This is a genomic window from Pseudomonas parafulva (assembly GCF_000800255.1).
GTDB classification, from domain to species: Bacteria; Pseudomonadota; Gammaproteobacteria; order Pseudomonadales; family Pseudomonadaceae; genus Aquipseudomonas; species Aquipseudomonas boreofloridensis.
In genome coordinates, this window is the sequence record NZ_CP009747.1 from 400,905 (window position 1) to 456,718 (window position 55,814).

At 64.3% G+C, this 55,814-nt stretch carries 58 protein-coding genes (2 of these 58 cut by a window edge); 47 read left to right on the forward strand and 11 right to left on the reverse strand.

Annotation, left to right across the window (positions count from 1 at the left end):
• The 3 genes from NJ69_RS01740 to tadA all read left to right on the forward strand — a co-directional run.
• Nucleotides 1-915 carry the 3' portion of a phage tail sheath family protein gene (locus NJ69_RS01740; protein ID WP_039575733.1) on the forward strand. The gene continues 666 nt to the left of window position 1, outside the view, so only the last 915 of its 1,581 coding nucleotides appear in the window; its start codon lies off the left edge, out of view; the stop codon is at nt 913-915.
• A gap of 142 nt (nt 916-1,057) precedes the next feature.
• Entirely contained in the window at nt 1,058-2,440 is a 1,383-nt protein-coding gene (locus NJ69_RS01745) for a multicopper oxidase family protein (protein WP_039575737.1), read from the forward strand.
• Complete coding sequence (gene tadA / locus NJ69_RS01750) at nt 2,440-2,919, forward strand: tRNA adenosine(34) deaminase TadA (RefSeq protein WP_029613358.1); 480 nt, start codon at nt 2,440-2,442, stop codon at nt 2,917-2,919. The genes NJ69_RS01745 and tadA overlap by 1 nt, the downstream gene beginning before the upstream one ends.
• Nucleotides 2,920-2,931: 12 nt before the next feature.
• Here the strand turns inward: tadA and NJ69_RS01755 are convergent, their stop codons facing one another.
• Together NJ69_RS01755 and NJ69_RS01760 are read right to left on the reverse strand one after the other, a co-directional pair.
• On the reverse strand, nt 2,932-3,504 hold the full coding sequence (locus NJ69_RS01755) for a L,D-transpeptidase family protein (protein WP_029613357.1): 573 nt from the start codon (nt 3,502-3,504) through the stop codon (nt 2,932-2,934).
• Nucleotides 3,505-3,523: 19 nt separating this feature from the next.
• Nucleotides 3,524-4,075, reverse strand: a complete 552-nt coding sequence (locus NJ69_RS01760) for an NUDIX hydrolase (protein WP_039575740.1) — start codon at nt 4,073-4,075, stop codon at nt 3,524-3,526.
• 126 nt (nt 4,076-4,201) lie between these two features.
• Between NJ69_RS01760 and NJ69_RS01765 the strand changes: the two genes are divergently transcribed.
• The 5 genes from NJ69_RS01765 to purT all read left to right on the forward strand — a co-directional run bounded on the left by NJ69_RS01765 (nt 4,202) and on the right by purT (nt 7,379).
• Nucleotides 4,202-4,801, forward strand: a complete 600-nt coding sequence (locus NJ69_RS01765) for a CoA pyrophosphatase (RefSeq protein ID WP_029613355.1) — start codon at nt 4,202-4,204, stop codon at nt 4,799-4,801.
• A gap of 44 nt (nt 4,802-4,845) precedes the next feature.
• On the forward strand, nt 4,846-5,370 hold the full coding sequence (locus tag NJ69_RS01770) for a gamma carbonic anhydrase family protein (protein ID WP_039575742.1): 525 nt from the start codon (nt 4,846-4,848) through the stop codon (nt 5,368-5,370).
• Nucleotides 5,360-5,554: a DUF1289 domain-containing protein gene (locus NJ69_RS01775; protein WP_029613353.1), complete on the forward strand. Its 195-nt coding sequence runs from the start codon at nt 5,360-5,362 to the stop codon at nt 5,552-5,554. Before NJ69_RS01770 ends, NJ69_RS01775 begins: the two co-directional genes overlap by 11 nt.
• 90 nt (nt 5,555-5,644) lie before the next feature.
• Entirely contained in the window at nt 5,645-6,112 is a 468-nt protein-coding gene (locus NJ69_RS01780) for a VUT family protein (RefSeq protein ID WP_029613352.1), read from the forward strand.
• Nucleotides 6,113-6,197: 85 nt separating this feature from the next.
• On the forward strand, nt 6,198-7,379 hold the full coding sequence (purT, locus tag NJ69_RS01785; RefSeq protein ID WP_039575745.1) for a formate-dependent phosphoribosylglycinamide formyltransferase: 1,182 nt from the start codon (nt 6,198-6,200) through the stop codon (nt 7,377-7,379).
• 140 nt (nt 7,380-7,519) lie between these two features.
• On the opposite strand, the gene NJ69_RS01790 is transcribed toward purT, so the two are convergent.
• From NJ69_RS01790 to NJ69_RS01800, 3 genes are all read right to left on the reverse strand, one after another.
• Nucleotides 7,520-8,824, reverse strand: coding sequence for an MFS transporter (locus NJ69_RS01790; protein WP_039575746.1), 1,305 nt, complete (start codon nt 8,822-8,824; stop codon nt 7,520-7,522).
• A gap of 218 nt (nt 8,825-9,042) precedes the next feature.
• A complete protein-coding gene (locus tag NJ69_RS01795) occupies nt 9,043-10,248 on the reverse strand; it encodes a transporter associated domain-containing protein (RefSeq protein ID WP_039575749.1) in 1,206 nt (401 codons plus the stop codon).
• 9 nt (nt 10,249-10,257) lie between these two features.
• Nucleotides 10,258-11,067, reverse strand: coding sequence for a cytochrome C assembly family protein (locus NJ69_RS01800; protein WP_029613350.1), 810 nt, complete (start codon nt 11,065-11,067; stop codon nt 10,258-10,260).
• A gap of 294 nt (nt 11,068-11,361) precedes the next feature.
• On the opposite strand from NJ69_RS01800, the gene ffh reads away from it, so the two are divergent.
• The 11 genes from ffh to NJ69_RS01855 all read left to right on the forward strand — a co-directional run bounded on the left by ffh (nt 11,362) and on the right by NJ69_RS01855 (nt 20,864).
• Nucleotides 11,362-12,738: a signal recognition particle protein gene (ffh, locus tag NJ69_RS01805; protein ID WP_029613349.1), complete on the forward strand. Its 1,377-nt coding sequence runs from the start codon at nt 11,362-11,364 to the stop codon at nt 12,736-12,738.
• 244 nt (nt 12,739-12,982) lie between these two features.
• Nucleotides 12,983-13,234, forward strand: a complete 252-nt coding sequence (rpsP, locus tag NJ69_RS01810) for a 30S ribosomal protein S16 (RefSeq protein WP_008094480.1) — start codon at nt 12,983-12,985, stop codon at nt 13,232-13,234.
• A gap of 5 nt (nt 13,235-13,239) precedes the next feature.
• On the forward strand, nt 13,240-13,776 hold the full coding sequence (rimM, locus tag NJ69_RS01815) for a ribosome maturation factor RimM (protein ID WP_039575758.1): 537 nt from the start codon (nt 13,240-13,242) through the stop codon (nt 13,774-13,776).
• Between the two features lie 3 nt (nt 13,777-13,779).
• Nucleotides 13,780-14,532, forward strand: coding sequence for a tRNA (guanosine(37)-N1)-methyltransferase TrmD (gene trmD / locus NJ69_RS01820; protein ID WP_029613347.1), 753 nt, complete (start codon nt 13,780-13,782; stop codon nt 14,530-14,532).
• A 42-nt stretch (nt 14,533-14,574) separates the two neighbouring features.
• Entirely contained in the window at nt 14,575-14,925 is a 351-nt protein-coding gene (gene rplS, locus NJ69_RS01825) for a 50S ribosomal protein L19 (protein WP_029613346.1), read from the forward strand.
• Nucleotides 14,926-15,089: 164 nt separating this feature from the next.
• Nucleotides 15,090-15,986: a site-specific tyrosine recombinase XerD gene (gene xerD / locus NJ69_RS01830; protein ID WP_039575759.1), complete on the forward strand. Its 897-nt coding sequence runs from the start codon at nt 15,090-15,092 to the stop codon at nt 15,984-15,986.
• 156 nt (nt 15,987-16,142) lie between these two features.
• Nucleotides 16,143-16,922 (forward strand): DsbC family protein, encoded by a 780-nt coding sequence (locus NJ69_RS01835; RefSeq protein WP_039575762.1) that lies wholly within the window; start codon nt 16,143-16,145, stop codon nt 16,920-16,922.
• An 81-nt stretch (nt 16,923-17,003) separates the two neighbouring features.
• The gene (locus NJ69_RS01840; protein WP_039575764.1) at nt 17,004-18,308 is read left to right on the forward strand and encodes a homoserine dehydrogenase; all 1,305 of its coding nucleotides are present in this window, start codon (nt 17,004-17,006) and stop codon (nt 18,306-18,308) included.
• Nucleotides 18,309-18,475: 167 nt separating this feature from the next.
• Nucleotides 18,476-19,885 (forward strand): threonine synthase, encoded by a 1,410-nt coding sequence (gene thrC / locus NJ69_RS01845; protein WP_039575767.1) that lies wholly within the window; start codon nt 18,476-18,478, stop codon nt 19,883-19,885.
• Between the two features lie 184 nt (nt 19,886-20,069).
• Nucleotides 20,070-20,504, forward strand: a complete 435-nt coding sequence (locus NJ69_RS01850) for a hypothetical protein (RefSeq protein WP_029613343.1) — start codon at nt 20,070-20,072, stop codon at nt 20,502-20,504.
• A 78-nt stretch (nt 20,505-20,582) separates the two neighbouring features.
• On the forward strand, nt 20,583-20,864 hold the full coding sequence (locus NJ69_RS01855) for a DUF3509 domain-containing protein (RefSeq protein WP_039575769.1): 282 nt from the start codon (nt 20,583-20,585) through the stop codon (nt 20,862-20,864).
• A 127-nt stretch (nt 20,865-20,991) separates the two neighbouring features.
• Here the strand turns inward: NJ69_RS01855 and NJ69_RS01860 are convergent, their stop codons facing one another.
• Nucleotides 20,992-21,894, reverse strand: coding sequence for a TIGR02285 family protein (locus tag NJ69_RS01860; protein WP_432416634.1), 903 nt, complete (start codon nt 21,892-21,894; stop codon nt 20,992-20,994).
• A complete protein-coding gene (locus NJ69_RS01865) occupies nt 21,891-23,090 on the reverse strand; it encodes a CaiB/BaiF CoA transferase family protein (protein ID WP_039575772.1) in 1,200 nt (399 codons plus the stop codon). The genes NJ69_RS01860 and NJ69_RS01865 overlap by 4 nt, the downstream gene beginning before the upstream one ends.
• Before the next feature lie 172 nt (nt 23,091-23,262).
• Between NJ69_RS01865 and NJ69_RS01870 the strand changes: the two genes are divergently transcribed.
• From NJ69_RS01870 to NJ69_RS01955, 18 genes are all read left to right on the forward strand, one after another.
• Nucleotides 23,263-23,805, forward strand: coding sequence for a YaeQ family protein (locus tag NJ69_RS01870; RefSeq protein WP_039575775.1), 543 nt, complete (start codon nt 23,263-23,265; stop codon nt 23,803-23,805).
• A 27-nt stretch (nt 23,806-23,832) separates the two neighbouring features.
• Nucleotides 23,833-25,542: a single-stranded-DNA-specific exonuclease RecJ gene (gene recJ / locus NJ69_RS01875; RefSeq protein WP_029613340.1), complete on the forward strand. Its 1,710-nt coding sequence runs from the start codon at nt 23,833-23,835 to the stop codon at nt 25,540-25,542.
• A gap of 191 nt (nt 25,543-25,733) precedes the next feature.
• Nucleotides 25,734-26,840, forward strand: coding sequence for an NADH:flavin oxidoreductase/NADH oxidase (locus NJ69_RS01880; protein WP_039575778.1), 1,107 nt, complete (start codon nt 25,734-25,736; stop codon nt 26,838-26,840).
• A gap of 58 nt (nt 26,841-26,898) precedes the next feature.
• A complete protein-coding gene (locus tag NJ69_RS01885; RefSeq protein ID WP_039575779.1) occupies nt 26,899-27,615 on the forward strand; it encodes a tellurite resistance TerB family protein in 717 nt (238 codons plus the stop codon).
• A 186-nt stretch (nt 27,616-27,801) separates the two neighbouring features.
• The gene (locus NJ69_RS01890) at nt 27,802-29,364 is read left to right on the forward strand and encodes a methyl-accepting chemotaxis protein (RefSeq protein WP_408082605.1); all 1,563 of its coding nucleotides are present in this window, start codon (nt 27,802-27,804) and stop codon (nt 29,362-29,364) included.
• 5 nt (nt 29,365-29,369) lie between these two features.
• A complete protein-coding gene (locus NJ69_RS01895; protein WP_029613336.1) occupies nt 29,370-29,891 on the forward strand; it encodes a chemotaxis protein CheW in 522 nt (173 codons plus the stop codon).
• Complete coding sequence (locus tag NJ69_RS01900; RefSeq protein ID WP_039575783.1) at nt 29,888-31,159, forward strand: CheR family methyltransferase; 1,272 nt, start codon at nt 29,888-29,890, stop codon at nt 31,157-31,159. Before NJ69_RS01895 ends, NJ69_RS01900 begins: the two co-directional genes overlap by 4 nt.
• Nucleotides 31,156-31,821, forward strand: a complete 666-nt coding sequence (locus NJ69_RS01905; protein ID WP_039575784.1) for a chemotaxis protein CheW — start codon at nt 31,156-31,158, stop codon at nt 31,819-31,821. Before NJ69_RS01900 ends, NJ69_RS01905 begins: the two co-directional genes overlap by 4 nt.
• Entirely contained in the window at nt 31,818-34,109 is a 2,292-nt protein-coding gene (locus tag NJ69_RS01910) for a hybrid sensor histidine kinase/response regulator (protein WP_039575786.1), read from the forward strand. Before NJ69_RS01905 ends, NJ69_RS01910 begins: the two co-directional genes overlap by 4 nt.
• Nucleotides 34,106-35,119 (forward strand): chemotaxis response regulator protein-glutamate methylesterase, encoded by a 1,014-nt coding sequence (locus NJ69_RS01915; protein WP_039575787.1) that lies wholly within the window; start codon nt 34,106-34,108, stop codon nt 35,117-35,119. Before NJ69_RS01910 ends, NJ69_RS01915 begins: the two co-directional genes overlap by 4 nt.
• 51 nt (nt 35,120-35,170) lie before the next feature.
• Nucleotides 35,171-36,175: a response regulator gene (locus NJ69_RS01920; RefSeq protein ID WP_039575790.1), complete on the forward strand. Its 1,005-nt coding sequence runs from the start codon at nt 35,171-35,173 to the stop codon at nt 36,173-36,175.
• Between the two features lie 154 nt (nt 36,176-36,329).
• Nucleotides 36,330-37,425, forward strand: a protein-coding gene (gene prfB / locus NJ69_RS22585) for a peptide chain release factor 2 (protein ID WP_116887664.1) whose coding sequence is annotated in 2 segments (ribosomal slippage) — nt 36,330-36,401 and nt 36,403-37,425 — 1,095 coding nt in all. Because the reading frame shifts where the segments join, the coding sequence is not laid out codon by codon here.
• Nucleotides 37,426-37,518: 93 nt separating this feature from the next.
• Nucleotides 37,519-39,021 carry a lysine--tRNA ligase gene (gene lysS / locus NJ69_RS01930; RefSeq protein ID WP_039575795.1) on the forward strand — a complete coding sequence of 501 codons (1,503 nt, stop codon included), beginning with the start codon at nt 37,519-37,521 and terminating at the stop codon, nt 39,019-39,021.
• Between the two features lie 60 nt (nt 39,022-39,081).
• Entirely contained in the window at nt 39,082-39,798 is a 717-nt protein-coding gene (locus NJ69_RS01935) for a TetR/AcrR family transcriptional regulator (protein WP_039575798.1), read from the forward strand.
• Nucleotides 39,799-39,828: 30 nt separating this feature from the next.
• Nucleotides 39,829-40,377, forward strand: coding sequence for a hypothetical protein (locus tag NJ69_RS01940; protein ID WP_029613477.1), 549 nt, complete (start codon nt 39,829-39,831; stop codon nt 40,375-40,377).
• 90 nt (nt 40,378-40,467) lie between these two features.
• A complete protein-coding gene (locus NJ69_RS01945; RefSeq protein ID WP_039575801.1) occupies nt 40,468-41,745 on the forward strand; it encodes a flavohemoglobin expression-modulating QEGLA motif protein in 1,278 nt (425 codons plus the stop codon).
• Nucleotides 41,717-42,640 (forward strand): alpha/beta hydrolase, encoded by a 924-nt coding sequence (locus NJ69_RS01950; protein WP_039575804.1) that lies wholly within the window; start codon nt 41,717-41,719, stop codon nt 42,638-42,640. Before NJ69_RS01945 ends, NJ69_RS01950 begins: the two co-directional genes overlap by 29 nt.
• Nucleotides 42,637-42,963, forward strand: a complete 327-nt coding sequence (locus tag NJ69_RS01955; RefSeq protein WP_029613480.1) for a hypothetical protein — start codon at nt 42,637-42,639, stop codon at nt 42,961-42,963. The genes NJ69_RS01950 and NJ69_RS01955 overlap by 4 nt, the downstream gene beginning before the upstream one ends.
• A 64-nt stretch (nt 42,964-43,027) precedes the next feature.
• Here the strand turns inward: NJ69_RS01955 and NJ69_RS01960 are convergent, their stop codons facing one another.
• Together NJ69_RS01960 and NJ69_RS01965 are read right to left on the reverse strand one after the other, a co-directional pair.
• A complete protein-coding gene (locus NJ69_RS01960) occupies nt 43,028-43,810 on the reverse strand; it encodes an OmpA family protein (protein WP_029613481.1) in 783 nt (260 codons plus the stop codon).
• Between the two features lie 51 nt (nt 43,811-43,861).
• On the reverse strand, nt 43,862-44,275 hold the full coding sequence (locus NJ69_RS01965; protein WP_039575807.1) for a DUF4398 domain-containing protein: 414 nt from the start codon (nt 44,273-44,275) through the stop codon (nt 43,862-43,864).
• A 374-nt stretch (nt 44,276-44,649) separates the two neighbouring features.
• On the opposite strand from NJ69_RS01965, the gene ppc reads away from it, so the two are divergent.
• From ppc to NJ69_RS02000, 7 genes are all read left to right on the forward strand, one after another.
• A complete protein-coding gene (gene ppc / locus NJ69_RS01970; protein ID WP_039575809.1) occupies nt 44,650-47,277 on the forward strand; it encodes a phosphoenolpyruvate carboxylase in 2,628 nt (875 codons plus the stop codon).
• A gap of 259 nt (nt 47,278-47,536) precedes the next feature.
• Nucleotides 47,537-48,187 carry an adenylate kinase gene (adk, locus tag NJ69_RS01975; RefSeq protein ID WP_039575810.1) on the forward strand — a complete coding sequence of 217 codons (651 nt, stop codon included), beginning with the start codon at nt 47,537-47,539 and terminating at the stop codon, nt 48,185-48,187.
• Nucleotides 48,188-48,276: 89 nt separating this feature from the next.
• A complete protein-coding gene (gene tsaB, locus NJ69_RS01980) occupies nt 48,277-48,945 on the forward strand; it encodes a tRNA (adenosine(37)-N6)-threonylcarbamoyltransferase complex dimerization subunit type 1 TsaB (protein WP_039575814.1) in 669 nt (222 codons plus the stop codon).
• Between the two features lie 129 nt (nt 48,946-49,074).
• Nucleotides 49,075-49,365, forward strand: coding sequence for a hypothetical protein (locus NJ69_RS01985; RefSeq protein ID WP_029613483.1), 291 nt, complete (start codon nt 49,075-49,077; stop codon nt 49,363-49,365).
• Between the two features lie 3 nt (nt 49,366-49,368).
• Nucleotides 49,369-50,238 carry a DUF72 domain-containing protein gene (locus NJ69_RS01990; protein WP_039575817.1) on the forward strand — a complete coding sequence of 290 codons (870 nt, stop codon included), beginning with the start codon at nt 49,369-49,371 and terminating at the stop codon, nt 50,236-50,238.
• Between the two features lie 31 nt (nt 50,239-50,269).
• Nucleotides 50,270-51,100: an isocitrate lyase/PEP mutase family protein gene (locus NJ69_RS01995; protein ID WP_039575819.1), complete on the forward strand. Its 831-nt coding sequence runs from the start codon at nt 50,270-50,272 to the stop codon at nt 51,098-51,100.
• Nucleotides 51,101-51,105: 5 nt separating this feature from the next.
• Nucleotides 51,106-51,795, forward strand: coding sequence for an extensin-like domain-containing protein (locus NJ69_RS02000; RefSeq protein WP_039575822.1), 690 nt, complete (start codon nt 51,106-51,108; stop codon nt 51,793-51,795).
• 1 nt (nt 51,796) lies between these two features.
• Here NJ69_RS02000 and NJ69_RS02005 read toward each other — a convergent pair whose 3' ends face one another.
• Entirely contained in the window at nt 51,797-52,420 is a 624-nt protein-coding gene (locus NJ69_RS02005) for a hypothetical protein (RefSeq protein WP_029613484.1), read from the reverse strand.
• Nucleotides 52,421-52,514: 94 nt separating this feature from the next.
• On the opposite strand from NJ69_RS02005, the gene NJ69_RS02010 reads away from it, so the two are divergent.
• On the forward strand, nt 52,515-53,303 hold the full coding sequence (locus tag NJ69_RS02010; protein WP_029613485.1) for a class I SAM-dependent methyltransferase: 789 nt from the start codon (nt 52,515-52,517) through the stop codon (nt 53,301-53,303).
• Between the two features lie 28 nt (nt 53,304-53,331).
• On the opposite strand, the gene NJ69_RS02015 is transcribed toward NJ69_RS02010, so the two are convergent.
• The gene (locus NJ69_RS02015; protein ID WP_039575824.1) at nt 53,332-53,967 is read right to left on the reverse strand and encodes a TetR/AcrR family transcriptional regulator; all 636 of its coding nucleotides are present in this window, start codon (nt 53,965-53,967) and stop codon (nt 53,332-53,334) included.
• Nucleotides 53,968-54,125: 158 nt separating this feature from the next.
• Between NJ69_RS02015 and NJ69_RS02020 the strand changes: the two genes are divergently transcribed.
• Together NJ69_RS02020 and NJ69_RS02025 are read left to right on the forward strand one after the other, a co-directional pair.
• The gene (locus tag NJ69_RS02020; protein ID WP_039575826.1) at nt 54,126-55,223 is read left to right on the forward strand and encodes an efflux RND transporter periplasmic adaptor subunit; all 1,098 of its coding nucleotides are present in this window, start codon (nt 54,126-54,128) and stop codon (nt 55,221-55,223) included.
• A 6-nt stretch (nt 55,224-55,229) separates the two neighbouring features.
• Nucleotides 55,230-55,814: the 5' end (the start) of an efflux RND transporter permease subunit gene (locus NJ69_RS02025; RefSeq protein ID WP_039575830.1), read on the forward strand. The gene runs 2,478 nt beyond the window's last position; 585 of the gene's 3,063 nt are visible here — the first part of the coding sequence; it begins with the start codon at nt 55,230-55,232; the stop codon falls past the right edge of the window.

Genomic DNA, 55,814 nt, shown 5'->3' on the forward strand with positions numbered 1-55,814 from the left:
GATCCGGTCCACTACACCCAGGACATTCAGACCTTCCGTGGCAACGTCGGTCAAAATGGGCTGAGCTATGGCGCCTGCTATTACCCGTTCATCGGCACCCACGTGATGCAGCCGGCCGAGATGGATTTCACCCAGCTGTTCGGGGGCGATACCGCGCAACTGGCGGCGTTGATCAATCCGCCGGCAGCACCGAATGTAGCGGTCGCGGCACTGCTGGAAATGATCCTGACACCGCCGGCCCAGGCGATGAGCAACAGCCAGTTGCAGGCCGGGCTGCTCAACGCCAGTCAGAGCTACCGAACAATCATCGAAAAAGTGCTCGAATGCGTCAACGTGCTGCCCCCCAGCGGCGCGATGGCGGGGGTCTACGCGGCAAGCGACAACTCAGGAGGGGTGTGGAGTGCCCCGGCCAACAGGGGCATCGTCGGTGCCGTCAGCTTGCCGATTCAGCTGTCCGACGCCCAGCAGGAAGGTCTCAACATCGATGCCGATTCGGGCAAGTCGGTCAACGCCATCCGCTCTTTCCAAGGCGCGGGCATTTTGATCTGGGGGGCACGCACCCTCGACGGCAACAGCCAGGACTGGCGCTATATCCCGGTGCGCCGGACCATGATCTTCCTTGAGCAGTCGATCAAGCTGGCCGCGCAGCCCTATGTGTTCCAGCCCAACACCGCCGACACTTGGGGCGCCGTGAAGGCCATGATCACCAGCTTCCTCACCGGTATCTGGAAGGCGGGTGGCCTGCGGGGAGCGACCCCTGATGAGGCGTTCCACGTGAGCGTCGGGCTGGGGTCGACCATGACCCCGGAAGACTTGCTTGACGGCTACCTGCGTATCAGCGTCCAGGTCGCGGTGATGAGGCCGGCCGAGTTCCTCACCATCGCCATCGTTCAGGAGCAGGCCAAGTCCGACTGAGATGGGGCGCCAGCCGCGTTCGACCCTGCTACCGCGCGACAATCGAGCACTTAATCTTTCTCAGTTGCAGGTGTATCGTATTCGCCCTTCCGTCACTGGCCGATAATGGCCATTTGATTGCGCCTACGAGGTACCTGCACCGATGTCCTTTACCCGTCGACAAATGCTCAAAGGCCTGACCGGTCTCGTGGTGGTTGGCCTGGGCGCCGGAGGTGCGGCGCGTTACTGGCTGGGCAAGGTCGAAGATGAAAATGCCGGGCACGACTACGAGCTGATCGCCGCCCCACTGGACGTCGAACTGGTCCCGGGCTTCAAGACTGAAGCCTGGGCGTTCGGGCCTTCGGCGCCGGGCACCGAACTGCGGGTGCGCCAGGGAACCTGGCTGCGGGTGCGCTTCATCAATCACCTGCCGGTGGAAACCACCATCCATTGGCACGGCATTCGTCTGCCGCTGGAAATGGATGGCGTGCCCTACGTGTCGCAACTGCCGGTCAAGCCGGGTGAGTTCTTCGACTACAAATTCCGCGTGCCGGATGCTGGCAGCTACTGGTATCACCCGCATGTCAGCAGTTCCGAAGAGCTGGGCCGCGGCCTGGTGGGGCCGTTGATCGTCGAGGAGCGCGAGCCCACCGGCTTTCTTCACGAGCGCACGCTAAGCTTGAAGACCTGGCACGTGGACGAGCAGGGCGCCTTCATGCCCTTCAGCGTACCGCGCGAGGCGGCGCGCAATGGCACGGCCGGGCGGCTGATCACCATCAACGGCCAGGCCGAGTCGGTCACCGAGCTACCGGCCGGCCAAGTAGTGCGCGTGCGGCTGCTCAACCTGGACAACACCTGGACCTACCGCATCAACCTCAAGGGTAATTGCGAGGCCAAGGTCTACGCCCTCGATGGCAACCCGGTCACGCCGAGACCGCTGGAGGACGAGTACTGGCTCGGCCCCGGCATGCGCATCTGCCTGGCCATTCGCATTCCCGAAGCGGGCGAGGAGATCTCGTTGCGTGATGGTTTCGTGCGTCTCGGTACGCTGCGTTCGGTGGCCAGCAGTGAGGCCCCCGGCAACTGGCCCAAGGCCCTGCCGCCCAATCCCATCGCCGAGCCGGATCTGGAAAAGGCCGAGAAGCTCAACTTCAACTTCGAGTGGGCAGGCAAGGTCTCGGTGGACACCGACAACGGCAGGCCACCGAGCCTGTGGCAGATCAACGGGCAGGCCTGGGACATCACCGACAAGACCTGCGCCGACCGTCCCATCGCCACGCTGAAAAAGGGCAAGAGCTACATCTTCGAGCTGAAGAACATGACCCAGTACCAGCACCCGATCCATCTGCACGGCATGAGCTTCAAGGTGATCGCCTCCAATCGGCACAAGATCACCGAGCCCTGGTTCACCGACACCTACCTGCTGGGCCGCAACGAACGTGCCCAGGTGGCCTTGGTGGCGGATAACCCCGGCACCTGGATGTTCCATTGCCATGTGATCGACCACATGGAAACCGGCCTGATGGCCGCGATCGCGGTGGTGTGATGCGCCCGCGGATTATCGATCGCAGCCGCGACGAGGAATTCATGCGCCTGGCGCTGACGCTCGCGGCCCAGGGCGCGGCGCTGGGCGAGGTGCCGGTGGGAGCGGTGCTGGTGCAGCATGGCGAGGTGCTGGGTCAGGGCTTCAATCGCCCGATCATCGACAGCGATCCCAGTGCCCATGCCGAGATGATCGCCATCCGCGCGGCGGCGCAGGCGGCGAACAACTACCGGCTGCCGGGCAGCACCCTGTACGTGACCCTCGAGCCGTGCAGCATGTGCGCTGGGCTGATCGTCCATTCGCGCATCGAGCGGGTGGTGTTCGGCGCGCTCGAACCCAAGGCTGGCGTGGTGCAGAGCCAGGGCCAGTTCTTCACCCAGGGTTTTCTCAACCACCGGGTGCTGTTCGAGGGCGGGGTGCTGGCCGAGGCGTGCGGGGCGATCCTCAGCGAATTCTTCAAGGCCCGGCGGGCCAAGGGCTGACGCAGGTGGCCGTCAGGGACGGATCTCGATCATGGTGCCGTCCTTGACCATGCTCCACACTTCGCGCATGTCGGCGTTGCGCATGGCGATGCAGCCCTCGGTCCAGTCCAGGGTATGGAAGTACCACTCCGGGTACTCTTCGTTGATCGGCGTGCCGTGGATCATGATCATGCTGCCGGCGTTCACCCCGTCACGGCGTGCCTTGGCGGCATCGCTGATGTTCGGGTAGGAAATGTGCATCGCCAGGTTGTAACGGTCGCTGGCCTTGCGCCAGTCGAGCCAGTAGAAACCTTCGGGGGTGCGCTTGTCGCCCTCGCGCTCCTTTGCGCCCTTGGGCTGCTTGCCCAGGGAGATGCGGTAGGTCTTGAGCGGCTCGCCGCGGCTGATCAGTTGCAGGCGACGTTCAGACTTGAGCACCAGCACCTTGTCGATCAACGGCTGGCTCGCACTGCGCGGCGGCAAGACGTGTGGCTGCGCAACCGGCGGCGTGTTCGCGGACGCAGGCTTGCGGATGATGGTTTCGGTGAACGCAGCCTGCGATACCGAGGCCACGCACAGGCAGAAGAGGGCAAGCAAGCAACGCATCACACGTATCCTGAAAGAGCTAGTTGGACGACGACACCAGCATCGGCGGCAGCGATTCATGCCCCAAGGGGAAATGCTGCCTGATGCGGTCGCGATAGTAGCATTCTAGTGTCCTGCTCACGGTGCGAAAAGCCAGCGCGTCCCAGGGGATTTCGTGTTCCTCGAACAGTCGCACCTCAAGGCTCTCGACGCCGACGGCGAAATCCAGGTCGGCCAGTTCGGCGCGGAAGAACACATGCACCTGGTTGATGTGCGGCAAGTCGAACAACTGATAGAGGGTAGCCGGGCCGACCCGCGCGCAAGCTTCCTCGACGGTTTCGCGACGGGCGGCCTGATCGAGCGTCTCGCCGTTTTCCATGAAGCCGGCCGGCAAGGTCCAGAAGCCGCGACGCGGTTCGATGGCGCGGCGGCACAGCAGCACCTGCGTGCCCCAGGTCGGCAGCACCCCGGCGACGATGTTGGGGTTCTGGTAATGAATGGTGTGACAGGCCGGGCAAACATAGCGCAGCCGGCTGTCGCCCTCGGGAATCTGTTGAATGACCGGGTTGCCGCACGCACTGCAGAATTTCATGCTGATCGTCCTGTGTGGGTGGCTATCTTGGCGCGGCCTGGTGGGTTGCCGCAAGCGGCCAGGGCTTGGGTGCTCCCGGGCTTTTGGTGCATCATGCCGGGTAGGCTTTGGAATCGAGAGTGCGCGATGCTGGACGAGCTTCTTCGCCGTATGAGCAACCATATCCCCGTGCCCCTGGAGGCGGACCGCCGTTTTCCGGAGGCGGCGGTGCTGTTGCCCATCACCCGCAGCGAAGAGCCCGAGCTGGTCCTGACCTTGCGCGCCCAGGGCCTGTCGACCCATGGCGGCGAAGTGGCCTTTCCGGGTGGAAGGCGCGATCCCGAGGACCCTGACCTGGTCTTCACCGCCTTGCGTGAGGCCGAAGAAGAAATCGGCCTGCCGCCCGGCTTGGTGGAAGTGCTCGGTCCGCTGAGCCCGCTGGTTTCCCTGCATGGCTTGAAGGTAACGCCGTTCGTCGGCGTGATTCCGGATTACGTCGAATACCGCGCCAACGATGCCGAGATCGCTGCGGTGTTCACGGTGCCGCTGTCGTTCTTTCGCCAGGACCCTCGCGATCACACCCACCGTATCGACTACCAGGGCCGCAGTTGGTACGTGCCCAGCTACCGCTATGGCGACTACAAGATCTGGGGCTTGTCGGCGATCATGATCGTCGAGCTGGTCAACCTGCTGTTCGACGCGGGCATCAGCTTGCACCGGCCGCCCGAGCGTTTCATCGAGCACTGAGCGGGGTCCACCCGCCAACCGCAGCCAACCGTGAGGAAGCACATATGAAATACCGCCTGGGCGACCTGCGCGTCGAAGCCCATCCCAGCAGTTGGGCCGCGCCCACCGCCACGTTGATCGGCAAGGTGCGCCTGCAGGCGCGGGCCAGTGTCTGGTTCGGCGCCGTGCTGCGTGGCGACAACGAGTTGATCGACATCGGCGAGGACAGCAACGTCCAGGACGGCACGGTGATGCACACCGACCTGGGCTCGCCGCTGACCCTGGGCAAGGGCGTGACCATCGGCCATAACGCCATGCTGCATGGCTGCAGCGTCGGCGACTACAGTCTGATCGGCATCAACGCGGTGATTCTCAATGGCGCGCGTATCGGTCGATACTGCATCATCGGCGCCAACGCACTCATCCCCGAGGGCAAGGAAATTCCCGACGGCTCGCTGGTGATGGGCTCGCCGGGCAAGGTGGTGCGCGAGCTCACCGAGCAGCAGAAGCGCATGCTCGAGGCCAGCGCTGCGCATTACGTGCACAACGCCGAGCGTTATGGGCGCGAGTTGGTGCTCGATGAAGACTGACGAGCGGCCGGTCGGCTCACCCTGCGTCAACGTCTGCGCCCTGGACGAGCAGGACATTTGCACGGGTTGCCAGCGTACCGTGGAGGAAATCAGCCAATGGACACGCCTGGACAACGACCAGCGCCGGGCAGTGCTGGTGCGTTGTCACGAGCGGGCGCTGGCGGCGGGCCTGGTCATCGGTTGAGCGTGTCTTCGGGCGGGGTTGCGCAGCAGCGGGTTTACCGGCGATTCACTCCCCGCTAATCTGTCCGGCTTGCCCACAGAATCTCCAATCATGTTCTATCTCATCGCCTATATCAGCAGCGTGGTGCTGATCAACTACGCCTTCTCCAGTGCGCCGCACCTGGACGTGATCTGGTCCGCCTGGGGCGGGCTGGTGTTCATCCTGCGCGACATGGTCCAGACCCGCTTCGGCCATGGCGCCCTGATCGCCATGCTGGCCGCGCTGGTGCTGTCCTACGCCACCTCCGAACCGGCCATCGCCCTGGCCAGTGCCACGGCGTTCTTCGTGTCCGAGCTGATCGACTGGCTGGTGTTCAGCATCACCCGCAGGCCCCTGCGCGATCGCCTGTGGCTGAGCTCGGCCCTGAGCATTCCGGTGGACACCTTCATCTTCTTCGGCATGATCGGTGCGCTTACCCCAGCGGTGATCGGCACGGCCATGGCCTCAAAGTTCGCCGGGGTGACCGCAGTCTGGCTGATCATGGCCTGGCGTGCTCGCCGCTTGCTGGCAGCCGGTTGAAGCGCACGCGATTGATGTAGAATACCGGTCCTTTTTCAGCGGGCAGCCCCTGCCGGCGCGCCCCGGACGCCTACGAGGACCTGAAATGACCCGTATCGGAACCCCATTGTCGCCCACCGCGACCCGCGTACTGCTGTGTGGCTGCGGCGAGCTGGGCAAGGAAGTGGTGATCGAGCTGCAGCGCCTGGGCGTCGAAGTGATTGCCGTGGACCGTTACGCCAATGCGCCGGCCATGCAGGTGGCCCACCGTAGCCACGTGATCAACATGCTCGATGGCGTCGCCCTGCGCGCTGTGATCGAAGCGGAAAAACCGCATTACATCGTGCCGGAGATCGAAGCCATCGCCACGGCCACGCTGGTGGAGCTGGAAAACGAAGGCTTCAACGTGGTGCCGACGGCCCGCGCCACCCAGTTGACCATGAACCGCGAAGGCATCCGCCGCCTGGCCGCCGAAGAGCTGGAGTTGCCGACCTCGCCGTATCACTTCGCCGACACCTATGAAGACTTCGCCACGGGCGTGGCCGATGTGGGCTATCCGTGCGTGGTCAAGCCGGTCATGAGCTCGTCGGGCAAAGGCCAGAGCTTGCTGCGTAGCGATGCCGACCTGCAGAAAGCTTGGGATTACGCCCAAGAGGGCGGCCGTGCCGGCAAGGGCCGGGTAATCGTCGAGGGCTTCATCGATTTCGAGTATGAAATTACCCTGCTGACTGTCCGACACGTCGGCGGGACCACGTTCCTCGCGCCAGTCGGCCACCGTCAGGAGAAGGGCGACTATCAGGAGTCCTGGCAGCCCCAGGCCATGAGCCCGAAGGCCTTGGCCGAGTCGCAGCGCGTAGCGCAGGCGGTCACCGATGCGCTGGGCGGTCGTGGTCTGTTCGGGGTCGAGCTGTTCGTCAAGGGCGATCAGGTGTGGTTCAGCGAAGTGTCGCCGCGCCCTCACGACACCGGCCTGGTCACTCTGATTTCCCAGGATTTGTCGCAGTTCGCCCTGCATGCTCGCGCTATCCTGGGCCTGCCAATTCCGGTGGTCCGCCAGTTCGGCCCGTCGGCCTCGGCGGTGATCCTGCCGGAAGGTCAGTCGCAGCAGACCGCGTTCGCCAACCTCGGCGCCGCGCTGAGCGAGCCCGACACCGCCATTCGTCTGTTCGGCAAGCCGGAAATCAACGGCACTCGACGCATGGGCGTGTGTCTGGCACGCGACGAGTCGATCGAAGCCGCCCGCGCCAAGGCCACCCGCGCCGCCCAGGCAGTCCACGTCGACTTTTAAACCACGAGCGGCAAGCTACAAGCCGCAAGCTACAAGCGGCAAGAAAGAGCGATCCGCGGCGTGTGCGGATCCTCTTGCAGCTTGTAGCTTGTAGCTTGTAGCTTGTAGCTTGCCGCTTGCAACTGGCCGCAGGCCCAGGCTTAAAGCTGCGTCTGCCGGGTCTCCTTCAGGCACAGTACCGCGATCACGCTGATGAGCGCGGCTGCCGACACATACCCGCCTACCCAACTCAATCCACCCAGGCTCACCAGCTTCTGGGCGAAGAATGGCGCGGCCGAGGCGCCGACGATGCCGCCCAGGTTGTAGGCCGCCGAGGCGCCGGTGTAGCGCACGTGGGTGGGGAACAGCTCTGGCAGCAAGGCCCCCATCGGTGCGAAGGTCACGCCCATCAGGAACAGCTCGAGGGCCAGGAACAGCGCCACGCCGGTCGTGGAGCCAGAGGTCAGCAGCGGCTCCATGGTGAAACCCGACGCGATCGCCAGCAGTCCGCCGACCACCAGCACTGGCTTGCGCCCGTAGCGGTCGCTGAGCCAGGCCGACAGCGGCGTGGCCAGGGCCATGAACACCACGGCGAAGCACAGCAGGCCGAGGAAGGTCTCGCGGCTGTAGCCCAGCGTCGAGACGCCATAGCTGAGCGAGAACACCGTGGAGATGTAGAACAGTGCGTAGCACACCACCATCGCCGCCGCGCCGAGCAGGGTGGGGCGCCAGTGGTGGGTGAACAGGTCGACCACCGGCATCTTCACCCGCTCGTGACGCGCCACGGCCTTGGCGAACACCGGGCTTTCCTCGAGCTTGAGTCGCACATAGAGACCGACCAGCACCAGCGCCGCGCTGAGCAGGAAGGGAATGCGCCAGCCCCATTCACGGAATTGCTCGTCGCTGAGCAGCAAGGCCAGTGTCAGGAACAGGCCATTGGCGGCCAGGAAACCGATCGACGGCCCGAGCTGGGGAAACATGCCGAACCAGGCGCGCTTGCCTTCAGGCGCATTCTCGGTGGCCAGCAGCGCCGCCCCGCCCCATTCCCCGCCCAGCCCCAGGCCCTGGCCGAAGCGCAGTACACAGAGGATGATCGGTGCCCACACGCCGATGCTGTCGTAGCCAGGCAGCACGCCGATCAGGGTGGTCGATACGCCCATCAGCAGCAGCGAGGCCACCAGCGTCGACTTGCGCCCGATACGATCGCCGAAGTGGCCGAACAGGGCCGAGCCCAGCGGGCGGGCGAGAAAGGCGATGCCGAAGGTGAGAAAGGCCGCCAGCATCTGCGCGGTGCCTGAGCCTGAGGGGAAGAATACCGGGCCGATGACCAGTGCCGCGGCAGTCGCATAGACGTAGAAATCGTAGAACTCGATGGCGGTGCCGATGAAGCTGGCGGTCGCCACGCGGGCAGGTGAATTGACCGGAGTCGCCGAGGCAGGCTCGGCGTAGGTGCTGCTGGTTGTCATGCGAAAGTCCCTGAGCAGTCGTTCGCGGGGCTGCACGCGCAGGCCACCGCGTATTATTGTGGTTCGCCAGGCTGACGAAGACCCAGGGATGGCAGGGTGCGGATGCTGTTCGGGGTAGATGGCAGGACCGCAGGCTCGTCAGCAGCGGACTGGCCGTGAGCCGCCGATGCGGATAGCGGGCGGGACGGCAGGGCTGGGTAAGCGTGGGCCGAGTATAGCTAGCGAGTGACGGCCCAGACCAGCACCTTGCTGGCACAGTTGTCCTCGATTTCGAGGATCTCCAGGCGATAGCGACCGATCTTCAGGCAGACCGCGCTGGGGGGAATGCTTTCCAGGGCTTCGGTGACCAGGCCGTTGAGGGTTTTCGGGCCGCCGTCGCAGGGCAGGTGCCAGCCGAGACTGCGGTTGAGCTCGCGCAACGAAGCGGTGCCATCGATGACGAAGCGGCCATCGACCTGCGGGTGAATGTGCGGATTGTCCAGGCCCTGCTCTTCCTCGAACTCGCCGACGATTTCTTCGAGGATGTCTTCGAGCGTCACCAGGCCCAGCACCTCGCCATATTCGTCCACCACCACACCCATGCGCCGTTGCTGCTTGTGGAAATTCAGCAATTGCAGATGCAGAGGCGTGCTTTCGGGGACGAAATAGGGGTCGTAGCAGGCGCTCTTCAGGCTCTCCAGGGTCAGCTCGGCGCTGGCCAGCAAGTGACTGATGAGCTTGGTGTTGAGGATGGCTTCGACCTGATTGATGTCGTTGTGATAGACCGGCAGCCGCGTGTGGCGGCTGACAATCAATTGCCGGACGATCTGTTCGAGCGGGTCGTCGAGGTTGATGCCATCGACTTCGTTGCGTGGCACCAGGATGTCGTTGACAGTGATCTTGTCCAACGCTTGCAAGCCCTCGGCCAGGCCCTGGCGGGGTGCTTCGTGGGGCTCGTGTTCGTCGAAACGCTCCTCGTCCTGTGGGTGCAGGGCGACGGCGGCAGGCTGTACGCGGAACGGGCGCAAAATGAGCTTGGCCATCCCGTCGAGCAGGCAGGCCAGTGGCTGCAGCAGCGTCAGTGGCAGTTTCAGCAGGCTGGCGCCGAGGCTGACGAAGGCTTGGGGGTTACGCCGGGCCAGGCGGCGCGGCAGGTACTCGGCCAGCACCAGCAGCGCCAGCGTGGCGCCGAGTCCGCCCAGCCAAAACCCTTGCTCGCCGCTATGGCGCTGGCCGATCAGGCAGGCCAGGCCCAGGACCAGCAATCGGCCCAGGCTGGCGCATAGCACCAAGGCCTGGGCGGGCAGGGCAGGGGCTGGCATGTCGTTGTGGCGGGGCTGGCCAAGCAGGTGCTGGCGGGCGGCGTCGACGGCGCTGAACAGCGCCGACCACAGCAGCGCCAGTGTCAGGGTGCCGAGCAGAGGGGCATACGGCAGAGTGTTCATGACCGCTCGTCAGATGTGCAGAATGAATTCGCGAACCAGCTTGCTGCCGAAATAGGCCAGCATCAGCAGGCAGAAACCGGCCAGCGTCCAGCGGATTGCCTTGTGTCCGCGCCAGCCCAGGCGGGTGCGTCCCCACAGCAGCACGCTGAACACGATCCACGCCAGGCACGACAACGAGGTCTTGTGCACCAGGTGCTGGGCGAACAGGTTGTCCAGGAACAGCCAGCCGGAAATCAGCGACAGCGACAGCAAGATCCACCCGGCCCAGAGGAAGCCAAACAGCAGGCTTTCCATGGTCTGCAGCGGCGGGAAGTTACGGATCAGTCCGGAGGGGTGCTTGTGCTTGAGCTGGTGATCCTGCAACAGCAACAGCAGCGACTGCACCACGGCGATGGTGAACAGGCCGTAGGCGAGGATCGACAACAGGATGTGCGCGAGGATGCCGGGCTCTTCGTTGACCAGTGGCACCGTACCGGCCGGCGCGAACTGCGACAGCAACGCAGTGATGGCGCCGAGCGGGAACAGCAGGACCAGCAGGTTCTCCACCGGAATGCTCAGGCAAGCCAGCAAGGTGAGTGCGATGACCGCCGTGGCGATCAGGCTGGCCGCACTGAAGAAGTCGAGGCTCAGCCCCAGCGGGGTGAGCAACTGGAAGAACAAGGCGCTGCCTTGGGCAAGCACGGCGACCACGCCCAGCAAGCCGAGCAGCCGTTTGTCCGCTTTGTTGCCCTGTGCCAGGCGCGTGCCCTGATGGACGGTCGCTGCGATGTAGAGAATGGCTGCGATCAGGTTGGGGATGAGGCTGGGTGAGGAGAGCATAGGTCCTGGGAGGCGAGCCCTTAAAGGAGGGGAGTTTCGCACCGTCAAGCCGCAAGCTGCAAGCTTCAAGAAGCCGCGGGCTTCGAGCTTGGAGTGGCAAGCAGGAGCGGATCGCACCAAACTCGCTTGCCGCTTGCCGCTTGCCGCTTGCCGCTTGCCGCTTGCCGCTTGCCGCTTGCCGCTTCGCGCCTTCGTCGCTCTCCGTTATACTGCCCGGCTTGCTGTGCTCTCGGCGTGCGATGTTTGCCGGGGCGCCTGAACAACCTCGGCTTCACTGGGCCTGAAAGGATCACCATGTTCGAAAACCTGACCGACCGTCTGTCACAGACGCTGCGCCATGTCACCGGCAAGGCCAAGCTGACCGAAGAGAACATCAAGGACACCCTGCGCGAAGTGCGCATGGCCCTGCTCGAGGCCGATGTCGCCCTGCCGGTGGTCAAGGACTTCGTCAACAGCATCAAGGAGCGTGCAGTCGGCACCGAAGTGTCGCGCAGCCTCACCCCGGGCCAGGCTTTCGTGAAGATCGTCCAGGCCGAGCTCGAAAGCCTGATGGGCGCGGCCAACGAAGACCTGGCGCTCAATGCAGCCCCGCCGGCCGTGGTGCTGATGGCCGGTCTGCAAGGTGCGGGCAAGACCACTACTGCCGGCAAGCTGGCGCGCTTTCTCAAGGAGCGCAAGAAGAAGAGCGTGATGGTGGTGTCCGCCGACGTCTACCGTCCCGCGGCGATCAAGCAGCTCGAAACCCTGGCCAACGACATCGGCGTGACCTTCTTCCCGTCCGATATCAGCCAGAAGCCGGTGGATATCGCCGAGGCGGCGATTCGCGAAGCCAAGATCAAGTTCATCGACGTGGTCATTCTCGACACCGCCGGTCGTCTGCACATCGACGCCGACATGATGGATGAGATCAAGGCCCTGCATGCCGCGGTCAAGCCGGTGGAAACCCTGTTCGTGGTCGACGCCATGACCGGCCAGGACGCCGCCAACACCGCCAAGGCGTTCGGCGAAGCGCTACCGCTGACCGGCGTGGTGCTGACCAAGGTCGACGGTGACGCCCGCGGCGGTGCCGCGCTGTCGGTGCGTGCCATTACCGGCAAGCCGATCAAGTTCATCGGCATGGGCGAGAAGAGCGAAGCGCTCGAGCCGTTCCACCCCGACCGCATCGCTTCGCGCATCCTCGGTATGGGCGATGTGCTTAGCCTGATCGAGCAGGCCGAGCAGAACATCGACAAGGCCAAGGCCGACAAACTCGCCAAGAAGCTGAAGAAGGGCAAGGGCTTCGACCTCGAAGACTTCCGCGACCAGCTGCAGCAGATGAAGAACATGGGCGGCCTGGGCGGCTTGATGGACAAGCTGCCGAGCATCGGCGGGGTCAATCTGTCGCAGATGGGCAATGCCCAGGGCGCGGCCGAGAAGCAGTTCAAGCAGATGGAGGCGATCATCAACTCCATGACCCCGGCCGAGCGCCGCGATCCCGACCTGATCAGCGGGTCGCGCAAGCGCCGCATCGCCATGGGTTCCGGCACCCAGGTGCAGGACATCGGTCGGCTGATCAAGCAGCACAAGCAGATGCAGAAGATGATGAAGAAATTCTCCGCCAAAGGCGGCATGGCCAAGATGATGCGCGGCCTGGGCGGGATGCTGCCCGGTGGCGGCATGCCGAAACTGTAAGGAATCCGATCGGCTGCTCGCCTCGCGCGGCAGCCGATCCGACCCCGCTTCGGCGGGAAAACCGGCCGCCTCAGCGCGGCTTAACCGGCAGGTCTGGCCGGCATTGCAAGGCTTTTGCGAAAAAGCCATTTGCAAATGTCCGTGTATTCCCCGAGAATATGCGGCCTTTTGGGCACCCGTGTGCCTATTTGGCATTCAGATTTGCAGCACCGACTGCAGTACCGACTATAGGAACGATGTTCACATGGTAACCATTCGTCTGGCCCGTGGCGGCTCGAAAAAGCGCCCCTTCTACCACCTGACCGTGACCAACTCGCGTAACGCCCGTGACGGCCGTTTCGTTGAGCGCGTAGGCTTCTTCAACCCGATCGCATCGGGCGCCGAAGTCAAGCTGTCGGTCAACCAGGAACGCGTCACCTACTGGCTGAGCCAGGGCGCGCAGCCGTCTGAGCGTGTTGCTCAGCTGCTGAAGGACGCTGCCAAGGCCGCCGCCTGAGCAGTATGAACGCGACGCCAGAAAAGCCTGACGATCTCATCGTCGTCGGCAAGATTTTTTCGGCTCACGGCGTTCGCGGCGAGGTGAAGGTGTATTCCTTTACCGATCCGATTGAAAACCTGTTGGATTATCCGCGCTGGACGCTCAGGCACGAAGGCAAGGTAAAACAGGTCGAGCTGGTCAGCGGTCGTGGCTCCCAGAAGGGCCTGGTCGTGAAGTTGAAAGGTCTCGAGGATCGCGATGAAGCCCGTCTTCTGAGCGGTTACGAAATCTGCATACCGCGGAGCCTTTTGCCCAACCTGGCTGCTGACGAGTACTACTGGTACCAGTTGGTAGGCCTGAAGGTCATCAACCAGGACGAACAGCTGTTCGGCAAGGTCGATCACCTGTTGGAGACCGGTGCGAACGATGTCATGGTGGTCAAGCCTTGCGCTGGCAGCCTGGACGATCGCGAGCGTTTGTTGCCCTACACGGCGCAATGCGTGCTGGCCATCGACCTGGAAACAGGCGTGATGCGAGTCGAATGGGACGCGGATTTCTAGACGATGGGTAACCTTCGCGTAGAAGTCGTCACGTTGTTCCCGGAGATGTTCTCGGCCATCACGGAGTACGGCATTACCAGCCGCGCGGTGAAACAGGGGTTGCTTCAGGTGACCTGCTGGAATCCGCGGGACTACACCACGGATCGTCACCATACGGTGGATGATCGGCCTTTTGGCGGTGGTCCGGGCATGGTGATGAAAATCAAGCCTCTGGAAGACGCCCTGGCCAGTGCCAGGCAAGCGACCGGAGCAGCGGCGAAGGTGATCTACCTCTCGCCACAAGGCCGCAAGCTGACTCAGCAGGCGGTCAAAGGTCTGGCCGAACAGGAATCGTTGATCCTGATCGCGGGCCGTTACGAAGGCATCGACGAGCGCTTTATCGAGGCTCATGTCGATGAGGAGTGGTCGATTGGCGACTATGTGCTTTCCGGTGGCGAGCTGCCGGCCATGGTGTTGATCGATGCGGTTACACGGCTGCTGCCCGGAGCTTTAGGGCATGTGGACTCGGCGGAGGAAGACTCCTTCACCGACGGTCTGCTCGATTGCCCGCACTACACCCGACCTGAGGTGTATGCGGATCAGCGTGTACCCGACGTGTTGCTCAGTGGCAACCATGCACACATCCGGCGTTGGAGAATGAAGCAGTCCCTTGGTAGGACCTTCGAACGACGCGCCGATCTTCTGGAAAGTCGCTCGCTTTCTGGAGAAGAGAAGAAGCTGCTCGAGGAATACCTCCGCGAGCGGGACGATAGTTAAACGTATCGATGGTGGATCGCGTATCCATCTTAGGAGCACAGCATGACCAACAAGATCATCCAGCAGCTCGAAGCCGAGCAGATGAGCAAGGAAATCCCAGCCTTCGCACCCGGCGACACCATTGTCGTCCAGGTCAAAGTGAAGGAAGGTGAGCGTTCCCGTCTGCAGGCGTTCGAAGGCGTCGTCATCGCCAAGCGTAACCGCGGTCTGAACAGCGCCTTCACCGTGCGCAAGATCTCCAGCGGCGTTGGCGTCGAGCGTACCTTCCAGACCTACAGCCCGCAGATCGACAGCCTGGCCGTGAAACGTCGTGGTGACGTGCGTAAAGCCAAGCTGTACTACCTGCGCGACCTGTCCGGCAAAGCCGCTCGCATCAAGGAAAAACTGTCCTGAGTGCAGTTTGACCGGTGGCCTCGGCCACCTTGCGAGAGAAAGAGCAGCCTTCGGGCTGCTTTTTTGCGTTCTGCGTCCGTGAAAAGATGCGTCGCCAGGCCATTGCAGACAAGCGTTGTCCCGTGTGGAAGACTAGGCGCACTTTTTCGCCACAGACCCGTTAAATGCCTGCTCTGGACCACCCGCTGATCGACCAATTCCTCGACGCCCTCTGGCTGGAAAAGGGGCTGTCGGACAATACCCGTGTTTCCTATCGCAGCGATCTGGCCCTGTTCAACGGTTGGCTGCAGGAGCAGGGCCTGGCCTTGCCCGAGGCGGGCCGCGCCGCCATCCTCGATCACCTTGCCTGGCGTCTGGACCAGGGTTACAAGCCACGCTCCACCGCCCGCTTTCTGTCCGGAGTGCGGGGTTTCTATCGCTATCTGCTGCGCGAGAAGCTGATTGCCCTCGATCCCACCTTGCAGGTGGACATGCCGCAACTGGGCCGCCCGTTGCCCAAGTCGCTGTCGGAAGCGGACGTCGAGGCCCTGCTCAAGGCGCCTGATCTGGGTGAGGCCATCGGCCAGCGTGACCGCGCCATGCTCGAGGTGCTGTATGCCTGCGGCCTGCGGGTGACTGAGTTGGTCAGCCTGACCTTGGACCAGGTCAACCTCAGGCAAGGCGTCTTGCGGGTGATGGGCAAGGGCAGCAAGGAGCGCTTGGTGCCGATGGGTGAGGAAGCGGTGCTGTGGATCGAGCGCTACCTGCGCGGTGGCCGCGCCGATCTGCTCAACGGTCGTCCCAGCGACGTGCTGTTCCCCAGCCTGCGCGGGGAGGAAATGACCCGGCAGACCTTCTGGCACCGTATCAAGCACCATGCGCGCGTGGCCGGGATCGACAAGCCGCTGTCGCCGCACACCTTGCGCCATGCCTTCGCCACGCATTTACTCAACCACGGCGCCGACCTGCGCGTGGTGCAAATGCTGCTGGGCCACAGCGACCTGTCCACCACGCAGATCTACACCCATGTGGCCAAGGCGCGCTTGCAGCAGTTGCACGCCCAGCACCATCCGCGTGGATGAATGATCCTCATGTTCCGCTCGGCGGCTTTCCAGACACTGATTTCGTCCCCGCCTGATGTGGTAGTCTTGGGCGGTTTGCATCAGGGACCGCTCTAGTCGCCGCGCTTTTCCCGCAGGCGACGTCCTCCGGTCCCCGTCCGTCTTCAGGAGTACCCCATGCGCGTGACCCAGATTTTTGCCGCCGCCGCTCTGGCGTTGGCCAGTACCTTTGCCGCCGCCGCGGCCACCGAGGCCAGTGCCGGTGCCAATGCCAACGCAGGCGCCGAGCAGGCCATTCGCAACACGCTCAAGACCCTTGAACTGGAAGTGCCGATCGAGAGCGTCTCCAACAGCCCGGTCGGTGGTCTGTACGAAGTCAAGCTGCAAGGCGGTCGTGTGCTCTATGCCAGTGGTGACGGCCAGTACGTCATGCAGGGTTACCTGTATCAACTGCAGGACGGCAAGCCGGTCAATCTCACCGAGAAGACCGAGCGCCAAGGCATCGCCAAGCTGATCAACGGCATTCCCAAGGCTGAAATGGTCGTTTACCCGGCCAAGGGCGAAACCCGCTCGCACATCACCGTGTTCACCGATACCACGTGCCCGTACTGCCACAAGCTGCATGCTGAAGTACCGGAGCTGAACAAGCGCGGTATCGAGGTGCGGTACGTGGCCTTCCCGCGCCAAGGCCTGGGCTCGCCGGGTGACGAGCAGTTGCAGGCCGTGTGGTGCTCCAGCGATCGCGTCGCGGCGATGGACAAGATGGTCGATGGCAAGGAAATCAAGGCGGCCAAATGCGCCAACCCGGTCAGCAAACAGTTCCACCTCGGCCAGTCGATCGGCGTCAACGGTACGCCAGCGATCGTGCTCGAAAGCGGTCAGGTGATTCCGGGCTACCAGCCGGCACCGCAAGTGGCCAAGCTGGCGTTTGCCGGCCAGGCGCAAGCGGCCAAGTAATTCATTCAGTACGCCGTCGTCATGGGGTGACGGCATGTTTCACGGTCGGCATAGTGCCGGTCGTTCTATGGGGAGTTCACAGTGAAACCGGTCAAAGTAGGCATCTGTGGGTTGGGGACCGTCGGTGGCGGTACCTTCAATGTGCTTCAGCGCAACGCCGAGGAGATTGCCCGCCGTGCCGGGCGCGGTATTGAAGTGGCCCAGATCGCCATGCGCTCGCAGAACCCGAACTGCCAGATTACCGGTACCCCCATTACCGCTGATGTGTTCGACGTTGCGACCAACCCCGAGATCGACATCGTCATCGAGCTGATCGGTGGCTATACCATTGCCCGCGATCTGGTGCTCAAGGCCATCGAAAACGGCAAGCACGTGGTCACGGCCAACAAGGCGCTGATTGCCGTCCACGGCAACGAGATCTTTGCCAAAGCCCGCGAAAAGGGCGTGATCGTCGCCTTCGAAGCCGCAGTCGCTGGTGGCATTCCGGTGATCAAGGCCATTCGCGAGGGGCTGTCGGCCAACCGTATCAATTGGCTGGCCGGCATCATCAACGGCACCGGCAACTTCATCCTCACCGAAATGCGCGAGAAGGGCCGTGCCTTCCCTGATGTGCTGGCCGAGGCCCAGGCGCTGGGCTATGCCGAGGCCGATCCGACCTTCGATGTCGAGGGCATCGATGCTGCGCACAAGCTGACCATCCTGGCGTCCATCGCCTTTGGCATTCCGCTGCAGTTCGACAAGGCCTATACCGAAGGCATCACCCGTCTGACCACCGCCGACGTCAACTACGCCGAGGCCCTGGGCTATCGCATCAAGCACCTGGGCGTGGCGCGCCGTACCGCCGATGGCATCGAGCTGCGCGTCCACCCGACCCTGATTCCCAGCGACCGCCTGATCGCCAACGTCAACGGCGTGATGAACGCGGTGATGGTCAACGGCGATGCCGCCGGCTCGACCTTGTACTACGGCGCCGGTGCCGGCATGGAGCCGACCGCCTCTTCGGTGGTCGCCGACCTGGTCGATGTGGTGCGCGCCATGACCGCCGACCCGGAGAACCGCGTCCCGCACCTGGCGTTCCAGCCCGACTCGCTGTCGGCGCATCCGATCCTGCCGATCGAGGCCTGCGAAAGCGCCTACTACCTGCGCATCCAGGCCAAGGATCACCCGGGCGTGTTGGCCCAGGTGGCGAGCATCCTTTCCGAGCGTGGCATCAACATAGAGTCGATCATGCAGAAGGAAGCCGAGGAGCAGGATGGCCTGGTGCCGATGATCCTGCTCACTCACCGGGTCATCGAACAGCGCATCGACGACGCCATCGTCGCCTTGGAAGCGCTGCAGGACGTGGTCGGCAGCGTGGTACGCATCCGCGTCGAACAGCTCAATTAAGCGGCAAGCCTCAAGCTGCGAGCTGCCAGTAAAAGCGGCGCGGTGTTGAGGCTTTCAATAGAGTCCATTCGCGGCAAGGTGAGAAGCACAGCGCGAGAGCAACGCCAATCGGCTTTTCTCGTGGCTTGGCGCTTACAGCTTGCAGCTCAAATGAAAGGTTTGCACCCATGCGCTATATCAGTACTCGGGGCCAGGCTCCGGCGTTGAATTTCGAAGACGTTCTGCTGGCGGGCCTTGCCAGCGACGGCGGCCTGTACGTACCGGAAAACCTGCCGCGCTTCACCCAGGAAGAGATCGCTTCCTGGGCCGGCCTGCCGTATCACGAGCTGGCGTTCCGCGTCATGCGTCCCTTCGTGGCGGGCAGCATCGCCGATGCCGATTTCAAGAAGATTCTCGAGGAAACCTACGGCGTCTTCGCCCACGCTGCGGTGGCGCCGCTGCGCCAGCTCAATGGCAATGAGTGGGTGATGGAGCTGTTCCACGGCCCGACCCTGGCGTTCAAGGATTTCGCCCTGCAACTGCTGGGTCGTCTGCTCGACCACGTCTTGCTCAAGCGTGGCGAGCGTGTGGTGATCGTCGGCGCCACCAGCGGCGACACCGGCTCGGCTGCCATCGAAGGCTGCCGCCGCTGCGACAACGTCGATATCTTCATCCTGCACCCGCACCAGCGTGTGTCGGAAGTCCAGCGCCGCCAGATGACCACCATCCTGGGCGACAACATCCACAACATCGCCATCGAGGGCAACTTCGACGACTGCCAGGAGATGGTCAAGGCGAGTTTCGCCGACCAGTCCTTCCTCAAAGGCACCCGGCTGGTGGCGGTCAATTCGATCAACTGGGCGCGGATCATGGCTCAGATCGTCTACTACTTCCATGCGGCGCTGCAACTGGGTGGTCCGGCCCGTTCCGTGGCATTCTCGGTGCCGACCGGCAACTTCGGCGACATCTTCGCCGGTTACCTGGCGCGCAACATGGGTCTACCGATCAGCCAGTTAGTCGTGGCGACCAACCGCAATGACATCCTGCACCGCTTCATGAGCGGCAATCAGTACGTCAAGGACGCTCTGCACCCGACCCTGTCGCCGTCGATGGACATCATGGTCTCGTCGAACTTCGAGCGCCTGCTGTTCGACCTGCACGGTCGCAATGGCGCGGCGATTGCCGAGTTGATGGCCAACTTCAAGCAAGGCGGCGGTTTCAGCGTCGAGCAGGACCGCTGGACCGAGGCGCGCAAGCTGTTCGACTCACTGGCGGTGAGCGACGAGCAGACGTGCGACACCATTGCCGAGGTGTTCAAGGCCACTGGCGAGGTGCTCGATCCGCACACTGCAATCGGTGTCAAGGCTGCTCGCGAGTGCCGCCGTAGCCTGGATACGCCGATGGTGGTGCTGGGCACTGCACACCCGGTGAAGTTCCCCGAGGCGGTCGAGCAGGCGGGCGTCGGCAAGGCGCTGGAGTTGCCGGTGCACCTGAGCGACCTGTTCAGCCGTGAGGAGCGTTGCACGGTGCTGGCCAACGATCTGAAAGCGGTCCAGGCGTTCGTCAGCCAGCACGGTAATCGCGGCAAGCCGCTGTAAGGCGTTCTGGTCGCGAGGCCAAGCGGGGCAAGTCGGTCATCCGGCTTGCCCCGTTTTCGTTCGAGTGGAGGGTTTCTGCGAAGATTCATCCTGCACTATCAGTTTCTTCCTATAGGAGTTTCTGTATCGCCTTTCTAGAGTGGGCGCCCTGTCCACCAGGGCCAGCAGCCCTCAGGAGCGGCTCATGCAGCGCCTCGATCTTCTCGTCGTCCAGTCCCGTCCCTCTCACCAGATCACCCTCCACCAAGCCTGCAACGCGCTGGGCGTGTTCAAGGTGCGGGTGGTCAACGACCTGCACAACGCCAAGGCGAGTCTGGCCCAAGCGCCGGATGCGGTGCTCATCGATCATGGTATGCCCACCCTGGCCGTTCAGGCGCTATTGAAAAGCATCGTGCGTCAAGGGCAAGTGCGTGCGGTGCTGTTCATCGGCGCGCCACCGGCGGGGGCACCGAACCTGTCCGTGGAAGCGTGGCGCAGAGGGTTGTGGGTGGTCGCCAACCTTTCCTGGCCGCTCTCGATGCCGGCCTTGCACGCTGCGCTGTTGCGCCTGCGTCCGGCGATCGGTGGGCTGCAGACGCGGGATATCGAAACTGTCACCTCCAGCCTCCATGCTCGATGACGCGGCGACCGTCAAGCGAACTTTCCGCTTCGCTTGGCGGTCAGTTTCGTTAGGTTACCGACAAAGCGAGTACGCCGGATGGAAAGAATCTGCACCCTGCTCAATGATGCCCTGTCACCCTATCAGGTCCAGCTCGATGCCGTGGACGCCAGCGGCGACCGCCAGTTGAGCGTCGTCGATACGCGCGGCACATCCGTGCTGCGGCGCTCTGTCAGCCTGTTGCAGTTGCAGGATCAGCGGCTGCTGGTGGATCTGGTGGACGGTCTGCACCGCGACCTGCAGATCGTCGAAGGCCGCTTGCAACCGTGCGTGATCGCGGCGCTGCGTCAGCCCGTGCAAACTCAGGGAACCTTCGCGTAAGCGCCCCGTCACATTTCTTGACCCTGTGGTGATACTGCTTTGCTCCGGTGGTATCGACCCAGGGCGCAAGGCCCGCAAGGCCTTTGCTTGACCCCGTTGGCTGTGCGACAGCCTGCGGGGTTTCTTTTTAGCGATCAGCGCTGTGGGCGGCGTCCGGTGGCTGCTCTGCTTGCAACAGCCGGCGCGCCTGTTTCAGGTAGTGTTCGCGCAGTTCGGGATCCAGCCATCGGGCATAGCGCTCAAGCAACTCCGTTGAGCGCAGATGGGGCAGAAGCCGGTCGATCTTGGCGATGGCCTCTCGACCTGCCGGGGTGTTGGAGCAACCGACGTGGATCAGTTGATAGCGTTTGGCGCCCTTGATCGAGAGAAACGCATACGCGTCCAACGCGTTGCCTTGCTGTTGAAGCAGATAGCGTGCTTCAGGCCAGTAACCCAATACCACGTGCAACCGCCCTAACTGCTGCATCTGCAATAGATTGGCGGTGGCATCGTTGCCGTAGTGCCGACTCAACGCCGAGTCAGGCAACTGGCTGAGGATCGCATCGGTTTCTTGCCCGTAACTGCGGCCGGCGACGACGCCCAGTTTCAGACCCGGCGTGCCGAGCAATTGCGTGAGGTCCACGGAGGTCTGGCCTGCGGACAGGTTCAGTGCTGCCAGGTCCTGTCTACGCACGATCACGCCACTGCTCACGATCGGTAGCAAAGGCTGGGAAAATTTCGCGAAGCTGGCCCGCTCCGGCGTCCACAGCAGCGTCGGATCGCAGGTGAGGGTAGGGTCCTGCAGCATCTGGATGCCACGCGGGCGGTTGACGCGCACGATGCTGTGTTGGTACTCCGGCAACTGCTCGATCAACTGGGGTAGCAGGCTGTCGATCACACCCTGACCTTTTTCCGTGCCTTCGTAAATGGTGAACGGCGGTAGGTCACGTACCAGCCAGGTCAGGCGCTCACCCGCCTTCGCAGGTTGCAGCGCCAGTAGCGGCAGGATGCACAGCAGCAGGCGCTGCGCGGCCCTTTGAAGTTGAATCAGATGGCCCCCTGTTCGCGCAGTCGGGCAATGTCGGCCTCGCTGTAGCCCAGGCGGGTCAGCAACGTGGCGGTGTGCTCGCCAAGGGCCGGCCCCACCCATTCGGTAGAGCCGGGCGTGTCCGAAAGCTTGGGAACGATGCCCGGCATCTTGAACGGCTTGCCGTCTGGCAGCCGAGCCTGGACGAACATTTCCCGAGCGAGAAACTGCGGGTCGTGGAACATGTCTTCGGCTGAATAGATGCGACTGGCGGGCACACCGGCGTCGTTCAGCACCTGCATCACCTGATCCAGCGGCAAACCGTTGACCCAACGGTCGATCACGCCATACAACTCGTCGCGGCGCAGGTCGCGACCGTCATTGCTGGAAAGAGTGGGGTCGTCGGCAAGGTCGTTACGGCCGATGGCCTGCATGAAGCGCTTGAAGATCGCATCGCCATTGGCGCCGATCTGCACATGGCGGCCGTCGGCACTGGTGTGGATACACGACGGGGTGATGCCCGGCATGATGTTGCCGGTGCGTTCGCGGATGAAACCGAATACGTCGAATTCCGGCACCATGCTTTCCATCATGGCGAAGATCGCTTCGTACAAGGCCACGTCCACCACTTGTCCCTGGCCACCGTTGACCTCCCGATGACGCAAGGCCATCAGCGCACCGATCACGCCCCATAAGGCGGCGATCGAGTCGCCGATTGAGATGCCCGTACGCACCGGTGGCCGGTCGTCGAAGCCGGTGATGTAGCGCAGGCCGCCCATGGATTCGCCGACCGCACCGAAGCCGGGCTGGTCCTTCATCGGCCCGCTCTGGCCGAAGCCGGAAAGGCGGACCATCACCAGCCGCGGGTTGAGGGCGTGCAGCACGTCCCAGCCCAGGCCCAGCTTTTCCAGCACGCCGGGGCGGAAGTTCTCGATCAGGATGTCGGCCTCGGCCAGCAGCCGCTTGAGCACCTCGCGACCCTCCGGGTCTTTGAGATTCAGGGTGAGCGACTGTTTGTTGCGCGCCTGCACGAACCACCACAACGACGTGCCCTCGTAGAGCTTGCGCCACTTGCGCAGCGGATCGCCACCGTCCGGCGATTCGACCTTGATCACCTCGGCACCGAACTCGGCGCAGATGCGCGAGGCGAAGGGTCCGGCGATCAGGGTACCGAGCTCGATCACCTTGAGGCCGGCGAGGGGTTTGGCAGGACTGGACATGGTGGATCCGTGACGGCTGAAAAGAGGGCTTGGTTTTATCACAGCTGGCTCGATGCAGGTAATGGCTCGCGACAGCGGTTGCGTGCCTGTGCGCACTGACGGACGACACGAGCCCCTCTGCGCACGCGGATCGGGTAAACTCTCCGACTTTCTTCGAAGAAGCCTCTGCCCCATGGCCCAGCCGTCCACCACCTACAAGTTCGAACTCAATCTCACCGACCTCGACCGTGGCGTGTACGAAAACGTACGCCGGACCATCGCCCGTCATCCGTCCGAGACCGAGGAGCGCATGGCTGTTCGCTTGCTGGCCTACGCGCTCTGGTACAACGAACAGTTGGCCTTCGGGCGCGGTCTGTCGGACGTCGATGAGGCGGCAGTGTGGGAAAAGAGCCTGGATGATCGGATCCTGCATTGGATCGAGGTGGGCCAGCCCGATGCCGATCGCCTGACCTGGTGCTCGCGTCGCACCGAGCGCACCAGCCTGCTGGCCTACGGCAGCCTGCGGGTGTGGGAGGGCAAGGTGGTGCCGGCGGTCAAGGGCCTGAAGAACCTGAGCATCGCGGCGGTGCCGCAAGAGGTGCTGGACGTGCTGGCCACCGACATGCCGCGCACCATCAAGTGGGACGTGATGATCAGTGAAGGCACGCTCTTCGTGACCGACGACCGGGGTCAGCACGAAGTCCAACTGCAGTGGCTGCTCGGCGAGCGCGGCTGACCTGATTCGACCTGACTGAAGAGCCCCATGCGCATCGAGCCCCGCCCCCTGCCTGCAACCCTGCCGTTTCTCGGCCAACTGCCGCCCCTGCTGACCCGTCTGTACGCCGCCCGTGGCGTGCAGAGTGAGCTGGAACTGGACAAGAGCCTGGCGCGCTTGCTGCCCTATCAGCAGCTCAAGGGCATCGACGCTGCCGTGGACCTGCTGGTGGAGGCCCTGGACCGGCGCCAGCGCATCCTCATCGTCGGCGACTTCGACGCTGATGGCGCTACAGCCAGCACCGTCGGCGTGCTCGGCCTGCGTCTGCTCGGTGCAGCCCAGGTCGATTACCTGGTGCCTAATCGCTTCGAGTACGGTTACGGCCTGACGCCGGAAATCGTCGAGGTGGCGCTGCAGCGCGAGCCGCACCTGCTGGTGACGGTGGACAACGGGATCTCCAGCGTCGAAGGCGTCGCTGCGGCGAAGGCGGCCGGGCTCAAGGTGCTGGTCACCGACCACCACTTGCCGGGCGAGCAGTTGCCGCAGGCTGATGCCATCGTCAACCCGAACCAGCCCGGTTGCACCTTCCCCAGCAAATCGCTGGCCGGGGTGGGGGTGATCTTCTACGTGCTCATGGCGCTGCGCGCGCGCTTGCGCAGCCTGGGCCGCTACGAGACCCAGGCGCAACCGAACATAGGGGAGTTACTCGATCTGGTGGCCCTGGGCAGCGTCGCCGATGTGGTGCCGCTGGATGCCAACAACCGCATCCTGGTTCATCAGGGACTCGAGCGCATCCGTGCGGGCCGCGCGAGACCTGGCCTGAAGGCCATCCTTGAAGTCGCGCGGCGCGATCATCGGCGCATCACCTCAACCGACCTGGGCTTCATTCTCGGGCCTCGGCTCAATGCAGCAGGGCGTCTGGACGACATGAGCCTGGGCATCGAATGCCTGCTCTGCGAAGACCCCGCCACGGCGTTGGACATGGCAGCGCAACTGGATGGGCTCAACCAGGACCGCAAGTCCATCGAACAAGGCATGCAGCGCGAAGCGTTGGCCCAGCTCAAGGACCTGCCGCTCGACGCCATGCCCTATGGGCTGTGCCTGTTCGATGCCGAATGGCACCAGGGCGTGATCGGCATCCTCGCCTCGCGCTTGAAGGAGCGCTATCACCGTCCGACCATCGCCTTCGCCGACGCCGGCGAAGGCATGCTCAAGGGCTCGGCGCGCTCGGTACCGGGGTTTCACATTCGCGATGCCCTGGATGCGGTGGCGGCGCGGCACCCCCAGTTGATCAGCAAGTTCGGCGGACATGCCATGGCGGCAGGCTTGTCGCTGCCGGCTGAGCATTTCCCGGTGTTCGCCGAGGCGTTCGACCAGGAGGTGCGACGCCAATTGGATGAGGACGATCTGACCGGTCGGTTGCTGTCCGACGGCAGCCTGGCGGTCGAGGAGTTCCACCTCGACCTTGCCCGCGCCCTGCGTAATGCCGGCCCCTGGGGGCAGCATTTTCCCGAGCCGTTGTTCCACGGCGTGTTTGAGTTGGTGGAGCAACGGGTGGTCGGCGAGCGCCATCTGAAAGTGGTGCTCAAGAGCGAGTGCGGTTCGCTGCGTCTTGATGGCATCGCTTTCAGCGTCGATCGCGAGGTATGGCCCAACCCGACGGTGCGCTGGGTGGAGCTGGCCTACAAACTGGATGTGAACGAGTTTCGCGGCAACGAAAGTGTGCAGTTGATGATTGCGCATATGGAGCCGCGCTGAGGGCTCGGCGCATTCGCTCGGGATGGCGGCGCCAGGCCGCGACCGATGACCGTGCAGGTGCCATGGCCTGAATTTTCGGGAACCGATCCCCAGGGTAATCTGGTCTAGTCTCAAGGAACGCCGGTAATGGTCCAGGATCGCACCACAGCGCCTGGGTCGGACCGTCATTGCAGACCTTCGGAGGCCCTCCCATGAGCATGCTGCTTGAGCCCTACACCCTGCGTCAGCTGACGTTGCCCAATCGCATCGCCGTTTCACCGATGTGCCAGTACTCGAGCGTCGATGGCCTGGCTAACGACTGGCATCTGGTCCACCTGGGCAGTCGCGCTGTCGGCGGCGCTGGCCTGGTGATCACGGAGGCCGTCGCGGTGACCGCCGACGGGCGCATCACCGCAGAAGACCTTGGGTTGTGGAACGACGAACAGATCGCTCCGTTGCAACGCATCACCCGTTTCATCACCGCCCAGGGCGCGGTTCCAGGTATCCAGTTGGCCCACGCCGGGCGCAAGGCCAGTACCCATCGGCCCTGGCTCGGCAAGCATGGCAGCGTCGCGCCGCAGGAGGGTGGATGGCAGCCGGTGGGGCCGTCGAAGATCGCCTTCGACCCCCAGCACACCGCGCCGCGCGAACTGAGCCACGATGATATCCAGGAGGTCGTCGAGGCATTCGTGGAGGCCGCGCGGCGCGCCCTGGCCGCGGGCTTCAAAGTGGTGGAACTGCACGCCGCCCACGGCTACCTGCTGCATCAATTCCTCTCGCCATTGAGCAATCAGCGCTGTGACGACTATGGCAGTTCCTTCGACAACCGCATCCGTCTGACCTTGCAGGTGACCGAAGCGGTGCGCGAGGTCTGGCCCAAGGAACTGCCGCTGTTCGTACGGGTGTCGGCCACCGATTGGGTCGAGGATGGCTGGAACCCTGACGAGACGGTGGAGCTGGCGCGCCGGCTGCGGGCGCTGGGCGTGGACCTGATCGATGTGTCCTCTGGCGGTACCTCGGTCAACGCTGAGATTCCCACCGGGCCCGGTTATCAGACGCGCTTCGCCGAACGGGTGCGCAAGGAGTCGGAAATCGCCACCGGCACCGTCGGCATGATCACCGAACCGGCCCAGGCCGAGCACATCCTGCGCACCGGTCAGGCCGACCTGATCTTCCTGGCCCGCGAGCTGCTGCGCGACCCTTACTGGCCGCTGCATGCCGACGATGACTTGGGCGGCAACAAGGCTACTTGGCCTGCCCAGTACCAGCGCGCCACTCATCGCGCCAACCCCATTCACGAGTCGGATTTGCGCGATTAAGCCTGGATTCAGACTGCGGTCGTAATCTGGCGCTTTCCTGTCCTTGAGGGTTCGCCAGATGAATACCCGTGGTCTGCTCGATCAATTGCTCAAATCCGGCCAATCGCTGCTGCAGAATTCGTCGGGCAAGCCCGGTACCGGCAAGGTGCCGGGGCTCGGCGATCTGCTCGGCGGCAAGGCCGGCGGCCTGGGAGGCCTGGTTTCCGGCGCCGGTGGCGGCGCCTTGGCGGCCGGCGCCATGGGCCTGCTGATGGGCAACAAGAAGGTGCGCAAGGTCGGTGGCAAGGTGCTGACCTACGGTGGCCTCGCCGCACTGGGCGTGCTGGCCTACAAGGCCTACGGCAACTGGCAGGCGCGTCAGGGCCAGGGCGACGCTGGCGAGCCGCAGACGCTCGACCGACTGCCGCCAGCCCAGGCCGAGCAACACAGCCAGGCCGTACTCAAGGCCCTGGTGGCCGCCGCCAAGGCCGATGGCCATATCGATGCGCGTGAGCGTGAGCTGATCGAAGGCGAGTTCACGCGCCTGGACAGCGACCCAGAGCTGCAGCGCTGGTTGCAGGGCGAACTGAACAAGCCGCTCGATCCGGCAGAGGTGGCGCGTGCGGCGCAAACGTCGGAGATGGCCGCCGAGATGTACCTGGCCAGCGTGATGATGGTCGATCAGGAGCACTTCATGGAACGTGCTTACCTCGACGAACTGGCTCGCCAACTGCGCCTGGAACCGGCACTGCGCGAGGAACTTGAACTGCAGGTCAGGCAGGTATCGACATCCTGAGATGGCTTTTAGCTACCCATCGGGCACGGAAGCCCGGTAAGCCTTCAATTCTCCCGATAAAGCGTCAGGCGCCTGGGCTATACTTCGACGATTTTCCCGCTCGTGAAGCTTTCCTGAGGGCTGATTGTGAAGAACTGGACCTTGCGCCAACGGATCCTGGCAAGCTTTGCCGTGATCATCGCCATCATGCTGTTGATGATCGTGGCCGCCTACTCGCGTTTGGTGACCATCGAGTCCAGCGAGGAAGCGGTGGGGTCCGACAGCATTCCCGGCATCTACTACAGCTCGATGATCCGCAGCGCCTGGGTCGACAGCTACGTCGCGACCCAGCAGTTGGTCGGCCTGTCCGAGCACCGCGAGCTGAGCTCGGCCGACGCCGAGTTGTTCAAGGGCTTCCACGACCGGCTCAAAGAACAGATGGCCAACTACCAGGGCACCATCCAGGATGCCCAGGATCAAGCCTCCTTCGATACCTTCGTAGGGCTTGAACAAGCGTACGAGAAGGCCATCGATCAGGTACTGGGTGCCTATCGAGCAGAGAACTATGCCGAAGCCGAGCGCCTGATCATCGAGGTGCTCACCCCGGCCTGGACCGCTGGCCGCAAGCACCTGAACACGGTCATCGACCGCAACACCGAAGCAGCCAATGCCGCCACGCGGGACATCGTCGATGCGGTGGCCACGGCCAAGGTGAGCATGGTGGTGTCGCTGATCCTGGCGATTCTCGCCGCCGGCATCTGCGGCCTGCTGCTGATGCGGGTCATCAGCGCGCCCATGCGCAGCATCGTGCAGGCCCTGGACAAACTCAGCTCTGGCGACCTCAGCGTGCGCCTGAGCATGGCGCGCAAGGATGAGTTCGGCGCCATCGAGACCGGCTTCAACGACATGGCCGAGGCATTGGCCAACCTGGTCGCCCAGGCCCAGCGCTCGTCGGTCCAGGTCACGACTTCGGTCACCGAGATTGCTGCCACCTCCAAGCAGCAACAGGCCACCGCCACCGAAACCGCAGCCACCACCACTGAAATCGGCGCGACCTCGCGCGAGATCGCCGCGACCTCTCGCGACCTGGTGCGCACCATGACCGAGGTCACCAGCGCCGCCGATCAGGCCTCCAGCCTGGCCGGCTCCGGTCAGCAAGGCCTGGCGCGGATGGAGGAAACCATGCACCAGGTGATGGGCGCGGCCGACCTGGTCAACGCCAAGCTGGGCATCCTCAACGAGAAGGCCGGCAACATCAATCAGGTGGTGGTGACCATCGTCAAGGTGGCCGACCAGACCAACCTGCTGTCGCTCAACGCCGCCATCGAAGCCGAGAAGGCCGGTGAGTATGGCCGTGGCTTCGCCGTGGTGGCCACTGAGGTGCGTCGCCTGGCCGATCAGACCGCGGTGGCCACCTACGACATCGAGCAGATGGTGCGCGAGATCCAGTCTGCGGTGTCGGCTGGGGTCATGGGCATGGACAAGTTCTCCGAAGAAGTGCGCCGCGGCATGTTCGAGGTGCAGCAGGTGGGCGAGCAGCTCACCCAGATCATCCATCAGGTGCAGGCCCTGGCGCCGCGCGTGCTGATGGTCAACGAAGGCATGCAGGCGCAAGCCACCGGTGCCGAGCAGATCAACCAGGCGCTGGCTCAGTTGAGCGATGCCAGCACGCAAACGGTCGAGTCGCTGCGTCAGGCCAGCTTCGCCATCGACGAATTGAGTCAGGTGGCAACCGGACTGCGCGGCGGCGTCTCGCGCTTCAAAGTCTGACGACGATGGCCGAGCCGCAATCGCACGAGCAGCGCCAGACCGCGAACAAGGGCGTGTTGTACCTGCAGTTCAGCATTGGCCAGCAGCGCTTCGCCCTGGACGTGCGCGAGGTGATCGAGGTGCTGCCGCTGCGCCCGCTCAAGCCCATCGCCCAGGCACCGCATTGGGTGGCCGGAATTCTTGGTCATCGCGGTACGCTGGTGCCGGTCATCGACCTGTCGGCGCTGAGCTTCGGCGCACCTGCGCCGCGCCGCACCAGTACGCGTCTGGTGTTGGTGCACTATCAAGGCGATCCCCTGCGCGCGCCGCTTCGCCTGGGCCTGGTGCTGGAACAGGCCACCCACACCCTGCGCTGCCAACCCGATGAGTTCCTGCCGTATGGCGTGGATAACCGCGAAGCACGCTACCTCGGCCCGGTACGACAGGACGAACATGGCCTGCTGCAGCGCATTCAGGTCGATGATTTGCTCGACGAGGATGTGCGCCGGCTGCTGTTCCCCGAAGTCTCTGAAGCGGAGGCTGAATGAGCGAGCAGCGCTTTTTCCGCTTCCTCCAGGAGCGCATCGGGCTGGACGTGGAGTCGGTGGGCGCCTCGATGGTGGAGCGCGCCTTGCGCCAACGCTGTGCGGCGTCGGCGGCCGGCGACCTCGACCACTATTGGCTGTGCCTGCAGCAATCGACCGTCGAGCAACAGGCGCTGATCGAGGCGGTGATCGTGCCGGAGACCTGGTTCTTCCGGTACCCCGAGTCGTTCACCGCGCTGGCCACCTTGGCCCGTAAGCGCCTGGCCGAACTGGCCGGTGCCCGGCCCTTGCGCCTGCTCAGCCTACCGTGCTCGACCGGCGAAGAGCCCTATTCGATTTCCATGGCGTTGCTCGACGCGGGCTTTGCGCCCTGTGCTTTCCGCGTCGATGCCATGGACATCAGCCCCAGCTCCATCGCGCGCGCCGAACTCGCGGTGTATGGACGCAATTCGTTCCGCGGCAGCGATCTGGCCTTCCGTGACCGGCACTTCGAAGGCGTCAACGACAGCTACCAGTTGTCCGAGCGAGTCCGCCGGCAGGTCAGCCTGGAAGCGGCCAACGTGCTCGACCCGGCGTTACGCGCGCGCAGTGGACTGTATGACATCGTGTTCTGCCGCAACCTGCTGATCTATTTCGACATCCCGACTCAGCAGCGCGTGTTCGAGGTATTGAAGCTGTTGCTGCACGACGACGGCGTATTGTTCATTGGTCCGGCCGAGGGCAGTCTGCTGGCACGCCTGGGCATGCGCCCGGTCGGTATCGCGCAGTCGTTCGCCTATGTGCGCCAGGATCCCGCTAGCGTCACTGCGCCGCCCAGTCCCGCACCTGTCGTGCGTGTGGCGGCGACGCCCGCACCGCCACCGCGAGCGACTGCCTGGGCGCCGAATGCGCTGCAGGCTACCCGCACTCCGCCAGCGCCGATCAGGCCGCTGCCAGAACCGGCGGCGAGCGAGGGTGAGCCCGAACTGCTGGCGAGCATTGCGCGCTTGGCCAACAGCGGTGCCAGCGATCAGGCCCGCGCCAGTTGCGAGCGTTACTTGCGCCAGTTCGCGCCCAAGGCCCAGGTGTATTACTGGCTGGGCTTGCTCAGCGATACCCAGGGCGACGCCGGCGAGGCGCTCAAGCATTACCGCAAGGCACTGTATCTGGAGCCGCAGCATGCCGAGGCACTGATGCACCTGGCCGCGTTGTTGGCCTCCCAGGGCGACAGTGCCGGCGCACGGCGCCTGCAGGCGCGTGCGGCGAAGGCGGACCGGGAGTCTGAACGATGAGCGAGCAACAGGGCCTGCCACTGATCGCCCGGGCCGACGACGATATCGATGACTGCTGGAACCGCATCGGTGTTCACGGCGACAAGCAATGCCCGTTGCTTGAACGGCATATCCACTGTCGCAACTGCGAAGTGCACGCCGCTGCGGCCACCCGACTGCTGGACCGCTACGCGCTGCAACAGGACGAGCAGGTCGAGGCCGTCAGCGTCGAGCCGAGGGCTGCGGGACGCTCCATGCTGCTGTTCCGGCTGGGCGAGGAGTGGCTGGCGCTGGCCACAGCCTGCCTGGCGGAGATCGAACCGTTGCTGCCGGTGCATTCGCTACCGCACCAACGCTCGCGGGTCCTGCAGGGGGTGGCCAACGTGCGCGGTGCGCTGGTGCCGTGCCTGTCCTTCGCCGACCTGCTGGGCGTGGCCGCAGTCTCAGGCGCTGAGCGCCCGGGCCGAATCATGCCGCGCATGCTGATCCTTGCCGCCGAGGGCGGGCCGGTGGTGTTGCCGGTGGACGAGGTCGACGGCATCCATCGTCTGGACCTCGCGCAGGCGCAGGACGAGCGCGACGCCGCGACCTTCACCCTGGCGGTACTGCAGTGGCGTGCCCGCAGCGTGCGCGTGCTGGATGAGCGCCAACTTCTGTCTGCCGTGAAGCGGAGCCTGTCATGACCCCGGAGCAAATGCGCGACGCTTCGCTGCTCGAACTGTTCAGCCTGGAGGCCGAGGCCCAGACCCAGGTGCTCAGTGCCGGCCTGCTGGCATTGGAGCGCAATCCGGCCCAGGCCGATCAGCTCGAGGCCTGCATGCGTGCCGCGCACTCGCTCAAGGGCGCCGCGCGAATCGTCGGGATCGATGCGGGCGTCAGCGTGGCCCATGTCATGGAAGACTGCCTGGTGGCGGCTCAGGAACAGCGACTGCTGCTGCGCCCGGAGCACATCGACGCCCTGTTGCAGGGCACCGATCTGCTCATGCGAATCGCCACCCCGGGCGATCTGCAAGGCGAGGCAGCGGTGCCGGCGTTCCTGGTGCAGATGGCGGCGCTGCTCGATCCCACCGCGCCCATCGTGCCGCGCCCGAGCCTGCCGGCCGAGCCTGCGCCCGCCCCGACCCCAGCGTACCCGCCGGCGTTGCCGGTGGCCACGGTCGAGCGCGAACCCGAATCTGAAGCGGCGACGGTTACCAAGACCAGCAGGCGAGGCGGTGAGGGCGGCGAGCGGGTATTGCGGGTCACCGCCGATCGCTTGAACAGCTTGCTTGACCTGTCGAGCAAATCCCTGGTGGAAACCCAACGTCTGAAGCCTTACCTGGCCACCCTGCAGCGCCTCAAGCGCATGCATGGCCAGGGCATGCGTGCGCTGGACGGGCTCAGGGGCCAGCTCGAGGGCAGCGCTCAGAACGTCGAGGTGCTCGAGGCCCTGGCCCAGACCCAACGCCTGCTGGCCGAAACCCAGCAGATCCTCCAGCAGCAGGCCGCCGACCTCGACGAGTTCGGCTGGCAGGCCAGTCAACGCGCTCAATTGCTGTATGACACGGCGCTGGCGTGCCGCATGCGGCCGTTCGCCGATGTACTCACCGGGCAGAGCCGCATGGTCCGCGACCTCGGCCGGTCGCTCGGCAAGCAGGTGCAGTTGCTGATCGAGGGCGACAAGACGCAGGTCGACCGTGATGTGCTGGAGCGCCTGGATGCACCGCTCACCCATTTGCTGCGCAACGCCGTCGACCACGGCATCGAGTCGCCGGAGCAGCGCTTGCTGGCGGGCAAACCGGCCGATGGCACCTTGCGCTTGCGCGCGTCCCATCAGGCCGGCTTGTTGATCCTCGAGCTGACCGACGATGGCGCCGGTATCGACCTGGAGCGCCTGCGCCGCAGCATCGTCGAGCGCGCGTTGTCGCCGGCCGAAACCGTCGCACAGATGAGTGAAGCAGAACTGCTCACCTTCCTGTTTCTGCCGGGTTTCAGCCTGCGCGAGCAGGTCACCGAGGTGTCAGGACGCGGGGTGGGCCTGGATGCGGTGCAGCACATGGTTCGCGAATTACGCGGCTCGATCGAGTTGACCCAGTCGCAAGGCCATGGCTGCTGCTTCCACATGGAAGTACCGCTGACCCTGTCGGTGGTGCGCAGCCTGGTGGTAGAGGTCGGGAGCGAAGCCTACGCCTTCCCGCTGGCGCACATCGAGCGCACCCTCGACGTCCCCGCGCAGTCCATCGTGCAGATCGAGGGGCGCCAGCACTTTTGGCACGAAGACCGCCATATCGGCCTGGTCGCCGCCAGCCAGTTGCTCAATCGTCCGCCCGCGCAGGGTGATGCGGACAGTCTGCGCGTAGTGGTCATCCGTGAGCGCGAGCAGCTCTATGGGGTGGCGGTCGAGCGCCTGATCGGCGAGCGGGTGCTGGTGGTGATGCCGCTGGATCCGCGCCTGGGCAAGGTGCAGGACATTTCTTCCGGGGCGTTGCTCGACGACGGCTCGGTGGTGCTGATCATCGATGTCGAAGACTTGCTGCGCTCGGTGGACAAGCTGCTCAGCACCGGTCGCCTGGAGCGCATCGAGCGCAGCGCGGGCGCTGGTCGAGGCGTACCGCGCAAGCGCGTGCTGGTGGTCGACGATTCGCTCACCGTGCGCGAATTGCAGCGCAAGCTACTCAGCACGCGCGGCTACGAGGTGGCCGTGGCGGTCGATGGCATGGATGGCTGGAATGCGCTTCGGGGCGAGGACTTCGACCTGTTGATCACCGACATCGACATGCCGCGCATGGATGGCATCGAACTGGTGACTTTGGTTCGCCGCGACAATCGATTGCAGTCATTACCGGTGATGGTGGTGTCATACAAAGACCGGGAAGAAGACCGACGACGTGGTCTGGACGCCGGTGCCGACTATTATCTGGCCAAGGCCAGCTTCCATGACGATGCGTTGCTGGACGCCGTGGTGGAGCTGATCGGAGGGGCACAAGGATGAAAATCGCCATCGTCAATGACATGCCCATGGCCGTGGAAGCCTTGCGCCGTGCGCTGGCTTTCGAGCCTGCCCATGAAGTGGTGTGGGTCGCGGGTAACGGTGAGGAGGCCGTGCGTAAGTGCGCCGAGCTCACGCCCGACCTGATTCTCATGGACCTGATCATGCCGGTGATGGACGGCGTCGAGGCGACGCGACGCATCATGGCCGAAACGCCCTGCGCGATCGTCATCGTCACGGTGGATCGCAAGCAGAACGTGCACCGCGTGTTCGAGGCCATGGGCCACGGCGCGCTCGATGTGGTCGATACGCCGGCGCTGGGCGCGGGCGATGCCCGTGAGGCTGCCGCGCCGTTGCTGCGCAAGATCCTCAATATCGGCTGGCTGATCGGTCAGCAACGCTCCAGTGCGGCACGTTCGCTGGATGCACCGGCGCGTACGCCGGCGTCTCGCTGTGCGTTGGTGGCCATCGGCTCCTCAGCCGGTGGTCCGGCGGCTCTGGAAGTGCTGCTCAAGGCGTTGCCGCGGGATTTTCCCGCCGCCATCGTGCTGGTCCAGCATGTCGATCAGGTGTTCGCCGCCGGGATGGCCGAGTGGCTCAGCGGGGTGTCCGGGCTGCCGGTGCGCCTGGCGCGCGAGGGCGAGCCGCCGCAGCCGGGCCAGGTGCTGCTGGCCGGCACCAACCACCATATTCGGCTGTTGCAGAACGGCCAATTGGCGTACACCGCCGAGCCGGTCAACGAAATCTATCGACCCTCGATCGACGTGTTCTTCGAGAGTGTGGCGCGCTTCTGGCGCAGCGAGGCGGTGGGCGTACTGCTCACCGGCATGGGCCGTGACGGCGCCCAGGGTTTGAAGCTGATGCGTGAACAGGGCTTTCTGACCATTGCCCAGGACCAGCAGAGCAGTGCGGTATATGGCATGCCCAAAGCGGCCGCGGCGATCCAGGCGGCCGTCGAGATTCGGCCGCTGGAACGGATTGCCGGGCGACTAGTGGAAATCTTTCCGAAATGACGACATGTGTTGAGTCACGCCGAGTGGTCGGTGGTGATCTGGTGAATACAGATGAATGATCTACCGATCGAAGGTTTCACGACGATCAACGAAGGTGCCGCGATGGTCCTGCTGGTCGATGACCAGGCGATGATCGGTGAGGCGGTGCGTCGCGGGCTGTCCCATGAAGAGAACATCGACTTCCACTTCTGCGCCGACCCGCATCAGGCGGTGGCCCAGGCGATGCGCATCAAGCCCACGGTGATCCTGCAGGACTTGATCATGCCGGGCCTGGACGGTCTGACCCTGGTGCGCGAATACCGCAACAACCCCGCCACCCAGGATATCCCGATCATCGTCCTCTCGACCAAGGAGGATCCGCTGGTCAAGAGCGCCGCCTTCGCCGCCGGAGCCAACGATTACCTGGTCAAGCTGCCGGACACCATCGAGTTGGTGGCGCGCATCCGCTATCACTCGCGCTCCTACCTGACCCTGTTGCAGCGCGACGAGGCCTACCGGGCCTTGCGGGTGAGCCAGCAGCAGTTGCTCGACACCAATCTGATGCTGCAGCGGCTGATGAACTCCGATGGCCTGACCGGGCTGTCGAACCGCCGCCACTTCGACGAGTACCTGGAGCTCGAGTGGCGCCGGGCCATGCGCGAGCAGCAGCAATTGTCGTTGCTGATGATCGACGTGGACTACTTCAAGGCCTACAACGACAGCTTTGGCCATCTGGCCGGCGACGAGGCCTTGCGCCAGGTGGCCGAGGCCATTCGCGGTTCCTGTTCGCGGCCCAGTGACCTGCCGGCGCGCTACGGCGGCGAGGAGTTCGCCCTGGTGCTGCCCAATACCTCACCGGGTGGCGCGCGCCTGATCGCGGAAAAGCTGCGCCAGACCGTCCTGGCGCTGAAGATTCCCCACAGCGCACCGCAGGCGGACTCGAGCCTGACCGTGAGCATCGGCCTGGCCACCCAGACCCCGGCGATCGGCAGCCATTGCCGGCAACTGATCTCGGCGGCGGACAAAGGCCTGTACCAGGCCAAGAATAGCGGTCGCAATCAGGTGGGTATCGCCTGAAAGCAGCGTCTGCGGGAGCGGGGGCGGTGGCCTGATTGCCCAGGTCGACGTGTCGCCCTTTCGCGACACATGGCCGCTCCCGCACTGCCGTACCGCTACGGACTGCGATATACTCGCGGGCTTTTCACCGAATTCGCGCGAGAGCTGCCCGCCCATGGAAATCCAACCGATCCTCAATACCATCAAGGACCTTACCGAGCGTTCCCAGTCAATTCGGGGGTATCTTTGACTACGATCACAAAAGTGATCGTCTGATCGAAGTCAACCGCGAGCTGGAAGACCCGGCCGTCTGGAACAAGCCTGAGTATGCCCAGAGCCTGGGCCGCGAGCGGGCCATGCTGGCGCAGGTCGTCGAGACCCTGGACAAGCTGTCCGGCGGCCTGGCCGATTGCAAGGACTTGCTCGACATGGCCGTGGAAGAGGGTGACGACGCAGCCGTCAGCGATGTGATCGGCGAACTCGAAGGGCTCGAGGAATCCCTCGCCCAACTGGAGTTCCGCCGCATGTTCAGCGGCGAGATGGACATGAACAACGCCTACCTCGACATCCAGGCAGGTTCTGGCGGCACCGAGGCGCAGGACTGGGCCAACATCCTGCTGCGCATGTACCTGCGCTGGGCCGACAAGCGCGGTTTCGATGCCACCATCATCGAGCTGTCCGAAGGCGAGGTCGCCGGCATCAAGGGCGCCACCGTGCACATCAAGGGCGAATATGCCTTCGGCTGGTTGCGCACCGAGATCGGTGTGCACCGTCTGGTACGCAAGAGCCCGTTCGACTCCGGCGCCCGTCGCCACACCTCTTTCTCGGCGGTGTTCGTTTCGCCGGAAATCGACGACAAGGTCGAGATCGAGATCAATCCGTCCGACCTGCGCGTCGACACCTACCGCTCCTCCGGTGCGGGCGGTCAGCACGTCAACACCACCGACTCGGCGGTGCGTATCACCCACGTGCCGACCAATACCGTGGTGGCGTGCCAGAACGAACGCTCCCAGCACGCCAACAAGGACACCGCCATGAAAATGCTGCGGGCCAAGTTGTACGAGCTGGAAATGCAGAAGCGCAACGCCGCTTCCCAGGCGCTGGAGGACAGCAAGTCGGACATCGGCTGGGGTCACCAGATCCGCTCCTACGTGCTTGACGACTCGCGGATCAAAGACCTGCGCACCGGCGTCGAGCGCAGCGATTGCCAGAAAGTCCTCGACGGCGACCTCGACCAGTACCTCGAAGCGAGCCTCAAGCAGGGCCTGTAAACCGCACACCACCGCCGCGATACCTGGCCTGGGTCCGGTATCGCGTGGCCTGCCCGACAGGGGCAACGAACACCTGATGGAACCAATGACGACATGAGCGACCTGAAGACCGAATCGCAAGACCTGCAACAGGAAGAAAACACCCTGATCGCCCTGCGCAAGGACAAACTTGCCGCCGAGCGGGCCAAGGGCAATGCCTTCCCCAATGACTTCCGTCGCGACAGCTACTGCAACGACCTGCAGAAGCAGTACGTGGACAAGACCAAGGAAGAACTGGAAGCAGCCGCGATTCCGGTCAAGGTCGCCGGCCGCATCATGCTCAACCGTGGCGCGTTCATGGTCATCCAGGACATGACCGGGCGCATCCAGGTCTACGTCAACCGCAAGACCCTGCCCGAGCAGACCCTTGCAGCGGTCAAGACCTGGGACCTGGGCGACATCATCAGCGCTGAAGGGACCCTGGCGCGTTCCGGCAAGGGCGACCTGTACGTCGAGATGACCGACGTGCGCCTGCTGACCAAGTCGCTGCGTCCGCTGCCGGACAAGCACCATGGCCTGACCGACACCGAGCAGCGCTATCGTCAGCGCTACGTCGACCTGATGGTCAACGAGGACACGCGCCACACCTTCCGTGTGCGCTCCCAGGTGATCTCGCACATCCGCAAGTTCCTCGCCGAGCGCGACTTCCTCGAAGTCGAAACGCCGATGCTGCAGACCATTCCCGGTGGCGCCGCCGCCAAGCCTTTCGAAACTCACCACAATGCGCTGGACATGGCCATGTTCCTGCGTATCGCGCCTGAGCTGTACCTCAAGCGTCTGGTGGTCGGCGGCTTCGAGAAAGTCTTCGAGATCAACCGCAACTTCCGCAACGAAGGCGTCTCGACCCGGCACAACCCCGAGTTCACCATGCTCGAGTTCTACCAGGCCTATGCCGATTACCGCGACAACATGGACCTGACCGAAGAGCTGTTCCGCGAGCTGGCACAGTTGGTCCTGGGCAGCACCGACGTGCCCTATGGCGACAAGGTGTTCCACTTCGGTGAGCCATTCGCTCGCCTGAGCGTGTTCGACTCGATCCTCAAGTACAACCCGGAGCTGACCGCGGCCGACCTGCAGGATGTCGACAAGGCCCGTGACATCGCCAAGAAGGCTGGCGCCAAGGTGCTCGGCCACGAGGGCCTGGGCAAGCTGCAGGTGATGATTTTCGAAGAGCTGGTCGAGCACAAGCTGGAACAGCCGCACTTCATCACCGAGTACCCGTTCGAGGTCTCGCCGCTGGCTCGCCGCAACGATGACAACCCGGCCGTCACCGACCGTTTCGAGCTGTTCATCGGCGGCCGTGAAATCGCCAACGCCTATTCCGAGCTCAACGACGCCGAGGACCAGGCCGAGCGCTTCCTGGCCCAGGTGGCCGAGAAGGATGCAGGTGACGACGAAGCCATGCACTACGACGCCGACTTCGTGCGCGCCCTGGAGTACGGCATGCCGCCGACCGCCGGTGAGGGGATCGGTATCGACCGCCTGGTGATGCTGCTGACCAACTCGCCATCGATTCGCGATGTGATCCTCTTCCCGCACATGCGCCCGCAGGCCTGAGCCCACTGACCAAGCCGCCTCCCGAGGCGGCTTTTTCTTGCATTTCGTGAGGTACTTCCCGTGACACCCGCAACTGCCCAGCAAGGGGCTGCCGGCGTGGCCAATGCCGTCGCCGAGAGCGTCCAGTATCAAGGCCGCAAGGCCAGTCGCCAGGGCAGCGAGCAGCGCCGCCAGCAGATCCTCGACGCCGCCATGCGCATCGTCGTGCGTGATGGTGTGCGCGGCGTGCGGCATCGCGCTGTGGCCGCCGAGGCCGGTGTGCCCCTGTCGGCCACCACCTATTACTTCAAGGACATCGAGGACCTGCTCACCGACAGCTTCGCCCAGTACGTCGAGCGCAGCGCCGCCTACATGGCCAAGCTGTGGGCCAACACCGAAGGGGTGTTGCGTCATCTGCTCGCCCAGGGCGATTGCAGCGCCTTGTCACGGGCGCGTCTGGCCGACGAAGTGGCGCGCATGACCGCTGACTATGTCAGCCGTCAATTGCTCAACCGCCGCGACTTCCTGCTGGCCGAACAGGCGTTCCGCCAGGAGGCGCTGCTGTGTCCGCGTCTGGCCGAACTGGTGCGTGCCCATGAGCAGATCCTGCTGCATGGTGCGCGGCAGATGCTCGAGGTGGTCGGCTCGCGTCAGCCGCAACAGGACGCCCTGGTGTTGACGGCCATCATCGAGCAGATGGAATATCAGGGCCTGCTCGATGCGCCCGATGCCCAGGCCGACGAGCAGATGCTCGCTATCCTGACCCGCTATCTGCACTTGGTGCTGGCTGCGGTGTAAGGCGTAGCCGATTTCTTCAAGGAGAACCCGATGAAAGCCTGGCGTGTGCTGTTGCTGACCCTGTCGTTCCTGCTGCTGGGCGGATGCCTGGTGACGTTCGACGAACCGCTGGCGGCGCACCAGGCGGCGCCCAAGGGCCTGGTGGGTCACTGGAGCAGCAAGGATGCCTGGGGCCAGCCGCTGCAGTTGACCATCAGCCGCACGGTTGGCGACACCTACAAGGCGGTGGCCCGCACCCAGGGCAAGGCGCCACAGTCCTACGACTTCACCGTGTCGCGCCATGGCAACCGCTGGTATCTGTCGGCGGCGGTGCCCAAGTCCTTGGGTGGCCACTATGTGATCGGCGGCTTCGAGCTGATCGATGGCAAACAGTTGGTGGTCTACAACCTGGACGTGGAACAGATGCAGCAGGCCGTGGACAAGCAGGAACTCAGTGGTCGCCGCACCGAGGTGCCGCAAGACAACGGCGCGGGTGTGTCGATCGACAGTTCGGCCGAGCGCGTTCTGGCGTACCTGGACGACCCGGCCAACTCCGACCTGTTCGTGGAAGCGGCGCGGTTCCAGCGGGCCAGCAAATAAACCTGCCGGACGCTATGCGGCTGAAGCGTTCGCTATTGGCCTCAAAGCTATAGCCCGGCACGGCCAGCGTTTTTCAGAAAGGAGTTCCCGGTGGACGATTATCAACAGACCATCCGCGCGCTGTCCGACCGTATCGTCGCCGCCCAGACCCCGATAAGGGTGCTGGATGCGGTGAAGTGGGACGACGGCATTCGTCAGGGCTTCTACAAGACCAAGGGCAAGGAACCGCCGGCGGTGGATCGCGCCTACTATCAAAGCCGGCCGCTGTCGTTCGACTCCAGCGCGGTGAAAGCCGAATTCCAGAGCATCGAGCGCGACATCACCCGCCAGCTCGGCCAGTTCAACCCAGTCGGGCAGATCATGCGACGCATGTGCAAGGAGTACCGCATGGTGGTGCGCATGCTCGAAGCGCGCGGCACCGAGGACTTCGGCCTGATCTCCCAGGAGCTGTACGGCGCCGCGTCCGATGCCTTCCACGCGGGTGACCCGACCCTGGCCGACCTGGGGCTGATGCTTTCGGATTACCTGAACAACATCGACGGGCGCGGCGATCTCAAGGACGAGCCGAAGAACCTCACGGCCAAGGAAGCGGTGGAAATTCTCCAGCGTCGCCTGAACAAGGTGTTCGGCGAGGCGGAAGAAACCATTCGCGTGTTCGAGTCCGACGGTATCGTCGCCGATGCCGCGGCGGGTGCCGACTACATCAAGGTGCGCAGCGACGCCCTGTTCAACAGCCGGGACGTGCGGGCGCTGGAGGTGCATGAAGGGCTGGTGCATGTCGGCACCACCCTCAATGGCCTCAACCAGCCCATCTGCACCTTCCTCTCCAAAGGCCCGCCATCGTCCACCGTGACCCAGGAGGGCCTGGCCATTCTCATGGAGGTGATCGCCTTCGCCTCCTACCCTAGCCGCTTGCGCAAACTGACCAACCGTACCCGCGCCATCCACATGGTGGAGCAGGGCGCCGACTTCATGCAGGTCTACGCCTTTTTCCGCGACCAGGGCTTCGAAATGGCCGACAGCTACGGCAATGCCAGTCGCGTGTTCCGTGGTTCCGTGCCCAATGGCCTGCCATTCACCAAAGACTTGTCCTATCTCAAGGGCTTCATCATGGTCTACAACTACATTCAGTTGGCCGTGAGGAAGGGCAAGCTGGAGCAGATCCCGCTGCTGTTCTGCGGCAAGACCACGCTGGAAGACATGCGCACGTTGCGTCAATTGGTCGAAGAGGGCCTGGTGGCGCCACCGAAGTACCTTCCCGAGCAGTTCCGCGACCTCAACGCGCTGTCGGCCTGGATGTGTTTCTCCAACTTCCTCAACCACCTGAGCCTCGATCGCATTGAAGCCGACTACGCCAACATTCTCTGAGCGCTGCCGTACGCTGTTGCTGGGGCTCGGGCTGGTGTGCCTGGCCGGTTGCAGCAGTCTGCTGTTCTACCCCGAGCCCGGTCAGCCGTTCACGCCAGAGCGTGCGCAGTTGCCGTACCGCGACGTGACGCTGACGGCGCGCGATGGCACGCGCTTGCATGGCTGGTGGTTACCGGCCAAAGCCGGCGTCGCGGTGAAGGGTACGGTGCTGCACCTGCATGGCAATGGCGGCAACCTGGCCTGGCACCTGGGCGGTAGCTACTGGCTGCCCGAGCAGGGCTACCAGGTGCTGATGCTCGACTACCGGGGCTATGGCCTCTCTGCCGGCAAGCCTACGCTGCCGGCGGTGTACCAGGACATCGAAGCCGCTTTGGATTGGCTGGGGCAGGCGCCCGAGGTGCAAGGCAAGCCGCTGGTGTTGCTGGGCCAGAGCCTGGGAGGGGCCATGGCCATCCATTATCTGGCCGAACACCCCCAGCAACGCCAGCGCTTCAGCGCCCTTGTGTTCGACGGCGTACCGGCCAGCTACCGCGATGTCGGGCGCTTTGCCTTGAGCACCTCGTGGATGACCTGGCCGCTGCAGGTGCCGCTGTCCTGGCTGGTACCCGACGGCGACAGCGCGATCCGTTCCATCGAGCGTCTGGACAGCCCACCGAAGCTGTTCTTCCACAGCATCGACGACAACCTGGTGCCGATGGCCAACGGCATCCGCCTGTACCAGCACGCACCGCCGCCGCGCGTGTTGCAACTGACCCGGGGCGATCATGTGCAGACTTTCGCCGACCCGACCTGGCGTCAGGTGATGCTGCGTTTTCTCGACGATCCCAGCCATTTCAACGGCCTGCGCCGATTGGCGGAAGTGCCGAACTACCCTGACGAGAACCACCCGCAATGAGTGAAGAACGCAACGCCATCCCCCTGATCCTGACCGGCGTAGGCACCATCATCGTCACCGTGGGGGCCTTGTGGTACTACGGTTACCTGCACTTCGCCAAGCCTGAAGACGCGCTGCTGCTGCAGGACTACACCATGCTCAAGACCATCCCGGGCGAAGACTACAAGGTATCGCTGGAGCCCTCGCCGCAATTGGCGCAGTGCGTCGACGGCGTGCTGGTGCTGTTCGATACCCAGCAGAAGGGCCTGACGGGCGTGCTGGTGGACAACCGCAAGCGGGCGATCCGCTGCATGGGTCAGGACACGCCGCAACAGGTGCAATAAAACCTGCAGGCATGAAAAAACCCGCCATCGAGGCGGGTTTTTTCATATTACCGAGCAGACGCTATCAACGGATGGTCGAACGCGGCGCTACCGGTTGGTTGTCGTTGGAGATGGTGACTTCCACGCGACGGTTCTGGGCACGGCCAGAATTGCTGGAGTTGTCCGCAACCGGATACTCCTTGCCGTAACCCTGGGCGACGATGCGCGCTGGGTCGATGCCGGCACGTACCAGCGCCATGCGCACGCTGTTGGCGCGACGCTCGGACAGGCTCTGGTTGTAGCTCTGCGAACCGACGCTGTCGGTGTAGCCTTCGACGATCACCTTACGCTCCGGGTTTTCCTGGAGGAAAGTGGCCAGGGTAGTGATGTTCGGCAGGGCGCTGCTCTTGAGCTCAGCCTTGTTGAAGTCGAACAGCACGTCGCCGAAGGTCACCAGGGTGCCGCGGTCGGTCTGCTTGGCGTTGAGCTTGTCCTGCAGAGCTTTGATCTGCGCGTCGCGGGCGTCCAGCTTGGCCTGGGCGCGCTGGGCGGCGGCGTTCTTCAGGTCAGCTTCGGCGGTACGCAGGGCGATGGTCTGCTTGGCCACTTCGACACGCTGGTTGGTCAGATAGGCCAGTTGGTCGACCTTCTTCTCGTCTTCGCGGTCCATGTAGGCCTTGTCGGCCTTGTTCAGCCAGTCCTGGGCGTCCTTGGTTTCCAGCGCCGCGACTTTGCTCGCCTGCGGATCGCTCTGCAGCGACGAGAAGTTGGTGCGAGCCGATTCCAGGTTGGCGTTCGGGTCGTGCGAGCACGCAGCCAGGCCAACGCTCAGGGCCAGAAGGGCGGGGATCATTACATAGTTGCGCATAGTGTTCATCCTTTGATCGATAACGAAGGCAGGTGGGCGGTCAGGCAGGCCTTACTGGGCGCTGCGCAGGCCTTCCTCACGCACGTCATTGACGCCTTGGCGGGCATCCTGAACGGCCTTCTGGGCCTTGGCTGCCTGGGCCTTGCGCTCGGCGACGCGGGCGTCCCACTCGGCCTGTTCGGCCAGGCGCTTGGCTTCGTCGTACTTCTTGTCATGCATGGCGATTTCAGCCTGCTTGAACTTGTCCTGCGCAGATTTCATCTCGACTGCGGCGTACTCGGTGCCGCCAGCGCTGACCGCAGAGTTCACGGCGGACTGGGTCACGGCGTACTGTTCGGTCGGCGGATTGCCAGCACAGCCGGCCAGGACCAGGCTGCTGCCCAGGGCCAGCGCGGCCAGTTTCAGCCCGCGCAGTGAGTTGGACGGGAAGTTTGCGGTGCGGGTCTTCATGGTGGTCAACTCCATTGGAACACTCCTGATAACGATGTCCGTGACAGTCCATCGCTCCCTGACATCACATAGGCTTGTGCCGGTGCACCAAACACCATGGGCGCAGGGTTTTTGCGTGATGGCTATTGGCTCCGACTTGAGCGATTCAAGAATAGTTCAGAAAAAACTTAGCTAGGCAATGCATCTTTTTCTGACTGATCGGTCAGCCCATATCAGCCTCTCTTAGAGGCTCATCGCTCCTGCCACGGCGCGGTCTGTGTTGAGAACCGCGGCAGGTTGCAATAGTTGCATTGGCGTGGCGTCGCTTGTCTTGACGGGCTGTCGTGGGCACTCTTGGCGGATCGACCGGGATGCTGGCGCGGGTTGACCGCGCGATCTAAGGAGAGCCAATGACCGATATCGATGTGCGCTTGCGTGAAGATGTCCACCTGCTGGGTGAGCTGCTCGGGGAAACCATTCGCCAGCAGCATGGCGAAGGTTTTTTGCAGAAGATCGAGGACATTCGCCACAGTGCCAAGGCCGATCGCCGCGGTGCGGGCGAGCAATTGAGTTCCACCCTTGCCGATCTGGCCGATGACGACCTGTTGCCGGTGGCCCGTGCGTTCAACCAGTTCCTCAACCTGGCCAACATCGCCGAGCAGTACCAGCTGATCCATCGGCGCGGTGCCGAGCAGCAGGCGCCGTTCGAAGACCGCGCCTTGCCGGAACTGCTGGCACGGCTGCGCCAGGCCGGGCATGACGATCAGAGCCTGGCCCGGCAGTTGGCCGAACTGGACATCCAGTTGGTGCTGACGGCGCACCCCACCGAAGTGGCGCGGCGCACCTTGATCCAGAAGTACGATGCGATTGCCGCCCAACTCGCCGCCCAGGACCACCGCGACCTCACGCCCGCCGAGCGCCAGCGGATTCGTGAGCGGTTGCGCCGCCTCATCGCCGAGGCCTGGCATACCGAGGAGATCCGTCGTACCCGGCCCACCCCGGTCGATGAAGCCAAGTGGGGCTTTGCAGTGATCGAGCACTCGCTGTGGCAGGCCATTCCCAACCACCTGCGCAAGGTCGACCAGGCCTTGTTCGACGCCACCGGCCAGCGGCTGCCGCTGAGCGCCGCGCCGATCCGCTTCGCCTCATGGATGGGCGGTGACCGCGACGGCAACCCCAACGTCACCGCGCCTGTAACCCGTGAGGTACTGCTGTTGGCGCGCTGGATGGCGGCTGACCTGTTCCTGCGCGACATCGATGCGCTGGCGGCGGATTTGTCCATGCAGCAGGCCAGCGCCGCGCTGCGTGAAGTGGTCGGTGACAGCGCCGAGCCCTATCGCGCGGTGCTCAAGCAACTGCGCGATCGCCTGCGCGCCACCCGCGCCTGGGCCCATGCCTCCTTGGCCGGGCCACAGCCTGCTTCGGCACAGGTGCTGGGCAACAACCGCGAACTGATCGAGCCCCTCGAGCGATGCCATCAGTCGCTGCATGACTGCGGCATGGGCGTGATCGCCGACGGCCCGCTGCTTGACTGTCTGCGCCGGGCGGTGACCTTTGGCCTGTTCCTGGTGCGCCTGGACGTGCGCCAGGACGCAGCCCGACACCGCGATGCACTGTCGGAAATCACCGACTACCTGGGGCTGGGACGCTACGCCGACTGGGACGAAGAGCAGCGCATCGCCTTCCTGCAAGCCGAACTGGCCAATCGTCGACCCCTGCTGCCTGACTATTTCCAGCCCGAGGCGGACACCGCCGAGGTGCTGGCGACCTGTCGCGAGATCGCGGCGGCGCCCGCTGCCTCGCTGGGCTCCTACGTGATTTCCATGGCCGGTGCGGCCTCCGATGTGTTGGCAGTGCAATTGCTGTTGAAGGAAGCCGGACTGACCCGGCCCATGCGCGTGGTGCCGCTGTTCGAGACCCTGGCCGATCTGGACAACGCCGGCCCGGTGATGGAGCGCCTGCTCGGTTTGCCCGGTTATCGCGACACGCTGCACGGTCCGCAGGAAGTGATGATCGGCTATTCCGACTCGGCCAAGGACGCCGGCACCACGGCGGCGGCCTGGGCGCAGTACCGCGCACAGGAAAACCTGGTACGGATCTGTCGTGAACATGAGGTCGAATTGCTGCTGTTCCATGGCCGCGGCGGCACCGTCGGGCGTGGCGGTGGTCCTGCCCACGCGGCGATCCTGTCGCAGCCCCCGGGCTCGGTGGCCGGACGCTTCCGGACCACCGAGCAGGGCGAAATGATCCGCTTCAAGTTCGGCCTGCCGGGCATCGCCGAACAGAACCTCAACCTGTATCTGGCGGCGGTGCTGGAGGCGACCTTGCTGCCGCCTCCGCCGCCGGAGCCCGCCTGGCGCGAGGTGATGGACCAGATGGCCGCCGACGGCGTGCAGGCCTACCGCGCGGTGGTGCGCGAGAACCCGGATTTCGTCGAGTATTTCCGGCAGTCCACGCCCGAGCAGGAACTGGGACGTCTGCCGTTGGGTAGCCGGCCTGCCAAGCGCCGCGCCGGGGGCATCGAGAGTCTGCGGGCGATCCCGTGGATCTTCGGCTGGACCCAGACACGGCTGATGCTGCCGGCCTGGCTGGGCTGGGAAAGCGCATTGAGCAACGCACTGGCCCGGGGGCAGGGTGACCTGCTGACGCAGATGCGTGCGCAGTGGCCGTTCTTCCGTACGCGTATCGACATGCTGGAGATGGTCTTGGCCAAGGCCGATGCGGAAATCGCCAAAGCCTACGACGAACGTCTGGTGCAACCGCAACTGCTGGCGTTGGGGTCGCATCTGCGCGACCTATTGTCGCAGTCGTGCCAGGTGGTGCTGAGCCTGACCGGCCAGCCGGTGCTACTGGCCCACAGTCCCGAGACCCTGGAATTCATCAGCTTGCGCAACACCTACCTGGACCCCCTGCATCGCCTGCAGGCGGAACTGCTGGCCCGCTCGCGGGTGCGCGAAGCCGCTCTGGATAGCCCATTGGAGCAGGCCCTGCTGGTCACCGTGGCCGGCATTGCGGCGGGTTTGCGCAACACCGGCTGAGGTGCCGAGGCACCGTCGAATGCGCGCAAGCGACGGTGTCTTGCAAGGCGGTGCGGGGTGCGGTTGCGAGGGGCGCAACCCGCACTGAAAAGGGGCGTGGCACGCCGGTCCGTGCCACTTTCGCACGCTTGTCTGGCTGACGGGCGCTGTGTATCTTGAGCAGCCTTTTGACCGATCTTCCGGTCTATCCGATTTTCCGGACTTGGCCCTGAACCGCCGAATCCACTGTTTTGCTATAAAAAAATATGAGGAGCACAAGATGCGCGTAATTCTGCTGGGAGCTCCCGGGGCCGGTAAAGGTACTCAGGCAAAGTTCATCACCGAAAAGTTCGGTATTCCGCAAATCTCCACGGGCGACATGCTGCGTGCCGCGGTCAAGGCCGGTACCCCGCTGGGCCTGGAGTTGAAGAAAGTCATGGATGCCGGTCAACTGGTCTCCGACGAACTCATCATCGGTCTGGTCAAGGAGCGCATCGCTCAGCCAGATTGCAAAAATGGCTGCCTGTTCGATGGCTTCCCGCGGACCATCCCGCAGGCTGAAGCCATGGTCGCGGCAGGCGTGGACATCGATGCCGTGGTGGAAATCGCCGTGGACGACGAAGAGATCGTCGGGCGCATGGCCGGTCGCCGCGTTCACCTGGCCTCGGGTCGCACCTACCACATTCAGTACAACCCGCCGAAGGTCGAGGGCAAGGACGACGTCACGGGCGAGGAGCTGATCCAGCGCGACGACGACAAGGAAGAGACCGTGCGTCATCGCCTGTCGGTCTATCACACCCAGACCAAACCGCTGGTGGACTTCTATCAGAAGCTGTCCGCCGCGAATGACGGCAAGCCCAAGTACGCCCATATCGCAGGTGTCGGCTCGGTCGAGTCGATCACCGCCAAGGTACTGCAAGCCCTGAGCTGATCGTCCCTTGCAGTGCACCACGGCCCGCTTGCGGGCCGTAGGCGTTTATACTGCCGGCCTTTTCCCTTTCGCCTTTGGATACACGCTCGATGACCACCCTGCTGGCCCTGGATACCGCCACCGAAGCCTGTTCCGTCGCCCTGCTGCATGACGGCCAGGTGACCAGCCACTACGAGGTGATTCCGCGCCAGCATGCGCAGAAGCTGCTGCCGATGATCAAGCAATTACTGGCTGACGCCGGGGTGGCCCTGAACGCAGTGGACGCCATCGCCTTCGGTCGCGGGCCGGGCGCTTTCACCGGCGTGCGCATCGCCATTGGCGTGGTCCAAGGCCTGGCATTCGCCCTGCAGCGTCCGGTGCTGCCGGTGTCCAACCTGGCGGCGCTGGCCCAGGGCGCGTTGCGTCAGCACGGCGTGCAGCAGGTGGCGGCGGCCATCGATGCGCGTATGGACGAGGTGTACTGGGGCTGCTATCAGGCCCAGGGGGACGAAATGCGTCTGCTGGCACCGGAGCGCGTGATTGCCCCTGAACAGGTGGTGTTGCCTCAGGGCGGTCAGTGGTTTGGCGCCGGCACCGGCTGGGGCTACGGCGAGCGACTGGCGGTTCAGGTGGCCAGCCACGACGCCCGGGCCTTGCCCCATGCCCAGGACATCCTCAGCCTCGCCGCGCATGCCTGGGCGCGCGGCGAAGCGGTGGCCGCCGACCAGGCGCAGCCGGTGTATCTGCGTGACAACGTGGCCACACCAAAGGCGCGCTGAGTGCAATTCGTCGGCTATTGCGGTTCGAGATAAACATTTGGCAAAAACTGTGGTCCAGTTATCACGGCCGCGTTGGTGATGGATACCGGATGCTGCTAGATTGCCATTACTGTTTCTGAGTATGCCCTCATGCGCATCGACGGATTCTCCTCACAGCCGTACCCGGTCAAGCGCCCCCCGCGCAAGGGACCGGTGCGCGACGAGTCGATCGAAGACGCGCAGCTCGTCGAGGACGACGATGAAGCGGTGCAGGTCGCCCGCGCCCAGCGCCGCAGCGCCGGCCTGCCGGCCCGTCAACAGGACATGATCTTCCCTCGGGCGCGTGATCGTCGCACCGCGACCGCCTTGGCCAGCTACCTGAGCACCGCTGGCTTCAGCGACTGGGAGATGGAAGTGCTGGGGCTCGACCTGTACATTTGAGCGATGAGCCCATCGCCACTGCCTTACCACCTCGGATGCCCGTCCTGGAGCGAAAACGCCTGGCGCGAGTACCTCTACCCCGTCGATTCGCGATCCCCACAGTTTCTCGGGCTGTACTGCCAGGTATTCAACGCTGTCGAGGGTAACACCACCTTCTATGCCCGCCCTGCACCCGCCACGGTCGAGCGCTGGGCGCAGTCGATGCCTGCAGGCTTCCGCTTCACCGCCAAGTTTCCCCGCGAGGTCAGCCACTGCGACGATCTGCGTCAGCAACTGGACTCGGCCGCCGACTTCACTCGCCTGCTGGCGCCGCTGGGCGAACGGGTATCGCCTTACTGGCTGCAACTGCCGGCATCCTTCGGCCCGGGACGTCTGGCCGAACTGAGCCAGTTCCTCGACGACATCGGCGTGCCCGTAGCGGTGGAGGTGCGCAACGATGCGTTTTTCGCCCGAGGCGACGAAGAACGGCTGCTCAATCGGCTGTTGCACGCGCGCGGAGTGGAGCGTATCTGTCTGGATTCGCGGGCATTGTTCAGTTGCACGTCGCGCTCGCCCGAGGTGCTGCACGCGCAGTCGAAGAAACCCAAGGTGCCGCCTCGGCCAGCAGCGTTCAGTCAGCATCCGCAGGTGCGCTTCATTGGCCATCCCGAACTGGACGCCAACGATCCATTCCTCACGCCTTGGGTGGACAAGATCGCCGAATGGATCGAGCAAGGGCGCTGCCCGTACATGTTCCTGCACACTGCCGACAACCGCCTGGCCGCCGCCCTGGCGCAGCGTTTTCACCAGCGTTTGATGACGCGCCTGCCGGGCCTGGCCGCGTTACCGGAATTGCCTCGTGCGCCTGAGGTCGAACAACTGGGACTGCTCTGACACCCCCTTTGACCCTCCCGGAGACGTGATCATGGATGTGCAAACCCTGCGAGCCGAAGCCTTCAAGGCGCTCCACGCGCGCGATGGCGCTTTCGTCATCGCCAATCCCTGGGATGCGGGCTCGGCACGAATGCTGGCGGCGCTCGGCTTCGAGGCCCTGGCCACCACCAGTGCGGGGCTGGCCTTCAGCCTGGGACGGCCGGATGCCGAAGGTGCCCTAGGCCTGGACGAAGTGCTCGACAACGCCAGGGGTATCGTCGACGCCACCGCGCTGCCCGTCTCCGCCGACCTGGAGAACGGCTTCGGCGACGCGCCGCAGGACTGCGCCAACGCCATTCTGCGCGCCGCTGAAGTGGGCCTGGTGGGCGCTTCGATCGAAGACGCCAGCGGCCGGGCCGAGGCGCCGATCTACGAGTTCGCTCTGTCGTTGGAACGAGTGCGCGCGGCGGTTCAGGCCGCGCGCAGCTTGCCGTTTGCTTTCACGCTATGTGCCCGCGCCGAGAACCTGCTACACGGGCGCATGGACCTCGATGACACCATTGGCCGTCTGCAGGCGTACGCCGAGGCCGGGGCCGATGTGGTGTACGCACCGGGACTGCGCAGCGTCGAGGAAATTCGTGCGGTGGTGCAGGCAGTCGCGCCGACGCCAGTGAACGTACTCATGGGGCTGGCGGGAGTACCGCTGGGCGTCAATCAGTTGCAGGACCTGGGCGTGCGTCGCATCAGCGTCGGTTCGTCGCTGGCGCGTGCGGCGCTGGGCGCCTTCCAGCGGGCAGCGCTGGAGATTCGTGATCAGGGCACGTTCAGCTACGCCGAACAGGCGATGCCGTTCGACGCGCTCAACGACTTGCTGCGCCGCTGACTCGCGTGCGTCTGATCGCGCTGCTGCTCGGCGCCCTGTTGCTGGTCGGCGCGCAGGCTTGGTATCTGGGCTGGCGGCCACCGGCGCCGTGGAATCCCTGGGCGCCGCTGGATGTGCGGCAGCCGCCGAACCTGCTGACCGCCTGGAAACTCTCGCGTCTGCGCGATGACCCGGCGCTTTGCCGTCAAGCGCTGGAAACCTCTGCGCTGCGTTATCGGGCACAGGCCGACAGCCCGGCCTCAGCCGGTTGTCCTTTGCGCAATGTCTGGCGTGTGGAAAGCGGTGAGGCACGCTTGAGCAGCAGTTTCATCGCCAGTTGCCCGCTGGCAGTGGCCTATGCGCTGTTCGAGATCCACGGTCTGCAGCCGGCCGCGCAGCGGGTGTTCGGGCAGCCGGTCACGCAGGTGGACCACCTGGGTAGTTTCGCTTGCCGCAATGTGTACCACCGGGCACAAGGCAGGCTCAGTCAGCACGCCACGGCAAACGCCCTGGACATCAGCGGCTTTCGTCTGAGAGATGGCCAGCGCATCGTGCTGGCGCGCGACTGGCAAGCGGGCGGAGCCAAGGCGCAGTTTCTGCGCGAGGTGCGCGATGCGGCGTGCGCCAGGTTCAGTGGCGTACTAGGGCCGGACTACAACGCCGCCCACGCCAATCACTTCCATGTGGACATGGGACGCTGGCAGGTCTGTCGCTGATTCAGGCGTAGGCGCGCACGTTGTTCAGCACCACCGGTCGCGCCCAGTGGGTATCGAATTCCAGCGCGTTCTGCTGCTGGGCCAGGGTGGACGCGTCGAAGGGTTCTGCTGCGGGCTCGAGCAACTGCGGCTCCAGCTCGGCGATCGGCAGGTGCAGCGGGCGCGGTGAGGGCGCAGGGCCTGGGACGGGAAGGGGATGGCCCTGGCTCATCACCCGTGGCCGCAGCCAACTGCCGTCGAGGTCGAGCTGGCGCTGCTGCTCGATCAGTTCGCTGGCGCTGAACGGCTCCGGCGCAGGCGGCAGCAGGTTGGCCTCCAGCTCCGCCTTGGGCAGGAATAGCGGCTCGGGCGGACGCACTTCGTGGTCCTGCACGGGCAGCGCACGCTGGATTTCGATCAAGGCCAGGGCCTTGGCACCGCCCAGGGGTTCGCCGCTATCGTGATCGTACTGGCGGGTCAGCGCCTGGCTGAAGCTGTCCTGCTCTTCCTCGGAGCGCTCGGCCATGGCGCGGGCGAAGAAGTCCTGCCACAGGTGGCTGACGCCGCCCAGGGCTTGGGAATTCTGCCGACCGTAGTTGCCGACAGGCGACAAGTAGGTCAAACCGATGGGAAGAGTTTCTGACATGGCAAGTCGCGCGCGTTGTGCTCTGGCAGAATAGCGGATAGAGCTTCTATCGGCCGTGGCCGGGGTTTCATTAATTTTTTCGAGTGCAGGTGGCATGGCAGAGCAAGGGCAGGGCGCAGGTATCAGGGTCGAGGCAATGTCGGCGCCGTTTCACAGTCAGGCGCAGGCGTGGTCGCAGCGCCTGGGCCTGCCGTTGGTGGATGACGCGGCGGCGTTCGCCCTGCAGGTCGGTGCCGAGGGGCTGCAGTTGCAGCAATTAGGGCCGCAGGCACCGGGCGCGGTGCGCGTGGACTTCGTCGAAGGTCAGGCAGCCCACCGCCGGCTGTTCGGCGGTGGCAGCGGGCAAATGATCGCCAAGGCGGTGGGCATCGCTCAGGGTGTGCGGCCGCGGGTGCTGGATGCCACGGCCGGTTTGGGCAAGGATGCCTTCGTGCTGGCCAGCCTGGGCTGCCAGATGACCCTGATCGAGCGCCAGCCGCTGATCGCAGCATTGCTCGAAGATGGTCTGGCACGAGGGCGTTCGGACGCTGAAGTGGCGTCGATCATCGAACGCATGCACCTGCTGACGGGTAACGCCATCGCGCACATGGGCGGATGGCAGGGCGAGGCGCCGCAGGTGATCTACCTCGACCCGATGTTCCCTCATCGCGACAAGAGCGCCTTGGTGAAGAAGGAAATGCGCGTGTTCCGTCCCTTGGTCGGCGACGACCTGGACGCTCCGGCGTTGCTCGAAGCGGCCCTTGCACTGGCGAGCCATCGCGTAGTGGTCAAGCGTCCGCGCAAGGCGCCGATCATCGACGGACCCAAGCCGAGTCACAGCCTGGAAGGCAAGTCCAGCCGCTATGACATCTATCCCAAGAAGGCGCTCAAGCCCCAGGCTTGATTCGACCGTGAAGCAGGGCGCGAACCGTTCAGGGCTCGCGCCGGTACGCACGCATGAACAGCGCCACCACCTCGCGCAGATGCACCTCAGCCTCTTCGCCGGCCAAGGGCGGCGCGCAACCGAGCAGCAAGCGGTAGTCCGGCGCCCCCTTGACCAGGCAGAAGAAGTGCTCCGCCGCCCTGTCGGGGCGGTCGATGGCCAGCATCGACCGTGCATCGACCTCCCGCAGCAACCCTTCCATGCCAGCCAGTACCCGCCTGGGCCCTGCCTCGTAGAAAAACTGCCCCAGTCGAGGGTCTTGGTTACCCAAGGCCATGATCAGCCGTGTCAGCTTGACCGATTCGTCATTACTGATCAGTGCCTGGAAACCACGGGCTATGCTCAGCAGGACGTCTTCGAGGGAGGCGCCCTCAGGCATCTCGAAGATCAGGTCAGGCAGTTGCGTCTGGCAGGTCGCCATGACCGCCGTGCCGAACAGCGTCTGTTTGTCGTTGAAGTGGCTGTAGACCGTGAGTTTTGAAACACCCGCCGCCGCAGCGACCGCATCCATGCTGGTGTTGGCGTAGCCAAGGCTGAGGAACAGCGACTTGGCGGCTTCGAGGATGGCGTCGCGCTTGGCGAGATCCTTGGGCCGGCCAGGGCCTGTGGGTGCGTCGATGGGCATTGCAGTCCTTGTTTGTCCGAGGTGGCGCTCATCTTACCGGGTCATGCGGTCAATACGATTTTTCTCTAGGGCAACGGCTTCCCCGGTTCGGTTCCCTGACTTAATATACCCGGCAGTTCAATTATTAGAAGCGTCCCCTGCCAGGAAGGTCCGTCATCATGTTGCGTCACGCCTCGCCTCTGTTGTCGCTCGCTTGTGTCCTGCTGCTCACTGCCTGTGGCGCGGAGGTCGCGACGCCCGTCGCCCCGCGTCCGGCGCTGGTGATTCAGCCCCAGCCTGCCGTTGCCGCTGCCGACAGCTACCCAGGAGAAGTGCGCGCCCGCTTCGAACCGGCGCTGGCGTTTCGTATTGCCGGCAAGGTGAGCAAGCGCCTGGTGGAGGAGGGGCAGCGGGTCAAGGCCGACCAGCCACTGGCTGAGTTGGACCCGCAAGACGTGCGCCTGCAACTGGATGCGAGCCGTGCCCAGTTGGCAGCGGCCGAGGCCAACCTGGCGCTGGTCCGTGCCGAGCGCGATCGCTATCAGCGCCTGATCGACCGGCAGATGGTCAGCCGCTCCCAGTACGACAACGCCGAGAACCTCTACCGGGCCGGGCTCGCTCGCCTGAAGCAGGCCAAGGCCGAGGTCGAGGTGGCCGGTAACCAGGCCGCCTACGCAGTGCTGCGTGCGCCGCAGGACGGGGTGATCGCCCAGCGTCTGGTCGAGGTCGGCCAGGTGGTGGCGCCGGGGCAGACGGTCTTCACCCTGGCTGCCGATGGCGAGCGGGAAGTGGCCATCGGCTTGCCGGAGCAGCAGTTCGCCCGTTTCGCCGTCGGCCAGCCGGTCAGCGTCGAGCTGTGGTCGCAGCCCGGCCAACGCTTCGTTGGCCGCATTCGCGAGCTGTCGCCAGCGGCCGATCCACGCTCGCGTACATTCGCCGCGCGGGTGGCGTTCGCCTCCACCTCGATCCCCGCGCAGTTGGGGCAGAGCGCCAAGGTGTACATCGCCGGCGCCGAACGCTCGCCGCTGTCGGTGCCGCTCTCGGCCGTCACTGCTGAGCAGGGACAGGCTTATGTCTGGCGAGTCGGTCGCGACCATCGGGTGCAACGCGCGTCGGTGCGCATCGGGCCTTATGGCGCCGAGAGCTTGCCGGTGCTGGCCGGGCTCGACGCGGGTGACTGGGTGGTTGCCGCCGGCGGTCATGTGTTGCGCGAGGGCCAGGAGGTGAGGCCGGTGGATCGCAGCAACCGAGGGGTAGACCTGGCGGCCAAGGAGTAAGTCGCGATGGGGTTCAATCTCTCCGCCTGGGCGTTGCGCAATCGCCAGATCGTCCTGTTCCTGATGATTCTGCTCGCAGCCATCGGTGCTGTGTCCTACACCAAGCTGGGACAGAGCGAGGATCCGCCCTTCACCTTCAAGGCCATGGTCATTCGCACCCTCTGGCCGGGCGCTACCGCCGAAGAAGTGGCCCGACAGGTCACCGAGCGCATCGAGAAGAAGCTGATGGAGACCGGCGAGTACGACAAAATCATCTCGTCCTCGCGCCCCGGTGAATCCCAGGTCACCTTCATGGCCCGTGACTCGCTGCATTCGGCCGACATCCCGGCGCTGTGGTATCAGGTCCGCAAGAAGATCGCGGACATCCGCCACACCTTGCCGCCCGAGGTTCAGGGACCGTTCTTCAACGACGAGTTCGGTACCACCTTCGGCAACATCTATGCGCTCAGTGGCGAGGGCTTCGACTACGCCGTGCTCAAGGACTATGCCGATCGCATCCAGATCCAGTTGCAGCGGGTCAAGGACGTGGGCAAGGTCGAATTGCTCGGCTTGCAGGACGAAAAGATCTGGATCGAGCTGTCCAACACCAAG

Coding starts and splice junctions, on each gene's coding strand:
- NJ69_RS01900 (WP_039575783.1), top strand. CDS start 29,888: ATGAGCGAGCAGCGCTTTTTCCGCTTCCTCCAGGAGCGCATCGGGCTG.
- trmD (WP_029613347.1), top strand. CDS start 13,780: ATGGGTAACCTTCGCGTAGAAGTCGTCACGTTGTTCCCGGAGATGTTC.
- NJ69_RS01960 (WP_029613481.1), bottom strand. CDS start 43,810: ATGCGCAACTATGTAATGATCCCCGCCCTTCTGGCCCTGAGCGTTGGC.
- NJ69_RS01765 (WP_029613355.1), top strand. CDS start 4,202: ATGCTGGACGAGCTTCTTCGCCGTATGAGCAACCATATCCCCGTGCCC.
- purT (WP_039575745.1), top strand. CDS start 6,198: ATGACCCGTATCGGAACCCCATTGTCGCCCACCGCGACCCGCGTACTG.
- NJ69_RS01905 (WP_039575784.1), top strand. CDS start 31,156: ATGAGCGAGCAACAGGGCCTGCCACTGATCGCCCGGGCCGACGACGAT.
- adk (WP_039575810.1), top strand. CDS start 47,537: ATGCGCGTAATTCTGCTGGGAGCTCCCGGGGCCGGTAAAGGTACTCAG.
- ffh (WP_029613349.1), top strand. CDS start 11,362: ATGTTCGAAAACCTGACCGACCGTCTGTCACAGACGCTGCGCCATGTC.
- NJ69_RS01955 (WP_029613480.1), top strand. CDS start 42,637: ATGAGTGAAGAACGCAACGCCATCCCCCTGATCCTGACCGGCGTAGGC.
- NJ69_RS01795 (WP_039575749.1), bottom strand. CDS start 10,248: ATGAACACTCTGCCGTATGCCCCTCTGCTCGGCACCCTGACACTGGCG.
- rimM (WP_039575758.1), top strand. CDS start 13,240: ATGAACGCGACGCCAGAAAAGCCTGACGATCTCATCGTCGTCGGCAAG.
- NJ69_RS01990 (WP_039575817.1), top strand. CDS start 49,369: ATGAGCCCATCGCCACTGCCTTACCACCTCGGATGCCCGTCCTGGAGC.
- rpsP (WP_008094480.1), top strand. CDS start 12,983: ATGGTAACCATTCGTCTGGCCCGTGGCGGCTCGAAAAAGCGCCCCTTC.
- NJ69_RS02010 (WP_029613485.1), top strand. CDS start 52,515: ATGGCAGAGCAAGGGCAGGGCGCAGGTATCAGGGTCGAGGCAATGTCG.
- rplS (WP_029613346.1), top strand. CDS start 14,575: ATGACCAACAAGATCATCCAGCAGCTCGAAGCCGAGCAGATGAGCAAG.
- NJ69_RS01755 (WP_029613357.1), bottom strand. CDS start 3,504: ATGCGTTGCTTGCTTGCCCTCTTCTGCCTGTGCGTGGCCTCGGTATCG.
- NJ69_RS01790 (WP_039575746.1), bottom strand. CDS start 8,824: ATGACAACCAGCAGCACCTACGCCGAGCCTGCCTCGGCGACTCCGGTC.
- NJ69_RS01880 (WP_039575778.1), top strand. CDS start 25,734: ATGAGCATGCTGCTTGAGCCCTACACCCTGCGTCAGCTGACGTTGCCC.
- NJ69_RS01780 (WP_029613352.1), top strand. CDS start 5,645: ATGTTCTATCTCATCGCCTATATCAGCAGCGTGGTGCTGATCAACTAC.
- NJ69_RS01770 (WP_039575742.1), top strand. CDS start 4,846: ATGAAATACCGCCTGGGCGACCTGCGCGTCGAAGCCCATCCCAGCAGT.
- NJ69_RS01885 (WP_039575779.1), top strand. CDS start 26,899: ATGAATACCCGTGGTCTGCTCGATCAATTGCTCAAATCCGGCCAATCG.
- NJ69_RS02015 (WP_039575824.1), bottom strand. CDS start 53,967: ATGCCCATCGACGCACCCACAGGCCCTGGCCGGCCCAAGGATCTCGCC.
- NJ69_RS02020 (WP_039575826.1), top strand. CDS start 54,126: ATGTTGCGTCACGCCTCGCCTCTGTTGTCGCTCGCTTGTGTCCTGCTG.
- NJ69_RS01995 (WP_039575819.1), top strand. CDS start 50,270: ATGGATGTGCAAACCCTGCGAGCCGAAGCCTTCAAGGCGCTCCACGCG.
- NJ69_RS01915 (WP_039575787.1), top strand. CDS start 34,106: ATGAAAATCGCCATCGTCAATGACATGCCCATGGCCGTGGAAGCCTTG.
- NJ69_RS01920 (WP_039575790.1), top strand. CDS start 35,171: ATGAATGATCTACCGATCGAAGGTTTCACGACGATCAACGAAGGTGCC.
- NJ69_RS01890 (WP_408082605.1), top strand. CDS start 27,802: ATGCTGTTGATGATCGTGGCCGCCTACTCGCGTTTGGTGACCATCGAG.
- thrC (WP_039575767.1), top strand. CDS start 18,476: ATGCGCTATATCAGTACTCGGGGCCAGGCTCCGGCGTTGAATTTCGAA.
- recJ (WP_029613340.1), top strand. CDS start 23,833: ATGCGCATCGAGCCCCGCCCCCTGCCTGCAACCCTGCCGTTTCTCGGC.
- NJ69_RS01850 (WP_029613343.1), top strand. CDS start 20,070: ATGCAGCGCCTCGATCTTCTCGTCGTCCAGTCCCGTCCCTCTCACCAG.
- NJ69_RS01965 (WP_039575807.1), bottom strand. CDS start 44,275: ATGGAGTTGACCACCATGAAGACCCGCACCGCAAACTTCCCGTCCAAC.
- NJ69_RS01745 (WP_039575737.1), top strand. CDS start 1,058: ATGTCCTTTACCCGTCGACAAATGCTCAAAGGCCTGACCGGTCTCGTG.
- NJ69_RS01835 (WP_039575762.1), top strand. CDS start 16,143: ATGCGCGTGACCCAGATTTTTGCCGCCGCCGCTCTGGCGTTGGCCAGT.
- tsaB (WP_039575814.1), top strand. CDS start 48,277: ATGACCACCCTGCTGGCCCTGGATACCGCCACCGAAGCCTGTTCCGTC.
- lysS (WP_039575795.1), top strand. CDS start 37,519: ATGAGCGACCTGAAGACCGAATCGCAAGACCTGCAACAGGAAGAAAAC.
- NJ69_RS01855 (WP_039575769.1), top strand. CDS start 20,583: ATGGAAAGAATCTGCACCCTGCTCAATGATGCCCTGTCACCCTATCAG.
- NJ69_RS01910 (WP_039575786.1), top strand. CDS start 31,818: ATGACCCCGGAGCAAATGCGCGACGCTTCGCTGCTCGAACTGTTCAGC.
- NJ69_RS01940 (WP_029613477.1), top strand. CDS start 39,829: ATGAAAGCCTGGCGTGTGCTGTTGCTGACCCTGTCGTTCCTGCTGCTG.
- NJ69_RS01760 (WP_039575740.1), bottom strand. CDS start 4,075: ATGAAATTCTGCAGTGCGTGCGGCAACCCGGTCATTCAACAGATTCCC.
- NJ69_RS01985 (WP_029613483.1), top strand. CDS start 49,075: ATGCGCATCGACGGATTCTCCTCACAGCCGTACCCGGTCAAGCGCCCC.
- ppc (WP_039575809.1), top strand. CDS start 44,650: ATGACCGATATCGATGTGCGCTTGCGTGAAGATGTCCACCTGCTGGGT.
- NJ69_RS01865 (WP_039575772.1), bottom strand. CDS start 23,090: ATGTCCAGTCCTGCCAAACCCCTCGCCGGCCTCAAGGTGATCGAGCTC.
- NJ69_RS02005 (WP_029613484.1), bottom strand. CDS start 52,420: ATGTCAGAAACTCTTCCCATCGGTTTGACCTACTTGTCGCCTGTCGGC.
- NJ69_RS01800 (WP_029613350.1), bottom strand. CDS start 11,067: ATGCTCTCCTCACCCAGCCTCATCCCCAACCTGATCGCAGCCATTCTC.
- NJ69_RS01870 (WP_039575775.1), top strand. CDS start 23,263: ATGGCCCAGCCGTCCACCACCTACAAGTTCGAACTCAATCTCACCGAC.
- NJ69_RS01895 (WP_029613336.1), top strand. CDS start 29,370: ATGGCCGAGCCGCAATCGCACGAGCAGCGCCAGACCGCGAACAAGGGC.
- tadA (WP_029613358.1), top strand. CDS start 2,440: ATGCGCCCGCGGATTATCGATCGCAGCCGCGACGAGGAATTCATGCGC.
- NJ69_RS01775 (WP_029613353.1), top strand. CDS start 5,360: ATGAAGACTGACGAGCGGCCGGTCGGCTCACCCTGCGTCAACGTCTGC.
- xerD (WP_039575759.1), top strand. CDS start 15,090: ATGCCTGCTCTGGACCACCCGCTGATCGACCAATTCCTCGACGCCCTC.